Source organism: Thorsellia kenyensis, from assembly GCF_042432445.1.
GTDB classification, from domain to species: Bacteria; Pseudomonadota; Gammaproteobacteria; order Enterobacterales; family Thorselliaceae; genus Thorsellia; species Thorsellia kenyensis.
Map to the genome: position 1 here is coordinate 1 of NZ_JBHLXE010000052.1, position 57,671 is coordinate 57,671.

The following is a 57,671-nucleotide window of genomic DNA, read 5'->3' on the forward strand; positions in this document are numbered from 1 at the left end:
CTTATTAAAAATAAACAAAGGAATGACAATAAAGAAAAAACCAAAAAGTATATTAATTTTTGTTGTACCACGTTTTATAAATTCAACTCTGTTTTCATTAAATTCGGTTTCCTCTCTGGTAACTAAGGAATTTGTCTTGGAGGTGGAATTTTTTAAATTTTCATTTAGGGAAAACATAGATGCATATATTAAAAAGACACTCATTATAAAATAATAGCTAATGAAAAAATAATGACCCATGAGCCAGAGCCAATCCTCGACTTCAATTAATTCATTTTGTTTAACCTGGCTATACGTAAAAATGCCCATAGACAAAAGTAGGATATTTGATAAAACTAAAAATATTAGAATTGCTTTGTTTAGCATAATCTTTTTAAAAAATAAAAATCGATCAGACAGAAAAAAGCTTTGCATTAATATCGAAGTAAATACCACCATAATTACATAGCAAGCATTTATCAATCCCCCAAAAAGACCTGTATTTTCACTTGGCGGATTAATAAATCTAAGTAACGAAAAAGTTAAAATTAGCGCGAAAGGAAAAATAATTTGGTAAAGAGCAAGATTGATTCGCACAAGTTTAACTCTCAACCATGGACAAATCTCAAGAAAAGCATGGATGAAAACAAATAATGTAATTAAAAGATTAGCGGCTCCCCGGAATTTAACAAAATTTTTTAATAATACATAGTAAATTAAAAGAAATATTGATAAAACGAGAAGGTTTTGACTTACTTTTAATTTTAATTTTTCAGTATTGAGAAAAGGATTATCGCCTGCTGCCCAAACCTGAGCAAGTGGCAGGAGAACCATTAGAATCAACAGGTTATAAATAATAAGAAGTTCCTTAAAACCCTCATGTAGGAACCAATCATTTTTATAATTGAACCCGCCGCCTAAAACAAAATAATCAATTAAAAATAAAAATGCTGGAAGCAATAAAGTTTTAAGTAATATAAAGCGGTTTTTATTTGAACTTTTTGATGGTAACTGTAGGAGGATAAGCCCAAGTATAGGGAAACCCAAATATAGCGCATTAAGTATTTGATAATTCAGTTTCTCAGAATTTATGAAATCTGTTACATATGTGTCTATGCTATAAATGTCATCTAGCCACAAAAATAGAAAAAAACGAATTTCACTCAAAGAGTAGATCACAAAACTGAAAAAGGTGATAAAAAAAATAACAAATAGCTTCATAAATTTCCTAGCAAGTATATTTAAAAGAACACTTTCGCATAATATAGCAGCGCATTGAGGTTCTGATAGCTTTTTTTTATATATGTGGGCAATCACATGTTATTATCAGGGGTGAATTAAACTTTTGTAAGCAAAATATCCATGTAAAATTATTCTCGAGCTAAATTAAATATGACCGATTCTCTAAAATTAATATCAAATACAGCTTTCATCATTTTTGCTGTCATCGGTGCTTCTTTTTTCTTTTCAAGAAGAGGGGTTACTTGTAATAAATAGAGTGTCACTCTTCTCAGAAAAGCTAATTTTTTTGCTGCAATGCTATCTTGAACAGCGCTCTGATATTCTTTAAATGTTACGTCTAATATCCAGTATAACTAATTTTCTATCCCCCAGTGCATACGAAGTATTTTAATTGCTTCTTCTGCTGTTATTACATTTGTGTTATTACATTTGTGCAAACATAATAAGATGTTGAATAAATTCCTGTTTTACATTTTACTTGTCGTTCTCTGACGATTGCAATCGCTATTTTAAGATGAGGCCATTTTTTCAATGATTTGTCACTTAACTTAATTGATAAAACGTATGCATCACGTTGTTCGTTTCTCCCATGTGCTGTACTTTCTTCTTTTGTCGCGCCTTGCTTTGGTTCGGATAGTGACCAAAGTTCTTGAAATTGTGCATCAATAGATTCATGCAATTTACCTTGATTTGCTTTAATCTGAATCAGTGCTGTTGCTTTTTGCTTGGCTATGGTATTAATTGTTTCACTTTGGCAGTGTAATGCTTCTAAAGTAATCACACATTCTCTTAAATTCAATGTGTTTAAAACATTCCTAACCATCTCATTTTTTTGACCTTTTCCAAGGCCCATTTCGGTACTCATTGTAACATCAAGGCCAATATATTGTACTGACACAAAGTTAAGAACTTCGCCACTGTGAGCTTGTAAAGCTCTTACATCTTTACCGTCAATAGCAATAATATTTTTTAAATTAACGAACGTATTTTTTGAAGAGCTACTATCTTTATTATCAGTTGATTGTTGTTGTTCTTCTGGCGCGTCAGATTGATAGCTTTTGGCCCAGTTAACTAATAATTCAATCAATGATTCAGGCTTTATCAATCTGATTATTATAGCAATATTTTGCCGATTAGGTATTCAATTTGCATAAGGAAAAAATTTTCTAAGCCAGGCTATATTTGCATCACCGAAACGCGCTATCGAGTACCAATTATTATAGCCACATATAAAAGAGGCAATGACTAAAAAAGCGATTTCTGCGACAGGGTATTTTTTATTAATGATCGAACTTGTTTCTTCAATATTGTCAAAAAGATTTGTAATTTCTATGGGTTCTCTTAAGTAAAATTATCTACTCTTTAAATCTGGAAAATGTCTAAGTGTCAAGAAGTATTATTTTACTGTTAGAGCATTCTGTTAAAGTCCTCACTAGTGCAGTTTCTTATTGTCACTAAATACGATTTAATAACGCAAGTTTACTTAACTTAAAAGGGCTAACTTATGACTCAAAATACATACTCTTTAAAAGAAAAAGATCGTGCCTATGTTTTTGACAAATATTTTAGAATAGAAATCACTCAAGTCACAGCTGTTAAGCAACTGTGAGTAAGTTACAGGCATCTTAAAAGACTTTTCATCAAATATAAAGAAAATGCATCGGTGGTATTGTATCGCAAAGTCGTGGCAAACCTTCTACTAGACAAGCTACTGCTGATACTGAAGCCAAGATTGTTGAGCGCATCAAGTTACAATACTCAGAGTTTGAACCGACATTGGCGAATGAATATTTAACTGAAAAAGATGGGTTACACTCAGCCGTGAAACAATCAGACAGATAATGATCCGCACTAACATCTGGAAAGCTAAACCAAAAAAAGACGAAACGAGTTCATTTGACTAGAACACCTAGGCCTGCTCGTGGTGAATTCGTTCAAATAGATGGTTCCCCTCATGATTGGTTTGAAAGCAGGGCTGATCCATGCGCTATGTGAGATTTTTTTCATTTATAAGATTATGTGTTTTTAATTATGAGGGTGTTTAGTAAAGTAGATTTTTAATGATACGAGATCGGAATAATAAGTTATCCATATTAAAAAAATGCTTAAAATAAGCCCTTAACTCAATGGCTATCTTGAGTGTTATAGAAAAATCTCTTCAAAAAGCCCTGTGCATCAACTAAACAATGATGCATAAGGCTTTACTTTTGAGTCAATATTCAGATTGTATTTTAAAATTTCACTTAATTTTTAAACTCATTGAAATACTGATTATTCGGCTTTCATAACTTCATCAACTGCAACACGGACCTGTGGTACTGTTAAACCTATTATGATCTGCAAATTTTGACCCGCCCTAACAACATTAACAGCACCATGCGCTTGAAAATATTCGTTACTTTCAACAACGGATAAGTCTTTGACTTTTACTCTCAATCTAGTAGCGCAATTTGTTAACAGTTCAATATTTTGTTTACCACCTAAACCCGCAAGATACGCTCTAGCTTGCGACTCGTACTCATTGGTTTGTTTAGTCTTAATAGCATGATTATTACCCTTAGCATCTGGATTTTTAGCTTCCTCATACTCTTTTTTAGTATAAAGTTTAGCCTGGGTTTCACCTCTACCTGGAGTCAATATATTAAATTTGGTAATTAATGTTTTAAAGACTAAATAATATATTAACGTGAAAGAGAGACCTACTCCGATTTGGATTAGATAAGTTCCATAGTGGTTAGGGCCTAAAGGCAGCCAATTCTGGAATATAAAATCGATTAGCCCTGTTTGGAAATTACCAGATACACCCAGTGAAAACGCAACAGTAGCCATAGTTGCAGATAAAAGTGCATGAATTAGAAATAGATAAGGGGCAATAAACAAGAATGTAAATTCTATAGGCTCAGTAATACCTGTTAGAATAGCCGTTAGGGTAGCACCTATAAGTAATCCAGCAACCATTTTTTTGTTTTCTGGTTTTGATGTTTTGTATAAAGCAAAGGCTATACCCGTAGTCCCAAACACTTTGCCCATACCTGTTAGCATTAAACCACCTTGTGGGAATTGTTCACTTAACAGTGTTGGATTTGCAGCAAAGTTTTGAATATTTTGAATCCAAAATGCAACGGTACCACCATCGACAGCAACAGGACCAAAGAAAACTGGACCGTAGATAAAATGATGTAAGCCTGTTGGGATTAATATACGCTCAAGGAAAGTAAATACCCAAACGCCCACAACCCCTGAACCGACTAAGAAATTTTGTAAATTACCAATACCTTGTTGTATTGTTGGCCAGGTTAAAGTGGCTATAATGCCCAATAACACAACAATTGGGAAAAGTACGATAACAACAAGTGGAGTTCCGGTAAAAACTGAAGCCCAAGTAGGTAAAACTTTATTAAAAAATCTATTGTGCGCCCAAACTGACACACTTGCGATTAGAATAGCCCCAACAAGGTTTGTATCAAGAGTTAATACTCCACCTATTGTTGTCAGCCCCGTTTCCCCTGCAACATATTTAATTCCTAAATCGGTTCCCCAAAACTCAAGAATCCCTCCGATCACATAATTAAATGTCAAATAGGCAACTAATGTTGCGAGGACAGCCCTACCGGATGCCATTTTAGCAAGTGCTATAGGTAAACCTAAAGCAAATACTAGTGACATATTTGCAAATATGGCAAGTGATGCTTTTAATAGAATTGAAGCAACTTTAAACCAAGTAGATTCTGGTGTGGCAAAAGGAAATATGCTCGTATTTAATAAAACAACAGATAATCCTAATAATATCCCTGCTGCAGGAAACAGTAATACGGGGACAAACATGGCTGCCCCAAAACGTTGAATAATATCTTTCATATTAACCTCAATGTTAATTTTTTTATTTAAATTGTGGTAGATAACGTTGATTTTCTATTAATAGATCTTCAACAATCGCTTTTGCTTTTGGGACATCTATAACTGTTCTGTTTAAAGTCAATGCATTCACTAATTTTTGACGACTTCCTTCAAACCAAGCATCAACGACTAATTTTTCGTAGCCTAATTGAGATTCGATCATTGCTTTTTGAAAAGTAGGAATGGTTCCAACTGCAAATGCCTTAGGACCATCATTTGTGATAGCGCAAGGTACTTCGACCATGGCATCAGCCTGGAGATTTGAAATAATGCCGTTATTTGGAACAATAACGAGATAAATATCTTTTTTATTATAAGCTAAAGAAGCTGCTACTCTTATCATGTAGCGACCATGAATGTCAGCATGTAAATTTTCATTTGCCGTAGTACCAGAGGCAATTATACGATTAGCTAAATCAAATACACGTTTTTCTCTTCCATTTATGACCTGTCTTGCTCTTGTATTATTGATATCTTCTTTAGAAACCATTTTTTCTGGATATAGATAGTATTGAAGATATGTATTAGGGAGGAACTCTGGGTTATCAGCAAGCATAGTTCTCATGTTGTCAAATGTAGCTTGCCACGATGGATCGTTTGCAATTTCATTATCGACTGCTTTAATACCCTCACCTAAAATGGTTGCTTTCAATTGAGCAGTTAAATCTTCACCCTGTTTATTTTTAATAGCGGTAAACCAGCCATAATGATTCAATCCGAAATATTCGGGTACTAGATCCCAAATTTCACATCCTAAAATTTTTGCATAACTCACCATAATTGCAGCTGGCATGTCACAAATATTTAAAATACGTTTGTCATTTGGAAATTCACGATTTAGCGCTTCAGCAACAATCGCAGCTGGATTTGTATAATTTAAAATCCAAGCATCTTTAGTGTAACTTCTAATTTCATTGACTAGAGTAATCATGTCACCAATCGAACGAAGACCATAAGCCATTCCACCTGGCCCACAAGTTTCCTGACCAACACAACCATGCTTCAATGGAATTTGTTCATCTTTTTCACGCGCAACTAAACCGCCAGTACGAATTTGAATAAAGAAGAAATCAGCATTTTCAAATGCGACTTTTTTATCCGTTGTATAGGTAAATTTAGTCACTTCAGGGTATTTTTCTCTTAACAGGACCTCTGTTGCTTTTGCGTTTAAAGCTTGTCTTTGCTCATCAATGTCATAAAAAACAATTTCTGATAAAGGAAAATTTTCTTTTTCAGCGATTAAGCTATTCATCATACCTAGCGTATAGGTACTTCCTGCGCCAACTATTGTTAATTTTTGTCTTTTCATCATTTACTCCCGATTATTTCAATTTTTAAATTATGGATAACTAATAACTAATAACTAATAACTAATAACTAATAACTAATAACTAATAACTAATATATTTTAGATTTTTTTACTCCCTTAACTCATCACTTTAATATTACATTAATAGTATATGTTATATATATGTAATACGTAAATTATATATAGTTATTAATTGTGATGTCTCTCACAAAATTTGGTATAATTAAAACCAGCAATTAAAACTTTCACAGCAATACTGTATTTTTTATTTTTAAACAGATTAGACTAAGGTGAATTATGTCCTTTGACATACAAGAGAGTCACACGCCTAAAGGCCCAAAATATATAGAAATTGCAGAAGATCTGCATATGAAAATTCGTACAGGTGTTTATCCCCCTGGCGCTATTTTGCCTAAAGAGAGTGATTTAGAAATCATTTATCAAGTCAGTCGAATCACAATAAGAAAGGCAATGCAGCTATTGAATGACTGGCACCTTATTAGCCGCAAACGTGGAAGTGGTACTTTTGTCAGAAAAGATAATGCTGAACATAATGCGTTTGAATTAACAGGTTTTGTTGAAGAAATATCTAATCAGGGCAAATTGCCTAGTTCAAAAATACTTGCCTTTGAACTCATTGACGCAGACAGCATAGTGGCTGAAAAATTGCAAATCACTAAAGGCGTTCAAATCTATAAAGTGAAAAGATTGCGATTAATAGATAATTTACCGGAAGTGTTAGAAATAACTTATATGCCGTTCTCTTTTTTTCCCGATCTAAGTATTGAAGTAATGATGAACAGCAAATATGAATATATTGAAAAAATTAAGGGATTAACAATCGATTCCTCTAGGCAGATTGTAAGAGCTGTCTTATTGGAAAAAGATCTTGCTGAAATTTTAGATGTAGATCCTCTGTTACCTGTTATAAGAGTGGATTCAGTAGGGAAATTAAATAATAGCGTAATTTTTGAATATTCAATTCATTATTTTAAAGGTGAACAATATGAGTTTGCCTTTTCGGCAAAAAGAAAAAATAAAGCTTAGGTCCCTATTGTATTCTGTTTTTTTAAATACTTATTCGCTTGAAATACATAGTCAAACCTACTGACACATTTTGAATAAAATCAGCCTTTTTTGCCCTCCGAACTATTATTTTAATTTGGCGAATACCATAAAAATGGATTGATTATCCTATTGTCCCTTTAACACCCACTATTGCGTTTTTTCAAAATAAGATCAGTGGTTTTCTATGTAAAAATAGTTTGATTATTAGACCTAAGTTTAGAATAAAATCCAATGGATCCAGTTAATGTTAAAAAAATAAATATCAGCTTTGACTTGATGAACTATTAAAATTGTTTTGCTGGGTGTTGAATTACTATTAAAACTATTTTAGTAGTTTGTTAGATATTTAGAAGTGATTTAAAGAACGTTTTATACTACTTTTCATACAACTTTTAATACTACGTTTTATAATGCCCTGTAACAGTAAAAAACTTACAGAGCTTAGATATTACTTACAATTCTGTATAGGTAACTTGAAAAGTTATTCTAGAATTTTTACTGCTTCAGAAATTAATTCTTCACTCAAAGTAACCGATTGCTCCAAAGCTGCTTTTTTGTTAAGAATCAATTCCAATTTATCCGCTTTTTCAATAGGTAACTCGCCTGGTTTTTCACCACGAAGAATTTTAGCGACTAATTTACCTGACTGCTTACCATGCTCATAGTAATTAATTCCATATGCAGCAATCGCACCACGTGTCACACTGTCTGCATCCGCAGCAACAAGTGGAATATCCGCCTCATTACCTACTTTCACCAACGACTCATAGGCAGAAACAACATTATTATCCGTGCTGGTGTAAATAACATCAGCTTTACCTACAAGGCTTTGAGCTGCTGGACCGACATCAACCGTTTTAGGTGCGGCAGCTTCTACAAGAGACAAGCCATGATTAGGTAACAATTTCCGCATTTTTTCGACCACAATAGCTGAGTTTGCCTCGCTTGGATTATAGACTATACCTACTGTTTTAGCACTGGGGGCAATACGTTTTATCAATTGAATCTGTTTTTCGGTATCAAGTTCATCCGTTACACCAGTGATATTAGTACCAGAAGCACCTAAAGCGGGAACTAACTGCGCGGCAACCGGATCGGTGATCCCAGAAAAGACTATAGGAATATCTTTTGTTACTGCTGCTGTTGCTTGAGCTGATGGGGTAGCTATAGGAACAATCACATTAGGATTATCACCTACAAATTTTCTAGCTATTTGTGCTGCTGTTCCTGTATTACCCTGGGCTGATTGGTACTCCCAAGTTAGGTTTTTACCTTCTTCAAAACCTTCTTCTTTAAGCTGATCTTTTACGCCATCTCGAATACTATTCAAGGCGGGATGATCTACAATAGCGGTTACAGATACCGCGTAATTTTCAGCAGCCAGAGAAAAAAGAGGAGTAAAAAGCAAGGCAGTAATAAGAGTTCTTAATGTATACGTAGATTTAGTTTGAAATTTAAGCATTAGGTATTCCTTAAGTCATGGGGGATATATTATAAGAATAATAATTAGTGTACTATTTAACTAGTATATAGGTGCAGCAATGTAAAATCAATCCTTTTTAAGAAAACACACACTTCATTAAGCCTCATCATTAAACATAGTGCCAAATACAATAAAACGTCTCTCCAAGAGTATTAAGATATCTTTCAGTTTATCACGTTGAAAAATAGATAAGGTTTATTGTAAATGAACACATTTTTATTATTTTAAAACAAACACTTCTCATTTTTTTATAGCGGTTAAATCTATTTAATAAACAAGTTCATTAAATCATCATATTTTACTCTCAACGTTAGACTAAAGCTGAAGTAGGTACATATTAACTGTGGCGCTTTGTTAATACAAAACGGCGAGTGCAGTCAGTTTCTCTATCATTTCAACACTTAATGGCGGGATTGCTCCATAGGCTAAGAAGCGATCCCACTTCTCAAACATAAGTATTATAATAATTATAAAGGCATTTTTTTGCTGCTACATTTAGCATTTTTCTTTGATCTACCTATCTCCTCAGCAATTTTGATTTCAATAAGGATAAGGATATACTGAAGTCACTTCAAATTGTAGGTGCTGATATTCTTCCGACGCATATTGAGTGGGGTTTAGTCATGCCAAAACCTGCAGCTTGATTTGCATTAAGCATATAGTTAAGTCTTACAAAAAGAGGCTGGCACAACAAAAAAGGGAAAAATATGTTCTTTTGGGGTATTAGGGAAGAAAAATATCTTAGGGAAAAAAGTTAAATCTCGCCTTTAGGTAAGATTTAACTTTCTTATATATAATTATTCAATAATTTCAGTAGCTTCTTTTAACAGTGCATCTGGAAGCGTTACACCTTGCTCTTTTGCAGCCGTTTTATTGATAAATAATTCCACTTTTTCACTTTTCTGTGAGGGAATAGTGCCTGGGGCTTCACCCTTTATTATTCTACCTGCAATTTTGCCAGCTTGCAGGCCTAAATCATAATAATTTACACCGATTGCTGCAATAGCACCTCTTTTGACACTATCAGTATCTGCGGCTATAAGAGGGATATCGGCTTCATTACCCACTTTAACTAATGATTCATAAGCAGAAACTACATTATTATCAGTGTTAGTATAAATCACATCAACTTTACCAACTAAACTTTGAGCTGCAGAATAGACATCAGAGGTCTTTGGTGCTGCAGCTTCAACTAAAGTCAGACCATGTTTAGGGAATATTTCTTTTAGTTCTTTAACCACAACAGCAGAGTTGGCTTCACTTGGGTTGTAAACCATCCCAACATTTTTAGCATTAGGTGCGATTTTTTTGAGTAATTCAATTTGTTTTTCTAACTCTAAAGCATCAGATACACCTGTAACATTTGTTCCTGAAGCATCCCATGAAGGAACTAATTGGGCCACAACAGGATCAGTCACGGCCAAAAAAATGGTTGGTACATCTTTAGTTGCTGCAACAACAGCTTGGGCTGATGGAGTTCCTATAGCAACAATTACATTGGGTTCATCACCAACAAATTTACGTGCAATCTGTGTTGCAGTTGCAGTATTACCTTGAGCCGATTGAAATTCCCAATTAAGATTTTCATCCGCTTTTAAGCCTGATTCAGCTAAAGCATCTTTAACTCCGTCTCTTGCTCTATCTAATGCAGGGTGTTCCACTATAGAAACAACTTTAACAGTTGGATTTTCAGCTAACGCATTAAAAGATAATGCTCCCATAGCAATAGCTAGGGTAGATAAAACTGTTTTTAATTTATGTTTTTTACTCATTCACAAATCCTCATGATAAATACGAAAAGGGATACAGCGGCATTAAAATATGTATTATTTGCTTTGTTCAATAAAAATTCTATTAAATACATCAGTCACATTGAACATAGTTGAAGTCGAAATCAACAGAATATTATTTTATATCATCCAAACATGCTTGTGAGCACAATAACACTATTTTCTTATTTAATTATACCTCTAACTTTAGATTTTCTGATAGACTTATCATTTTTCTCTCAATGACTGAAACAACATTATGAATAGCAATCAAAACGTAAACAAAATAATACACCATGAAGTACAATTTCGTGAAATTGATGCAGATGAAGCTGGACAGCGTCTGGATAATTTTTTACTCGCTAAACTTAAAGGTGTGCCCAAAAGCCTTATTTATCGGATAATTCGTAAAGGTGAGGTTCGAATTAATAAAGGTAGAACAAAACCCGAATATAAATTAGCTGCAGGGGATATTGTAAGAATACCACCCATTAAAATAGAAGAAAAAGAAGTTCAACCGATTTCTCAAAAACTGAATAAAGTGAATCAATTAGAGTCTCAGATTATTTTTGAAGACGATTACATAATTGTCTTAAATAAACCTTCTGGGCTTGCCGTGCATGGAGGAAGTGGTTTACAGTTCGGTGCAATTGAGGCTCTTAGAGCCCTTAGACCACAAGCAAAATTTTTAGAGCTTGTTCATCGTTTAGATAAAGATACATCAGGTTTATTACTGATAGCCAAAAAACGATCTACACTTAAACATCTTCATGATCAACTGCGCATGAAAAAAATGCAGAAACATTATTTAGCGTTAGTCCGCGGAATATGGCCTTCTCATGTAAAAGTGGTTCAAGCCCCCTTATTAAAAAATTTACTGCAAAGTGGTGAGCGAGTTGTTAAAGTTTCCAGTGAAGGCAAACCCTCTGAAACACATTTTAAAGTGGAAGAGCGTTTAGGCAATGCAACATTAGTTAGAGCATCTCCAATTACAGGAAGAACACACCAAATCAGGGTCCACACGTTACATGCAGGTCACCCTATCGCGCTTGATCCTCGTTATGGTGATATACGTTTTGATGAAAAAATGCAGACTAGGGGTTTAAATAGATTATTTTTGCACGCAGCTTCCTTAGTCTTTATTCACCCGCATACAGAACAAAAAGTCCAATTCAGTGCTCCTCTAGATGATTCACTAAAGGCGATTATAACAACGTTAAGGGAGAAACCTTTAGATTAGTGTTTAATACAAATGGGTTAATTAAAATCATCCACTTAACAAAAACTATTACAAGAATTGTTAAAAGTTTACATTAAGACTGTAGATTTGTTACATTTAAAATTAGATAATAGCTCTGCGTTCGAAAGGTAGAACCTTTTAAATCTACCTTCCAAGCACTAGTTTGCCTATGTATTTTTTACATATGAGTGCCTAGTTTTTAGGAATAAAATGGATTTTTATTAAACTCAAGGAGGCATCTTTTTAGTATTATTTAAATAGATTTATTAAGAAATACTAAAAGGTTGCATATTATGAACACCCGCTCTAACCAATTAAAAAATGACATAAAAGCTGTATCTTGTTTCCAATTAAGAAGAGGTTTACTTCTTAAATTAAGAAACAAGTTAGTCATCACTCCAAATATTTTATCATCAAATTATTCAACTCTAGATCTAAATAGCAAGTTCATAAGCGAACTCTATTGGCGTTACGCGCTATAGACTTAATGTAAGTATTACTCTCATATAACAGCAATTAAAAGCCATTAAACTACCCTGATACTGATTTTTTTAAGGAGTGGTTTATTATTGCTATTTATCAATTTATGCTAAAGCAAATATAAACTTCAAGCTAAATTTAAAACATTTGCTGCAAGCAAACAATTAAAAGGGATTTTTTATGAAGTATTGGTTCTGCTTATTTTTAGCCATATTATTTGAAGTCATAGGTACGCTCTCTATGAAATGGGCAACTATGACAGAAGGTCTTTCTGGGTATGTCATCATGCTAGTGATGATTGCCATCTCTTATATATTTTTATCTTATGCAGTAAAACAAATTGACATAGGTGTCGCCTATGCTTTATGGGAAGGAATCGGTTTACTTTTAATAACAAGTTTCAGTGTAACTTTTTTTGATGAGGCGCTAACCCCGCTTAAAGTTATAGGATTAATCACCCTAGTAGCAGGGATAGCTTTGATAAAGTCTGGTACATCAAAACCAGAAGATGAAGGTGAAGAAAAAGATCTTGACTGCAAAGCCAAAGAAAATTTTGCGGTTTAATCGATGGCTTAATTTACAAACTATTTTAAACCCTATGAAATTTGAGGCAATTAGTTTTCATTAAGTGCATTAGAATTTATTATTACCTGAACACTCAACACCCTCAAATTAAATCAATATAAAACAATCAGTTATTACCGTTAATGAATATGAGTATTTCGAAAAAATAGAATAAAAAGGAGTCATTTATGGCTAATGTAGAATTTGTTCATGTTGTCTGGCTATGTTTTGCTATAGGTCTTGAAATCACTGCGAATATTTGTTTGAAATATGCAGATGGATTTAAACGCTTAGGTTTTGGTATTCTCTCATTGCTGGGAGTTTTAGGTGCGTTTTTAGCTTTATCACAAGCAGTTAAAGGATTTGATTTATCTATTGCTTATGCATTATGGGGCGGATTTGGGATTATTGCTACTGTTGCAGCAGGATGGATTATGTTTGGTCAAAAACTTAATAAGCAAGGATGGCTTGGCTTAACACTATTGATTTCAGGTATGGTCATTATTAAGTTTGCCTAATACATAGGCTTTACTATACTTATTTAAGGAAATCAAAGTAAAAACACATATCAAATAGTAGGTTGGCGTTAAAATAAATTGATATTGTACCTGCCAGAATTTGTTCAGGTCATAGATCTCTATCAATTAGGATAGAGGAAAAAGCCTTGTATAGCGGGCACGATGACGTGCTCGGCTATCAGGCTATTAGAAAAACAATCTGTTGCCTTTAGGATCACTTTTTTTGAAAGAGTTTTTTAGCCTATCACGAAATTTTATTCGATGGCTGTGTATCTATTGATATTGATATTGATATTGATATTGATATTGATATTGATATTGATATTGATAAAGTAAGAGTACATTGTTACACCAAAGAAAAAAAACTATACATCTATTCTCATGCTTCTTATATATTCTTGCGTATTGCTAGGGGGCTAAAAGGCAATGATACGTCATAATTTGAAGTTTTAAATAAAATAGCATTTCTTACAGATGTTAACCATCACTTAGCCTTGTCTACTTAATGAACTTTAGACGCTTAGAGTTTCTAAAATCACATTCATTATCAATACTTTCTTAGAAGAACAATTATTAGAATGTTTGGTTAATTTTTTAACTTGGATATAATCTTTTTACTAAAAATATTGTAATAGTTGTATAAATAAAGAGGCATTTATCGCCTCTCTTTGCTAATACAAATTTATGTAGACGACGGTCTTTAATCATCTAATTCTGGACAATAAATTTGATCCACTATTTTGACGCGTCCGTCAATTTTGCTATTTAATCCTAATTATTCTGCCTTATACAATTGAGAATTAAATGAAGTATTGGGGCATGATTAAAAAAACTAAACCATTCAATTCAAGATAACGAAATAGTTGGCTTACACAGAAATATAAATATTGTACAAAAATCACAAATAATGCAGATGTATCATTAGTCAACGCAGATGTAATTTGATGCATATTATACTAAAATGGTCCTACAACACATTTTAACTAAACATAGGAAAATAGTAGCAATGGATTTGATTGAAGATAGAAATCAAGCGGCAATTTATTTCTCTGCTCACCCCTACCCTTTTAATGAAATCATAAAGCACATACCAAATGAACTGAATGAAATAGACTTCAATTATTGGTTAAACGTTTATCCTGAACTCAATGAGGGAAAAACAACTGATCAGGATTCTATCTATCATGCAGAAGGAAATGTATGGATTCATACCCAGATGGTTGTAGAACAAATGGTTGAATCGAAAGATTACAAAGACGCATCAAAAGAAGGAAAATTAATCTTATTTTTAAGTGCCTTATTGCATGATATTGCAAAACCGAAAACCACTGTTATTGATGAAAAAACAGGTCGAATAAGTCATCCTAATCACTCTCCTATGGGTGCCATAATGGCAAGACAATTGCTTTGGTTTCAGGGCACTCCATTTGCCATTAGAGAAGAGATAGCACAATTAATTTTTAATCATCAAAAGCCCTACTATTTACTTGTACAAAAAAATCCTGAGCACCTCATTACTAAAATAAGCTATGAAGTCAATTTTCATTTTTTGCTTGTTTTAGCTAATGCCGATACTAAAGGAAGAATAAATCCGGATATTCCGATTACCTTAAAAAGATTAAAAAAATTAAGAAAATTAGCTATCGAACTGCAGTGCATTGATAAACCGCGTTTTACTAACTGTGGGGTTGCTCGAAGAAAATATGCCTATGATAAAATAACACCTTTAACTGTTGAACAAAATGAACCGAAAGGTTCACACATTCATCTGCTTGTTGGCCTACCTGCAAGCGGTAAGAATTACTGGGTTGAAAAAAACTATCCTCATCAACCTGTAGTCTCTTTTGATGATGCACTTATTGAACTGGGATTAAAATACGGTGAAGATCATAAGGCTGTTGCACAGCATACCTTTAATAAAGCAGATTATTTATTAAAGTCTGGGACTGATTTTATCTGGAATGCGACTAATTTAAGAAAAAGTGCGCGTTTGAAACTTTTAGAACGTTGCTATAAATATGATGCAAAAGTGACGATTGTATACATTGAATGCGAGCCGATCTTACTTGGCCAAAGAAACAACTCGAGAAAAGATAATACTTATGTACCCCTTGAAGCAATGCAAAGGAAAATTAATTATTGGGAAGTCCCTCAAGTATGGGAAGCTGATGAGATTAAGTATGTTATCAATCAATAGTTAGATTCATAATCATCAAAAATCTTGCTAATAAAAAAATAAAAAAGCCCAGAATGGATATAAAGGATTATTATTCATTCTGGGCCTAACGTATGTAATGAAGGATGGAGTCTAGTGTCTAGTGTATAGTGTCTAGTGTCTAGTGTCTAAAATGTCTCATATTAGTAAAAATCATAGCAATTCCATGCTCATCTGCAGCAGCAATTACTTCTTCATCACGCATCGAGCCACCTGGTTGAATCACACAGGTGATCCCAACTGCAGCTGCAGCATCAATGCCGTCTCTGAATGGAAAAAATGCATCTGAGGCCATAGCACAGCCTTTGACTTCAAGGCCTTCATCTTGGGCTTTAATTCCTGCGATTTTAGCAGAATAAACTCGGCTCATTTGACCTGCACCTATACCAATCGTTTGACCATCTTTTGCATATACAATTGCGTTAGATTTAACATATTTAGCAACAGACCAGGCAAATAGAGCATCTTGCATCTCTTTTTCCGTAGGCTCACGTTTAGAAACAATCTTTAGTTCATTTGGTTCATAAAGTGCTTCATCACGCTGTTGAACAAGTAATCCGCCATTTACACGTTTAAAATCAAAATTAACTGCTTGAGTTTGTTCTGATCCTTGCTGTTGAAAATTACCTGTACTCAATACACGAACATTTGGTTTTTTAGACAAAAGAGAGAGCGCATTTGGTGATACCGATGGTGCTATGATGACTTCAACAAATTGTCTATCTATTATGGATTGGGCTGTTGTAGGATCTAATTCACGATTAAAAGCGATTATTCCACCAAAAGCAGAGGTAGGATCTGTTTTATAAGCAAGATCGTAAGCACTCAATAAATTATCACCGATTGCAACACCACACGGATTAGCATGTTTGACGATGACACAAGCAGGTTCGTTAAAACTTTTAACACACTCAAGTGCCGCATCAGTATCGGCAATATTATTAAAAGAAAGGGCTTTGCCTTGATGAACAATCGCGCTGCTCACTGTTCCAATATTGTTAGTATTAACACCTGGTGCATCAACATAAAACGCAGCCAATTGATGTGCATTTTCACCATAGCGCATGATTTGTTTCAAGTTAAGGTGTAAATTAAGTGTTCTTGGGAAATAAGTAAGATCTTTAGGTGCTTCATCAACAACAGTCTCATCGCTAGCAGGCGATTGAACTCTGCATCCAAGGAAATTAGCAATCATACCATCATAATGTGCAGTGTGTTCAAATGCTTTTACCGCTAATTCAAAACGCGTTTTAAAACTTAATGTTTTTTCTTGAGTTTGATTCAATTCATTAAGTATTGCTTGATAGTCATTTGGATTAACAACAATTGCTACATCTTTATGATTTTTTGCAGCAGCTCTTACCATGGTAGGGCCACCGATATCAATATTTTCGATAGCTTTTGATAACGTGCAGTCAGCTTGAGAAACTGTTTGAGCAAATGGGTATAAGTTCACTGCAACTAAATCAATTCGGCCAATATCATGTTTTTCCATGACTTCGTCATCAATTCCTCGGCGCCCTAAAATACCGCCATGAATTTTAGGGTGTAATGTTTTAACGCGCCCCTCCATCATTTCAGGAAATCCGGTATGATCAGCGACCTCAGTCACGGGAATACCGTGTAAATTTAAAAGTTTTGCCGTACCGCCTGTAGATAAGATTTCTATATTTAACGCATTGAGTGCTTGAGCAAACTCAAGAATACCCGTTTTATCTGAGACACTGAGTAAAGCGCGTTTGATGGGCGTTGGTGTTGAAACATTTGCAGTCATAACGAATTAAACCTCAAAAGTGAATTGAAATATTATAAATAAAATTAAAAGCTAACATAAAAATGAATAAAATATATACACATATAACATCAAAGAGGGTACATAAAAAAAGAATTTTTTGTAAATAGTCCTAGATACTCCACATAAGGCAATTTAGATCAATTAAGAGGCTAATTAGCGCATAACGTTATTATAAAGTGACCAAAATTAGTATCCATCATTAAACTAAAAAGGGTGTACTATTGCTTACCTATCCATTATGAGACGCATTCTATTATGAGCCACATTTATGAGCCATATTAGTTTTTCTGGTAAATATCTTTATAAAGTCTGCTTTCAAATTTAACTAGCGGGGCCCTACGATTTTTATAATCCTCAGGTGACACTGAATAACCCGTGATAAATTGTACGAACGCAATTTTTTTACCGCTACTGCCTGTAATGAAACCAGCTAAATTATACACTCCACGCAGAGCGCCTGTTTTTGCATTAACTTTACCATTTACACCTGCTGCGTCTAAGCCACCACGATAAGCTAGCGTACCATCTTTACCTGCTTCAGGAAGCATTTCAATAAAATTGAGTTGGTTATCATTTACACCGATGAATTGTAAAACCTGCATCATTATTTGTGGTGTAATAAGGTTGTAGCGAGATAATCCTGAACCGTCCACAATGACATTGTTACCAAGATCTATATTTGCTTGTTCACTTAAAATTTCGCGAATAGCTTTTTCACTATTACTCCATGTGCCAGAGGTGCTATATCTATGTTGCCCTATTGTTCTGAATAAAGTATCTGCGATTAGATTATCGGATTTTTTGAGCATGGTTTTAAGAAGTACTCTTAAAGGCTCAGAATTATGTTGAACCATAACCTGCCCTATTGGTTTTATCAACGTTTGACGGACGATGGAACCATCGACTGTTATTCCAGCATTTGCAAGATATATACTGGTTAGCTGCCCTGCGTAATGTGCTCCATCTTGAACGGAAAATCCTAGCGCAATAGGATCTTTTCGTTTACGCATACAACCTGTTAATAAAAACAAATTCAAATCTCCAGGTCTCACATCAAGTTCACAGTGTTTTAAATTGGTGTCGTTTTCATCTAATACATTGACTGTGCTTATCACATTAACTGGATAAAAATCTGCAATATTGATTTCTGCGATTTCGCCACTTTTTTTAGCACTGAGAGAGAAAGAAAAACAATTCCTATCAATTATTGCGGGACTAGGTGGTGCATTAAAGCATTGTGTTAAGTCATTCCAGGACCAACCGGGTGCTTTATCATGTCCTGAAAAAGCAGAAACATCAATTATCAAATTTCCTTTGATCCTATTGATACCTGCTCCTTTTAAAGAATCGATCATTTTTTTAAGATCTTGCCTTGTAAAAGAAGGATCACCTGTAAATCGTAAAGTTAGGTTCTGGACTTCACCATTTTCAATATTTTCCTCTTTATCAATCTCAAATTGTGTAGTGAAAGTAAAATGTTCACCTAATTCGAGTAAAGCAGCAAGAGCCGTGATGACTTTGAGAGTACTTGCCGGAAGAGATTGCTGAAGTTCATTGTAGGCATAAATAGGTTCTTTTTGATTTATACCTTGGACGAGTAAAGTTAAATTTGCTCCATCGGGTAAATAGCTTTTGTATTCATCAATAATCGGATTATTTGCCAATGCAAAAGGAGCAGAAAAAAAACAATATACTGCTGTAGTTAGGCTAATAAATTTAGATCGCTTTAAAAGAGTCATTAATTATATCTTACAGAATTTTCATTTTTTTAAAAATGTATTATTGAATTCAAAAGAGTTGAACCGAGTGCCACTTAATTTAATTAAAAGGTTTTCTTTATTATTAGAAATGAACTTCAGTGACGAATTACCCAATAAAAAATGTTTGAAAGAAACGTATCTTTAGCTTATTTGATTAATGATACACTTAACACCACTTTATTAGCAAATTAATTAACAATTTTTATTGTATATTAGCTCAGTAGCTAGTTATAACATAATATATAAGTTAGATATTCCAACCTAAATTTTAAATCAGTTTTTGAAACAATCAAATTAAATCAGTTAAAATAATCAAGTATATAGCTGAATGCGTATGAAATTTTCTGAAAGTTAATTTATTTTATGCGACCTGTATAGTGTTGCATAGCAACTCATAAAGCACTTTTTAAATTGCTGATATAATTTTTTCAACTTCAAACAAATTTGGTTAAAACCCTTCATATCTTAAGAACTACCTTGACAAGCTCCGAGGTTTCACAACACTTTTAACTTAATCATATCTCGCATGATAAAGAAAAAATTCATAGGATGTATGTACAACTTGCATTAGCATTTGTGAAAGAACTTGATCACTACATCCTTGTAATTTTTAGCTTTGACTATACATTCAAAGCGTTTACTAGCCAGTTCATTTAAAAAAAATTTTTTAATTCTTAATTGCAACAAATAAATTTAGTTTTAGGTTATACTTAACGCACAATTTCTCACAACATCATCAATACAATTTTTTCTCCAACTTTGTATTGATGATGTTTTTTATTTGGTTTATTAAATATGTATATGAGGTGTAATCCATGGCACTAGTCCCTATGACGCTTAGAGGCGCACAAAAATTACGAGAAGAACTTGAAGAACTAAAAACCAATCAGAGACCTAGAATAATAAAAGCAATTGCAGAAGCTAGGGAGCATGGTGATTTAAAAGAAAATGCAGAATACCATGCCGCGAGAGAGCAACAAGGATTTTGTGAAGGCAGAATACAAGAGATAGAATCTAAACTTTCTAATGCGCAAGTTATTGACGTAACTAAACTCAAAAATGATGGCAAGGTCGTTTTTGGTACAACAGTAACTATTTTGAATTTAGATACAGAGGAAGAACAAAAATATCAATTAGTTGGTGATGATGAAGCTGATATTAAAGTAGGAAGAATTTCTATCAACTCACCTATTGCAAGAGGACTTGTTGGCAAATATGAAGGAGATGAGGTTTCAATCCAGACTCCTGGTGGAAAGGTGGATTTTGAAATTTTAAAAGTAGACTATTTAGCCGATTAATTTTTTATAAATACTCTATTAGCAATTAACAAAACTTTTGTACTTTAACAGTTAAAACCTTAAAAATCACCTTAACACTAAGATAAAGTTTAATTCAAAGGTGCAATCGGAAACCATGTCCTATAGCACCTATATGAACTTCCTCCAGTTGGTAAAAAATTAGATTTTTAACTAAATCTGAATTCTTTCATACACTTAGATTCTTCATAGATTATTAATCCAAGCACATCATAAAATTCGCACATGAGTTAATATCAACCACTAGGCTTTATTGCTAGGCGGCTTTAGCTGTGAACAGATTTATCTCATGCTAGTTCGACCAGTAAATCATCTTATCTTTTGATGTGCAATTTAATGTGTCATTTATTGGTTTGTCTTAGTTAATACTTTTTTTCTATGACAATAACTTTATTTTGTTTTAATTTTATCTAAGTCGAAGTGATCTTATTGGATTAAGGTTGCTAAGACTAAATATCCTGTGAGATTATTTATTTTACCCCAGGCCTTTTAGGTTGCTTCATTGCCCCTCATCTAACTAGCATATTCAGTGTTTTACTCAAAATAGTTCACACCGTTCTCGTCGTTTTGATAGTCAAAGCGATTGTAACTACACTTGAAGATTTTCCTCTATCAACAAATTTTACCAGCCTGCTTTGTGCTTAGTTTTAATCCCATTTTTTTGCAGCACTATACACTGAGCGGGACCTCGGATAGGAAATTTCTAAGATGGACTACAATTATCAAGCGTTGCAGAAAGGAGTTATCAATATTTAGCACGTCTTGATCACTTTGTCGAAATTCCGTGAAACTCCAGAATTTAAAAAACAAACATGACTAACAATCTAGTTATTAACCAAGGGGTAAAGTTTTTGCGGATATGAATCAGTTTCTCAAGATAAAACCGATTAAAGTAGTCATATAACGAAAATTATCGGTATCGTGCCGATGGCTGTCAAGCGACGTTTCCCTATTTACCTAATAAATGGGCTTTTTTCATCTGATAGATTGTTACTCATAACCGAATTTAAGATCGCGATTTTAACTCTACTCCAATGAAGCGTATTACGCCCTTCTACAGCGCTCAGGATACTTTAAGTGGTTTACTTGATACTCGTGTACTTGACTCAAATAGCTTTTTATCTTCTTACTCATGAAGCTGTTCAGGGGGGAATATATTTAATGCTCTTATGTCTATGCGCTTCATTGAACCAATAAACAAATTTATCTACCCATACCCGTGCTTATTCAACAGTTCTGAATCCGTTTTAAGGGTATAAAGTTCTTGTTTTCATGATTCAAACAAGCTCTCATAATAAGCGTTATCATTGCTCAATTCGGGTTTGCTAGATGAAGGCATTCCACATAAAACATCTATGAAGGCATCATTCTGAAATTGAATCATACCTACTCCATAAGAGACTATACACAAGATAAAAACTTATCATATAACACTGAGGTTTTACTCAGTACAAGAAATTCTCAGAGTGACTCTAACATCAAGATAGCCGAAAAATACCAGGTAAAAAACTTCTAATTAACCACGAGGCAAAGAGATTCTTTTATCTTCTGTAGGTCTATAAATAGTTAAAATATTTCCAATAGACTGCACTAGAAAGGATTTAGATTCAGCGACTATCGCATTAATAATAAGTTTTTTAGTATCTCTGTCCTCTGCTGATACTTTTATCTTGATGAGTTCATGGAAATTCAAAGCATGATCTATTTCAGCCAAAACACCTTCTGTTAAACCATTACCGCCCACCATCACAACTGGTTTAAGTGGATGAGCCAAACCTTTTAAAAATTGTTTTTGTTTATTATTTAAATTCATACATTAGCCTAATTGAAATCAAACTTTCCAAACCTAAAAGCAAAATGAAGCATTTATTCTCATTTAGCTTGAAAACTGAAAAAAGGACACCATATATGTAAATAAGGAAGCTAAAGCGATGGGACTTGAGCATTGCGATGCAAACTTGAACATAAATGGAGAATACGTTATTTTAAGGCTCTTTATTTAACTATGACGTTTAAGTTTAACATCATCGCTTAGCCTCAATACTAACTCTACACACCATTATACGCACTTTAAAAAAACTTAGCACGGCTTTTTGACAAGCATTTGTTCTTTTAAAGTCAAAATTGTTGAGTTAAATTAAATTTTAGTAATGAAAAAGTTTGAAAAAGTAAGGTCTTTATTAACAAAATAACTTAAAATCTTGTTATAATAACAAGTATTAGCATATTGGATCATAGAAATAAACATTGTACTTTTTAAGCAATAAACTTTCACTATATTAGCTTTTAGGCCCAATATTATTTTAGCATTTATTTAAAAACAGGTATCTCGTGGCAGGAAAAAAACGTTCAGCAAGTTCAAGCCGTTGGTTGCAAGAACATTTTAGCGATCAATTTGTAAAGCAGGCCCAAAAGAAAGGACTGCGTTCACGTGCATGGTTTAAACTTGAAGAGATTCAAAAAGTAGACAAATTATTTAAACCAGGTATGACTGTAGTGGATTTAGGTGCCGCTCCAGGTGGATGGTCTCAATACGCTGTTTCTCAAATTGGTCAATCAGGATCGGTTATTGCTTGCGATATCCTTCCTATGGATTCAATTGCAGGAGTAGATTTTTTGCAAGGCGATTTTAGAGAAGAAATGGTATTAAATGCACTTCTTGAACGCGTAGGAGACAGCAAAGTAAATGTTGTGATGTCTGATATGGCTCCTAATATGAGCGGTACTCCTGCTGTAGATATTCCACGTTCTATGTACCTCGTAGAGCTTGCAATTGATATGGCTAAACAGGTTCTTGCTGAAAATGGTCACTTATTAGTGAAAGTTTTTCAAGGGGATGGATTTGACGAAATTTTAAAAGATATACGCAGTATGTTCAAAACAGTCAAAGTTAGAAAACCTGATGCATCAAGATCTCGTTCAAGAGAAGTTTACATTGTTGGTTTAGGTAGAAAACCTAGCTAGATTCTGAGTCAGTCAATAATTTTTTACTAAATAATTTAGATTTTAAATTATCAACTGAAGTGGTTTTACTTGCAAACTTTATGGTAATAATTTGCAAGTATGGATTGTCTTATATGGTGTTTTTGGTTTACTATGTAACGACTTTTCTTTTTTACGTTTTATTTCCTTAACAATTAAAGAGGTTTACACCTTGAATGACATATCAAAAAATCTGATTTTATGGATTGTAATTGCCTTAATGCTGATTTTACTTTTTCAAGCGCTTGGTTCATCTGGTTCAACTGGGAACACAGTTGATTACACCACTTTTATGCGCGAAGTAGCCTCTGAAAGAGTGTCTGAAGCAAATATCAACAACAGAGAAATTCAATTCAGAAACCGTAGTGGCGAAATGTTCCAAACATTTATCCCCGGAAATGACGATCCTCAATTAATCGATACATTATTAGCAAGAAATGTGACGGTGATTGGTGAACCACCAGAAAAAAGAAGTCTTTGGCTTACCCTTTTACTTAATTGGTTTCCGTTTCTTTTATTAATCGGTGTGTGGATCTTCTTTATGCGTCAAATGCAAGGCGGCGGTGGTCGTGGTGCGATGTCATTTGGCAAAAGCAAAGCAAGAATGCTTACCCCTGATCAGATAAAAACAACATTTGCAGATGTCGCTGGGTGTGATGAAGCAAAAGAGGACGTTAAAGAAGTAGTCGACTTTTTAAGAGAGCCCACTAGATTCCAAGAATTGGGGGGTAAAATACCTAAAGGAATTTTGATGGTAGGCCCCCCTGGGACGGGTAAAACACTCCTTGCTCGTGCGATTGCTGGGGAAGCAAAGGTACCCTTCTTTGCCATTTCAGGTTCTGATTTTGTGGAAATGTTCGTAGGTGTTGGTGCTGCACGTGTCCGTGACATGTTTGAGCAGGCTAAAAAAAATGCCCCATGTATCATATTTATTGATGAAATTGATGCTGTTGGTCGCCATAGGGGTTCTGGCCATGGCGGTGGTAATGATGAACGTGAACAGACTTTGAACCAAATGCTAGTTGAAATGGATGGTTTTGAAGATAATAAAGGTATCATCATTATTGCCGCGACAAATCGCCCTGATGTCTTAGACAAAGCGTTATTACGCCCAGGGCGTTTTGATAGAGAAGTAAACGTTTCTTTACCTGATGTCAAAGGACGTGAACAAATTCTTAAAGTCCATTTACGCAAAATTCGTATTGCTGAAGATGTTGATCCTAAAGTTATTGCTCGTGGCACTCCTGGTTTCTCTGGCGCAGAATTGGCTAACCTAGTGAATGAATCAGCCCTATTCGCCGCTAGAAACCATAAGAAAATTGTGACAATGAACGAGTTTGAGATGGCTAAAGATAAAATCAAACTAGGTTCTGAACGTCGCACACTTTCAATGACTCGTGAAGAACTTGAATCCACAGCGTATCATGAAGCTGGACATGCAATCATTGGTTCATTAGTTCCGGGTTATTGGCCACTGCATAAAGTCACCATTGTGCCTCGTGGTCGTGCATTAGGTGTCGCTTTCTTCTTGCCTAAAGGTGATGAAACTTCCTATACTAAAGAGTTTATGGAAAGTGCAATCTCTGTTGCTTATGGCGGAAGAGTAGCTGAAGAAATAATTTATGGTAAAGACAAAGTGACGAGCGGAGCTTCCCAAGATATTCGCGTAGCAACTTCCTATGCTAGAAGCATGGTCACTGAATACGGTTTATCTGAGAAAGTAGGTCCAATTCTGACATTAGAACAGAACTCTTTTAGTGGGCAGCCACAAAAAGTTGCAACACTTTCTCCTGAACTATCACGTCTTATCGATGATGAGATTAAATTCTTTATTGATAAAAACTATGATAGAGCGATGCAGCTGTTAAAAGATAACATAGACATCCTTCATGCAATGAAGGATGCGTTAATGACATATGAAACAATTGATGCGAGTCAAATTAAAGAACTGATGCAGAGAAAACCAGTTACTCCTCCTAAAGATTGGGAAGCTGATTCAGTGAAAAAATCAATCGTTCCTGAAAAGGATACTGATGATTCAGATAATGACAACTCGATATCAGAAAAAAATGTATCAAACACAGACGTGTCTAATGAAGCAACAAGTATGGCTGAAAAAGCGCAACAAGATTATTCAAAAGATAACAATCAGTCGACTGAAAGTAAGGAAAATACCACGGCAAACTCAGAAGATAAGCCTCAAGGCTCATAAAAAATATTGCCCTTACGTACAGTGATATGTACTTATTTTTCTTAAAATAATTATTTAAAACCCCGCTCGCGGGGTTTTTTCTTGGAGAAAATAGGATGAATAAAACCTCTACTTATACCTTAAGCAATCAGCGAGCAAAATTGATTCTAGATAGCCCTAAAGTGATGGGTATACTCAATGTGACACCTGATTCCTTTTCTGATGGTGGAAAATTCATAGGGTTAGATAAAGCGATGTTTCATGCTGAACAAATGATTCGTTATGGGGCTGAATTAATTGATATTGGTGGTGAATCTACAAGACCAGGTGCGGCTGAGGTTTCATTAGATGAAGAACTTGCTAGGACAATACCTGTTATAGAAGCGTTGCGAAAACGCTTTGATATCTGGATCTCAATTGATACATCTAAAGCCCAAGTAATGACTGCAGCCTCAGAGGCTGGAGCTGATTTGATAAATGATGTCCGGGCACTACAATTACCTGGCTCATTGCAGGCAGCAGTAAATGTTAACTTGCCTGTTTCATTAATGCACAGACAAGGTGAACCTCAAACAATGCAAATTAATCCCACATACAGTCATGTAACAACTGAAGTGGTTGATTTTTTGAATCAACAAATTAATGTGGCGGTGAATGCTGGTATACCCCATGAAAATATTCTTGTCGATCCTGGGTTTGGATTTGGCAAGAGTGACTCCCATAATTACCAATTATTAAATGAAATGGAAGCTTTGCATCAATTGCAATGCCCTATATTGATTGGTCTTTCTAGAAAACGAATGATCCAATATGCCAACAATACCTTTTCTCATAAAGAGGATCATAAAAATCGTTTATTTGGCAGTATTGCAGGGGCTTTAATAGCAGCTGCTAAAGGAGCTCATATCCTCAGGGTACATGATGTAAAAGAAACAGTTGAAGCACTCAGTGTATTAAAAACGATGCAATCATTTAGTTAATCAATGTATCATGCAAAGTGAATAAATTGTTTTGATATTTTAATTTTAATTGCATTACGTTTTTATATTCCTTCATCAGTCAATGTACCTATGAATTTAGTTTGATATGATAAAGTGATTATTAAATACTCAAAAAGACATAATTTATCAAAAATAACAATTCATAAATACGACTTACATATTACATTATGTATAATAGGTTTTTAAATAACTTGTTTTAAACAGTTTAAAATGCACTATTTAAGCAATAAATTTAACAATAGATTAGATAAATTTTTCTATTTTTTCATACTGAACTGCTGAATTTTAATTTAAAAAAGCATTGAGCTCTTTTGATTATAATCATCAATACATATGAAATAATAAACATTTTTTCCTTTTAATTTACTCTAGGATTATTTCTAAGCATAAGAGAGACTCGCATGGCAGAACGTAAATATTTTGGTACTGATGGTGTTCGTGGTAAAGTTGGTGAAGCCCCTATTACTCCAGATTTTGTATTGAAGTTAGGTTGGGCAGCCGGTAAAGTTCTTGCGCGCCATGGCTCTAAACGCGTTATTATAGGTAAAGACACGCGCATTTCAGGGTATATGCTTGAGTCTGCACTAGAAGCAGGACTTGCAGCAGCGGGTGTTTCTGTTGCTTTTACAGGCCCAATGCCAACACCTGCTGTAGCATATTTGACTCGTACATTTAGAGCTCAGGCTGGTATTGTCATTTCAGCTTCCCACAACCCCTTTTATGATAATGGCATTAAGTTCTTCTCAATTGAGGGAGAAAAATTACCTGATGATGTAGAAGAAGCAATTGAAGCGGAATTAGAGAAAAACCTCACCTGTGTTGAATCTGAGCTGATTGGTAAATCTTCTAGAATAAATGATGCAGCTGGTCGCTATATCGAATTTTGTAAAGGGACCTTCCCGGCCGATCTCAATTTAAAATCACTTAAAATAGTTGTTGATTGTGCTAATGGTGCGACATACCATATAGCTCCAAGTGTTTTCAGTGAGTTAGGTGCCGAAATAATCAAAATAGGTTGTGAACCTGATGGAATGAACATCAATGAAAAGTGTGGTGCAACTGATATTGAAGCACTCCGCCAAAAGGTGCTTAATGAAAAAGCGGATGTTGGTCTCGCATTAGACGGTGATGGGGATAGAATAATTATGATCGATCACTTAGGCAATAAGGTGGACGGCGATCAAATCAGCTTCATCATAGCCAGAGAAATCCTCAGACGTGGAAAGTTAAAAGGTGGCGTAGTGGGCACACTCATGAGCAACATGGGACTAGAGATAGCCTTAAAACAATTAGGCATCCCTTTTGAAAGAGCAAAAGTAGGCGACAGATATGTCCTTGAGAAATTGCAACAAAAAGGGTGGAAAATTGGTGCGGAAAATTCTGGACACGTAATTTTACTTGATAAAACTACTACAGGTGATGGTATTATTGCAGGATTACAGGTGCTCAGAGCTATGGTTCAAAACAGTATGTCTCTTAATGATCTAGCTAGCGGTATGAAACTATTCCCCCAACTTCTTCTTAATGTGCGTTTCAAAGGCGAACACGATCCGCTAGAAGCAGTTAATGTAAAAGACATAGCTGAACAAGCAGAAAAAGCACTAGCCGGTAAAGGCCGTGTTTTACTTCGTAAATCTGGGACAGAGCCGTTAATTCGTGTAATGGTTGAAGGTGAAGATGAAGAACTAGTAACCCTATGGGCACATAAAATCAAAGATGCTGTGGTAGCAGCAGGCTAGATTCATAAGCACTTATCTGTTATTGCTTTTAACTCTATCAAAGAACTCTAGTGGCAAAAAGCTATCAGAGTTCTTTAATTATGATTTAGCAATTATGGATTCATAATAAATTTTTTTATCTTATTCATAGCATAGTTTTATTTTAAATACGGAATGATTTGTAGATTTATTCAATTCAATCTAGTGTGTTTTACCAGTCCTCTACAAATAAGATTGACTGATTAAATTCCCTCCCCCTATATCATGTAGCTTCTGTCACCAATTATTGAAATTAGATTTATGAGGATTGCATGTTCCTAATAAAAATATTCATCATCAGAAGTTAATTTCATACATTATACTTAGATTATTTTTTTAAAAAAAATAAATAAAAGTTATCATGTATCAATACTTTTACTAAAAGAACAAAAAATAGCCGTTATAGCAATATTTTTACAAATTTTTACTTGTATTGTAACAATTAAAACATTTACATTAGCAATTGCTAACTTATTAATCAAAAAGCTTACTTTGTTAATTAGTTTATAACCTAAATTTATTATTGCTAATAATTTAATTTTTAATGTTCTTTCTCACTATCGAGGTTTTTATGGCTAATCGTTCTTATTTATATAGTACTTCACAACAAAGCTGTTTACTTGGAGAAAATAATCTAGTAATTAAAGACTTATCGGAGTGGAACTATGACATCCCCTTATCCTATTTCATATTAGTCTCGGGAAATAGTACACTGTGCCCCTCTTTGCTAACTGATACATTTAAAGAGAGTATTGCTGGCGATCATGTTTTTGCACTGAGTGGTGATTTTAATATTGGCTATGCGCGTTTGGTAAAATTCTTATCCACCCTTGACGTGCTATTTAGTAAAAATGAAAAGAGTATCAAGACCGAAATACAAAATACACAAAGTTTTTTGCAGCAATACAAAAATAACTATATCTATTTAGAGACTATAGAGCTCGATGTGATGGGATTTGATGAGTCTGAACAATTAAAAGCGCAAACATTGGAATATTTAGATTTTGCAAAACAGTTAGCTAATATTATAGATTCACTCCCTGATAATAAAAATGAAGCAATTGAGCTGCTTGCTAAAGCAAAAATTACTTATTTAGGCAATGAAGCATTATTGTTAGATAACATATGCATCGATCATAATTATGATTGCTCAGATAAATGCTTTTTGCTAGGTATTACAGAATGGACAAATAACTTATACTTTACTCTTAATAGTAAAAATTAACTTTGCATAGAATAACCATCAGAGTCATAGGCACTACTATTTAGGATACCCATATTTAAGCAAGAATTCAGAGTTTAATTGTTCATAGTCCTAATTAGTGCCTTGTACTTTATATAGTAATGAAGACATAAATTATTACTTATATTATAACTTATAGATCTATAAAATAGATCTAATGAAAAAATTTCTATATTCTGGTATAGAGGAAAATTAAGTCCCTCTATTATTCTACGTATGAAATTTAAGCAGAGATTAAAAATAATTATATGTTGCATGAGGCGCATAATTCGATTATGATTACGACTTGATAAAAAATAGGTATAACTATATCGTATCAATCCATACATTCTTGTTTTTATTAACTCCCTATAGGTAAAATTATGTACGCTGCACTTATGGTAATTTTTTTATTGGTTGCAATTGGAATCATTGCGCTTGTTTTGATGCAACAAGGAAAAGGCTCTAGTATGGGCGCTTCTTTTGGTGCAGGTGCTTCAGCGACCTTATTCGGTTCAAGTGGAAGCAGTAACTTTTTATCGCGCACTACAGCCATATTAGTTACTATATTTTTTATTTTAAGTTTGGTTCTGGGTAATTTAACTAATAGACAATTATTAAATGGCGCACCCGTATCAGACTCAGGTGAGTTTAACCCTGAGAGCATACAAAGTCAGCTTCCTGCGACTCCTTCATTAACGATTCCTCAAGAACAGGCAACCCCTGCCCTTCCTGGACAAAATAATGAGAACAATGTTCAACCTGCCATTCCTCAATAAGAATGAAGAAAGGATTTTTTAAAGTAACCAAATGATTTATAAGCGGCTAAATGCCGCTTTTTTTTAAATCAACCCTATTGAAATCTGTACAACAAGCTGCAAGCGCGAATGAAATTTAACCAATCAAATATAAGTAAAGAAATAGCATTTGCAAAAACTAAAAAATATTAATATAATTAAAGAGTAAATTAATAAGTGCCGAGGTGGTGGAATTGGTAGACACGCTACCTTGAGGTGGTAGTGCTCATTAGGGCTTACGGGTTCAAGTCCCGTCTTCGGTACCAATTGACTAAAAACACAAATCAAGCCGCTATGTAAAGCGGCTTTTTTTATGCCTTTAATAAACAAAAATCAATAACTTAAGCTAGTTTTGTGCATTTTTTAATCGCTAATAGTCAACTGAGTTCAACCCACATCAAGCACTTGAAGTTGGTACAAATGATGGTATATTGAGTTCCATAACTTTTATACCAACACATTTGAGGTAACTATGGCACTGACTGAACTTAAGATTAAAAACGTTAAACCTGAAGAGAAGCAATTTAAGCTCACTGATGGTGAAGGGATGCATTTACTAGTACATCCGAATGGTTCTAAATACTGGCGATTACAATACCGCTTTGATGGGAAACAAAAGATGTTAGCCCTTGGAACATACCCTGATGTTTCACTAGCTAAAGCAAGAGAACTAAGAGCAGAATACCGTAAATATCTAAAAGAAGGCATCGATCCTGCGCTTATCAAAGCCAATGGTGGCAAACCAATAGATAAAGATGATATACCAACAGAAATAATCAAATTTAAAGATGTGGCCGTTGAATGGCATAAATCTAATAATAGATGGAGCGATCATCATCGCCAAAGAGTGTTAAGTAGCCTTGAAGCCAACATATTCCCTAGCATAGGCGATAGTGATATAAGAAAACTAACCACTCGTGATTTATGGCTCCCCATTAAAGCTGTTGAAGATTCTGGCAGAATTGAAGTTGCACAACGTATGCTTCAAAGAATTAAGTCTATCATGCGTTTTGCTGTCCAAACAGGAATTTTAACCTATAATCCATCTCATGACCTAACTGGTGCAGTCGCTCCACAAAAAGTTAAACACCGCCCTGCTCTACCTTTAGAGAAATTACCTGAATTACTAGCCAGAATAGATAGCTATCAAGGCAAGTTGCTGACTAAATTAGCAGTGAAGCTTTCATTATTAATTTTTATACGCTCGAGTGAACTAAGATTTGCTAGATGGGAAGAGATTGATTTTGATAAGGCGATCTGGACGATACCCGCTGAGCGTGAAGCATTGGATGGCGTGAAATACTCATCTAGAGGCTCAAAAATGCGCACGCCGCATCTAGTCCCACTAAGCCGTCAGGCAATAGAAATATTACGTGAAATACAGGAAATTAGCGGGGATAAACCTATTATCTTCATAGGAGATCGTGACTCTACAAAAGTCATGAGTGAAGGGACAGTTAATAAAGCCCTAGCTCGCATGGGTTATGACACTAAAATTGAGGTTTGTGGTCATGGATTTAGGACTATGGCTTGTAGTTCTTTGATTGAATCGGGCAAATGGTCTAGGGATGCGGTAGAACGCCAAATGAGCCATCAAGAGCGTAATGGCGTTAGGGCTGCCTACATTCATAAGGCTGAACACATAAATGAACGTAGGCTAATGATGCAATGGTGGGCTGACTTTTTAGATGCTAATAACCATGAAACTAAAGCACCATTTGATTTTAGTAATTAATTTATTAAGCACCTAAAATTAATATGTTCTTTAGGTGCTTATCAATTAATAATTAATTATATCATGTTACCCCAATGAATTTTTATAATCATTATTGATCAATATTTCGATTATCTCACTTTGAGTTAATTTGTTGTATTGTTGTAATTCTTTTAATTTTTTAACAGTATCTTCTTTTAATTTTATTTCTAGCGTTTTTATACCTTGCGCATTTTGTTTTTTCCTCTGCGTTTTTTTTCTTAGATTTATCTTAAAATTACTCAATTGACTTTTTTTAAACGTGTCATTATTTCTATTTAAAAAATATAATAAATAGCATGCATATTTATACATATTCATATCAGGCACAATAAACTTATGCCCTATAGAAATATTCGAACAATATATTTCCAAACAGTGATTATACAATTCCATCCAATCATGGTCTTTAAAATCAGGAGTGTCCATTTGCTTAAATGGATTAGCTTTTATCATATTGTTAAATAAATACAAATTTTGTGTGAAGCATGCTTCTTTTTGTTTTATAGTTTTACCAACACAATCTCGATAGATTGACCAAAAATCATTCAGCGCTGTATTTACTTGTATATATTCAACTTGATATTTAAAATCTATACATATGTATTTTAATCTCTCCAGATGACTAGGAATAACTATCTCTGGACCTAATATACCATCACTGAATCTATTTGTACCACCCCAAATACAAAAACTCATTAAATCGCTATTTTTAAAGGAATCAATATCTAAATTCAATTTATCAAATTCTTTCTTAATATAATCTAAGGAATCTAATAAAAAAATCACATCCTGTTTACCAGTCAGTTTTTCTCTATTATTTCTATACTCTCTTATTTTTTTTACAATAGTATCACCATTAATATTTTGGAATTCAATTGGGATTGTTACGAAATTGACTCTAGCTTCAGCTATCCTATTAAGTATCACACAGTGCATTTCATATACTAAATAATCAATCTTAATTAGCTCGTTTGCTGTAAATTTCATCAATAACTCCATTGTGACATGTCACAAACTGTTAAATTAATTAGCTTTACTGATATATACTTAGTCGTTATCTATACTTAAATAGATGCGTTTACTAACATTATAGTAACTAATTTAAGTAACTCTGTCACTAATAAGCCTTTAATTACGCCTAAATACCAGGATAAGACAGTGATTTTACCATGTTCAGTTAAAAAAAACCTAACTAACTAATCCTGTGAAAAAACATTCACACCTTTTCACAGGATAATTTACATGCAAAACTCTAACATCAATTTTGAAAATGACCAACTTGTCGATATGAAATTCATTACTAGTTTCACTGGCCTGACGGACAAATGGTTTTATAAGTTAATTCAAGATAATCAATTTCCTAAACCGATAAAACTTGGTAGGTCATCTCGTTGGCTAAAAAGTGAAGTAGCCAATTGGTTAGATGATAAAATAGCCAAATCTAGATCTGAGAATTAATTTATCTTCACCTTTCTCCAATTACTTACACACCCATAATACGCCCATGATGTTAATTCTAAGGGGCACACAAATATGGATAGCAACATTCAAAGCAATAGTTATAAATTAATAGATATGAAATATATTACTAACCAAACTGGTCTTACAGATAAATGGTTTTATAAATTAATCCAACTCAATCAATTTCCAAAACCAATTAAATTAGGCCGCTCCTCAAGGTGGCTTGAAAGTGATTTTAATAGTTGGCTGCAAAATAAAATCAATCAATCAAAATTACCAAAATGAATTAATAAAGGAGAAATTATGGATAATAAAAATATCGTCAATCGCTTTGCTCAAAAAATGAATATTGATGCTAATAATGTTTTTAATATATTAAAAGCCACAGCTTTTAAACAACGAGATGGAAATGAACCTAGTAATGAGCAAATGATGGCTTTATTATTAGTTGCACACCAATATGGATTAAATCCATTTACTAAAGAAATATTTGCTTTTCCTGATAAACAAGCAGGAATAATTCCTGTAGTGGGTGTTGATGGATGGTCACGTATTATAAATCAACACGACCAATTTGATGGGATGGAATTCATTCAATCTGAGAATTATTCTAAATTACCTGATGCTAAACCTTGTCCAGAATGGATACAGTGTATTATTTATCGAAAAGATAGAACTCATCCAATCAAAGTGATTGAATATCTAGATGAGGTCTATCGTTTACCATTTGAATCAAAAAATAATGGTGGGTATAAGATATTATCAGCATGGCAATCACACACTAAGAGAATGTTAAGGCATAAAGCAATGATCCAGTGCTCACGTCTAGCATTTGGATTTGTTGGTATTTACGATAATGACGAGGCTGAAAATATCATTTCAGGGGGGCATACATCTACGATCATAGATATGGATGCTATTGATATCAGTCAAATTAGTGATAGGACTAAGCAATTAACTAAAAAATCAGTTGATAGAGCAGTCTCTACTCAAGCATGGGAAAGTGCTATGAGCTACTGTCATGAACAATTTTCTGGGGATGAAAGGCGTTATGTGGAGTTAGCGCTTATTAAAGCTCAAGAATCTCAAAATACTACTAACACGGTAGAAAAGGACATTTCTGTAATTCATTCACCTATCTTAGCGACATCACAAGAGAAAACTAGTGAGGTAATATGAAAATCATAGATATCAAACCAAGATCGGCAAAATGGCATCAATGGCGTTCTGAAGGGATTGGTGCATCAGAATCAAGTATCATTCTCTCACAATCTCCCTATAAGACACCTTGGCAGTTATGGGCTGAAAAATGTGGTTTTATTTTACCTGAATCACTAGAAGGTAATCCTCACATCCAGAGAGGAATACAACTTGAGCCTGTGGCTAGAGCATATTTAGAAGAAAAGAACCAAGAATTACTGTTCCCTTTATGTGCTCAATCAGATAAGTATCCTTTTATTAAAGCCAGTTTTGATGGCTTAAATGCTAAAGGAGAACCCGTTGAAATAAAATGTCCCTCTCAAAAGATATTTGAGGAGATAAAAGCTCAAGGCATCAATAGTCAATCTTATCAACACTATCAGATACAAGTGCAGCACCAATTACTTGTATCTGATAAGGATATTGGCTGGTTAGTGTTCTATTACCAAGATTTAACCAACACTCAAGAGGCACTCACATTTAAAGTAATGCGTGATGAGGCTTTAATTTCACAAATTATCACTCAAGCCAAATTATTTTGGAAACAGGTTCAATCTCAAAAGCCACCCGATAAATGCCCGCTTAGAGATACATTTATACCTGAAGATTCTGATAAATTGGCGTGGAGTGCTCTTGCTATGGAATATCATCAGTTAGAGTCAAAAGCTGGTGTTATAAGCCTTCAATTAGAACAAGTAAAGGATGAAATGTCCTCACTACAAAAATCCTTTTTGTCACTAATGCAAAATTTTGCCCATGCAGAATATGATGGAATAAGAGTTTCCCGTTATTGGTCTCAAGGGCAAATTGATTACCCTAAATTACTGGTAGATCTTGGGCTTAAAGTCGAACAATCCACAATTAATCGTTACCGAAAAATCCCAACTGAGAAAATTAGATTTAGCGTCACACCACACCCCCCTTCAACTCGAAATAAAATAGGAGAAATAGCGGACACTATTAATGAAAGTCCAAACTTAGTTTTAACTCAAAACAATTCAATTGATACCGCTTCAGGCCTGCAAAGCAGTAGTTTTGAAGAAGCTGGTATAGATAGCCTCCTTTTACAACCAAAACGTAAAAGGACAAAAGCAAAATCATCAGTTGATAATCGCAAACTAAAAATTAAACAAGAACCTAAAGAAGACAATCATTCCCATACTCCCCTTGATAATGTCCATCTATCTAGAGATGAGGCATTATCAAGCGCTGAGGATGAATTTGGAAAGAAAAGAAATAACGTACTAGATAGTGCCCTTACTGCTTCTTATTATTTTTGAACTGCAAATTTTATTTTCTTCATATAGGTAATTCAGATCTCTTATTAAGATAATGAATGGTTTTAAACCCAAAATCTTCTATTTCATAACAAGTATCTAGCCTAACCCAATCGATACAACAATATTTCAAAGGAGTCCTCTATGTCTGAAACAGACCAGTCTAACACGCTTAAATATAAAATTGCTGAGACATTTAATGTTGAAGCACCAGAGCAGTTATACGTAGAAGCATTTAGCAACGATAAGACATCAACAGCAATTCCTAAACTTGATAACGATTATGTTTTTAGAAAAGAGGAATTACGTGATGTTTTAGCCTATTTGTCTCATCCAGAAGGTGATGGAATGTATATTACAGGACCAACAGGATCAGGCAAAACAAGTCTTATCTGCCAAGTAGCTGCAAGACTTAATTGGCCAGTACAGCAAGTCAATGCACACGGACGTTTGGAATTAAGTGACTTAATCGGTTTCTTATCTCTAGTAAATGGCAACATGGTATTTGTCGAAGGCGCTTTAACAAAAGCAGTTCGCCACGGACATATACTTATCATAAATGAAATGGATTTAGCTGAACCTTCTGAACTAGCAGGCCTTAATGATTTACTTGAAGGTGCGCCTTTAATTCTCACTCAAAATGGTGGCGAAATCATCTACCCTCACCCGAAATTTAGATTTATTGCAACTGGTAATAGCTCAGGCAGTGGCGATACATCAGGTTTATATCAAGGGGTAATGCAACAAAACCTTGCTTTTATGGACAGGTTTAGAATGTTGGAGGTAAATTATCCTGATGCGAGTATAGAAATTGATATCCTTTCAAAGGTTGCGCCAGACTTGCCTGAAGCATTCAGAGTTAACATGGTAAAAATAGCCAACGATATTAGAAGGCTATTTATTGGTAGTCACAATAGTAGTGCTGAATTAAGCATTACTTTATCAACTCGAACCTTAATTCGTTGGGCTAAATTAACCTTAGCATTTAAGGGGGCACCAAATGCTTTAGAATATGCACTTACAAGATCATTAACAGCTAGAGCCTTACCTGAACAACGTGAAGCGATTCATCGTATTGCCGCTGATACATTCGGAGAAATTTGGAAAAATACATCTAAACAACCCTAAACAAACAGCATACTATTCTAAACATCAGTAAAATTTTACTGTTCAACCCAAGTAATCCCTCCTATAGCTTTGATCCATAATCCATCATGATAATTAACCCTATATCACCTAATATTTAATAGACCAGTCTAGCGTTTATTGTCATATATACACTGCAATTTTCGGTCATCATTAAGTGATTAATTTGATGAAAATAAAGATATCAATTGCATTTAGTTAAGGGATTATCTTGCACAGCTATCAACAAATAAAAAGGAAATTTGCTATGAGTATAAAACATCTTGATAAACTGGTTATTTGTCACATTGATTGTTCCATTTGGAGTGGTCGTAAAAAACTCAGACCTGAAGACTTTCGTCTCCCTGATGGGACTTTATTACCACCGACTGAAGTCGCTAGTCTTGGCAGTAAAAAAATATGCGATCCTGAAGCGCTTAATCACTTTGAGAGACTCAAAAAAGAAGCTCAACGCCAATGCGAATTAGTTGGCGTTAAATTCCTAGGGGGATATGCTATTCCTGAAAACCTTATCAATAGCATTATTCCTGAACTTGACCGTATAGGACAAGAATTCATGCATCATAAGCATCTATTTCTGGCAAATTACGATAGTGTAACAAAAGGCTGGGTTGAAAAACACCCTAATTTTGCTGAAGCTATCGCTAGAGCAATTTCGCCAATACAGGATGTGCAAGAACGTTTTCAGTTTAACTATACCTTGTACAGGATGAAGCCCGCCAAGCAAAAAACCGAGTTAGAAAATAAAGTCTCAGGAATGGGTATGACTTTATTTAATGAAATTGCACGAGATGCTAATGAATTATTTAGGTTATCAGTTGCAGGTAAAGAGCAGCTGAGCCAACGGGCAATTAATCCTTTAAAGCGAATTCACAATAAACTTAATGGACTATCATTTTTAGACAATCGCGTCCAACCCGTCGTTGATACCTTATCAGGGTTATTAAATCGCTTCCCCGCAAATGGAGCGGTGACTGGTAGCTTATTTCATGAAACTGTCTCTACAATTTTAATGTTAACCGATCCTGAAAAATTAAAAATGCATGCAGAAACTTTTCTTAACTCGACAAGTATGGTAATCGCAAATCATGAAGATAAAGAAAATTCTTTAATTTCTAACTCTAATCATCCATTAAGGACAAAGACAAACGAGGTAAATTCTATTAAAGAATTAAAGCGAACAACGCATATTTCAAAATCATCCGATGCTAAAGGTAATCAATCTAATCCTGATGCTTCTAGCCGTACAATCGATAACAACAAAGCAAAAGATGATAGTGTCAAAATAAACAAAATGAACAAGAAACAATCACACTATTTCTAAACATGATAAATGAGGAATAGTGATTAATTGAATGAATCTTGGCAGTACCATTTACTTAATTCAAAAGGTCAACTTTATGTTGGCCTTTTTTTATCCATTTTCAAAAAGGAGTTTTTATGAAAACGCCAATTCAAAATGCTTTACCTATCGTTGCGGCTGCGTATGGAGAAAAATTTGGCATACAAGTTCTTTTCCATGGAAAACAGGCTAAAACAGATGGTAAGACTATCATTCTACCGGCTGTAGAAATCAATTCACCTAATGATAAAGCGGTGATGTGGGGCTATCTTGCTCATGAAGCTGCACATATTCGTTATACCGATTTTTCTTTAGTCGCTAAGATAAATCAACCCATAAAGCATGCTTTACTTAATATTGCAGAAGATATCCGCATAGAACTTTGTCTTGCAAAAACTTATCCTGGTACTCTAAAAACAATTAACGCAGTCATTACCCACTTAGTCGAAAGTAAAGAAATTTGTTACCCTAAACAAGATAGTCCAGTTAATCTTTTACAAATGATGTGTTTGTTAACACTTCGTTTGAATTGTTTAAAGCAAACTGCACTAGCACCTATCCAAAAACAAGTTGAGGATGAAATGATTAAAGTATTTCCTGAACATTTCAATCAGTTTTTAATGGCTCATTTCATGAAGGTCCCTAACCTATCGTCTACTCAAGAAGCACTAGATTGGGTAAATGTATTACTGTCAAATGTCCTCTCTTTGCCAGAACAAAAAAATGAGGGATATGGTTCAAAGCACCAACACAATAAGAAAATAGAGCCATCTATATCACAATCGAATAGCAAATCAAATGATTTCGATTTACCTAATTCAAAATCCAATAATGACAATGAGACTAAACAACAATCAAATCAAAAAAGACCATCAATTTTACCAGACGAAGATAAAAAATATGAGATGGATAATCAAATTGCTGATCAGAACCCAGATAGCCCTAATCACAATTCTCGTGAAGATAACTATCCCTCTCTAAAATCAGGCAATCAGCATCCAAAAGAAGTACATAAATGTTTTGAAAAAATAGCTTCTGCAATAATCAATGCCCATCCTGATGATATTCAAGAAGACATCTTTACTAAAGTGGCTAATAAAATCAATCGAGTTGCCAAGAAATCGGTTAAAAAATCGGTTGTGGACATCAGTAAAGTAGAAATTGCAAGAGCATATAATGGCAAAGCTGAATTAAATTCAATTAAACTTGCAATGAAAGAGTCCTCACTTTTAAGGCTTAGATTAAGAAATTGGTTAGTATCATTACAACAGACTAAACCAGTTCCAAAACAAAAGGGACAACGCTTAATGACTAAAAGACTTGGCCTTTCTCAAGCTGGTGAAACTCGAATTTTTCAGCAGCATACCTTTAAAACTGCCCCAAATGCTGATATTCATTTACTTGTTGATAGGTCTTCTTCAATGAATCGAATCACAAATATACACAACACAACAAGGAGCTACAGTGACATAGCAAATCAAGCCGCATTATCATTAGCGCTTGCACTTGAGGGTATCGTTGGAATCAGTTTAGCGGTGACCTATTTTGGAAAAGCAGGAAATACTCCAGCTTTAACCTCTGTGCTTCGCCCTAATGAACTTGTTAGTACAAATGCAAGTAAATTTTATCAATATGCTAATGGTAACACGCCCATGGCTGAGGGGATTTGGTTTGCAGTTCATGACTTACTTAAGCAAAAAAATAAACGAAAAATCATTATCGTTGTTACAGACGGTAAACCCTCTTGTACAGAACAGGCTTTAGAAATCATAAAGATGTGTGGCGAAAATAGGTTTGAAATAATTGGTATTGGAATTCAGGAAGAGTACGTAAGGACGCTTTTTCCTCATAGTATCGTAATTAATGATCCTGCTCAATTAAAAAACGAGCTATTCAAGACACTTAAAAATATTTTAACCCTCTAAAACCATAACATGAGATAAGGCAAGTGTATGTTTTAATCAACTTGTCTTATCTGTGTTAACTTCCTAATTTAGGTTAATTAGATTTATTATCTTTTAATACCCCTAAATTACTAATTTTAAATTATTTATTTACATTATTTTTTTACTTACCTTAATCATTTAATGAACTTTTTAACACATGATTAATGACTAGACTTAACTAAGTGAGAGATAAATACATGATAAATGATAAATTTGAAATTGATTACAATCTGTATAACTTGTTATTCCAGCATGTATCATTACTACAAGCTAAATATACAAGATTACAACCTGTTAGAATGGATTTTTACTATATCAAAGATTCAGATCTACAAAAAGAACGAAATAAAAACTTAGACCTTTCAGACATGCACAAGCTTGCAAACACACTTATGACTAAAAACCTAATTGTAGCTTATCAATGGGTTCCAGAATATGCTGAAGATTCAGGGCTGCATTTTCATGCTGCATTTTATATTAATCGTCAAGTTTTCTTAAATACCTTTACTGCAACACAAGCAGCTAAAGATTGTTGGTTTGATATTACAGGTCAACAAGGAAGAGTCAATGAATGTAGAAATAAAAACTACAAACGAAAACTGAGTGAATTACTATACGACAGTGCTCAAGGATATAAGAATTTACTCTTCGCACTGAGTTATCTAGCTAAATCAGAACAAAAAATTAAATTCAATAACGGTCAGCATGCTATATTTCTAAGCGAGATAAACGAACCAAGTCCTAGAGGAAAAAAACGCGCTAAAACAGCAGAAAATCTCAATAAACATTTACCAAAAAATCTTTTAAAATTCATATCAAGTGCACCGATATTATTTTTTTCTCCTCTAAAAAAAAATATTAATGAAGCTGAAAGAAATATTCATAATCTGGAAATTTTTACTCAACTCACTAACAATGCTGATGCTATAAGAGAACAGCACTCAAAAATATATCCAATAACGCTTTTTTTTCACAATGACCACATTTTTTCAGCAAAACAGGATAAAAAGAAAAAGACCATCTTGTATCAGTTAGCTATGTTTTTTAATCAACTCATTGAGTCAAAAGAAATTGTAGCTTATCAATGTGCTCCAAAGGAGGATGCAGAGAATAAAATGGTCATTAAAACAATTTTTTATCTCAATGAAACAGCAATAAAAAATACTACAGCATTTTTGAAAAATGTAGATTTTTTTTGGGTTAAATTGAGTCAAAGAAAAGGAAAAATTGAAAACATTTCAACCACTATAAGCGGAATAACTTACTTTCATAACTTTTGTTTCTATGTTGAAGATCAAATGCATATAGCGATTATCCATGCGATAAGCCTACTAAGTATCGAATATGGTACTATTTATTATGAGCAAAATACGCCTGTTATCTTACAATCAACTTTTAAACATGATGTTAATGCTAAAAACAAGCTTACTTTTTTAAATAGAAACTGGATTAAAAACCTAATTTTTTTTAAAGAACTTATTAAACCGAACATGAACAAATAATTGATTTAAAAACACAATTAAATTTAAAAATAATCTTAGACCTATAACATGATTTAGATGCAAATTATGTATCGTTTTTTTCACCCATTTTTAAATTAATTAGGAGACATGTTTATGACAAAAGAAGTATCTTTAGAAAGGATGTTTAATATTTTATTTGAACAGGTAAAGGCAGGTATTGGGCCTCTTGATTCAGCAGAAGAGCTGGCATTTCAATACCAGAATTCACACGAATCTATTGAAAATGCCTTAGCAGAGTTAATTTCCACAGAGTCAATGAAAGCAGCAGGGACAGGTTTTATCACAGGCCTTGGCGGTTATGCCTCTCTACCAATCACTTTACCTAGTAACCTGATTGGCGTACTGTTTATTCAAATGAGATTAATTACTACCATTGCGTTGATAAAAGGTATTTCAACAGATGATCCTAGACTAAAAATTTTAGTCTTAGGTTGTCTATGTGGTGAGTTATACAAAACATCAATTTCAAAATTGCTACATACGAAATTATGTGTCAATTCATCTGCAAAATTTGCCTTACAGCTCACTAAACATATTACTGATTCATTAGTAAATAAATGCTTAACCCACTCATTTAAACATATAACAAAATTCATTCCTTTAGTTGGTGGTTTTATCAGTGGAGGGATTGATTATACCAATACCAGAATCATTGGTAATACTGCAAAATCTATTTTGTGCGGGAAATAAAAAAATAGCTAAGTAACCTACTAACTATATTTATCTATAGCTAGTAGGTCAAATGTAGTCTAAAATACCCAGAATTATTTACAGGGTCTCTTATTTTATTCTATCGATACAATTTATTTTTTTGAGGCTATGTCGTATAAGTGAAGATCATTTTCAATTAGTATGCCATACAAAAAAGGAATTTCAGTACTCGATGTACTTGGGCCATATTTTTTGTAAAGTTGGTTACATACCTTTATGGCAATGCCTTCTTCAACATCTGCTTGACCAATAACGTCAAAAGCATTATTTTTACAGTAATAGTCACCAAAATCATCATTATTAATTTTAGTGAGTAGTGACTCCCTAACATAATTATAAATACCCATGTTGGTGCTATTTACTAATTCAATTGCGCTAGTTAGCTTTTCATCAATATTATTTTCTTGATACGATGCCATGTTTGAAACATCTCCCTGAAATTCTTGTTCATCAGCAGCATTTTTTTCAGATTCAGAAGATTCAACGATTTGTTGTGCGCTCATTAACTCAAACATATCAATATTATTTTTTTTGGCATATAGCTCTATTAAGGCATCTGAGTTTTTTACTATCTTACCTTTAAAAAAATTATCAGCAATTAATTGAACTACATGTTCTCTTATCTTGGTATCTAGATACGGTGAAGGAAATTCTTCTGTTAATCTCAAATAGATTTCATCTATAATCAATTTGTCTTGTTCTGCTTTTTCAATACGAAGGCGTCTTAATTCTGCTTGTTCAGCAATAATTTCAATCTCTTCATTGGTGAAAGTTATATCAAAAGGTTTTTCTAAGCCCGCAGCGTAAATAAGATACTTAACTAGATCAACACGTGTATTTTCTATACTATCTTCGTAATACTCGATCCCGATTTTTTCACCATCATTCATAGGAAAAACCAAATAAGGCACACCTGTAGTACTTAAATTGACAGGTTCACCTTCTTTATTTTCAAATTCAAAAAAAACATCAGCAGTACAAGTATATGAATTCACATCTTTGTCAACTTCATTTGTAATGATATTGTCGAAGCTAATATTTACGCTATTTAGTAGTTGTAAAAAATTCTCATTATCCTCATGAAACAATTTATTATTAGGTACCGATACGCCTCCTAATTTCAACAAATCAAGGGCATCATTAAAATCCTTTAGTTCATATTTATTGTTATACCTAAAATAGTACTCTGAAGTATCCGCTTGTTTATAAGCACTTTTTAATAAATTAAGTGCTTCTTCATTGGTACAGCTGACTTCTTCTTTGCCACACCCTAGAAGTAAAAATGAAATGGCCACGATAGGTAATAATTTTATTGATTTCATAAATGTCTCTTTATTATTGTGAATGAACAAATGGAAAATCCAGTAATTTAGTGGGAGTAATTAACACTATCTCAATAGCAAGCAATAAAACACGCTAAAATAGCATTAAAGCATTAGAGTAAAACAGGGGAAGCAGCATCAACCGAACAGTTGAAGCTGTTCCATCCATCAGATTTCATGTACAAAGTATTTATTATTTGAAAATAGCTTTAAATAGCTTTGTTCCTACTTGAATAATCGTTGGCATATAAGGTTCAATGACTTCCCATTTTTCCTGAGCGAATTCTCTAATATGATCCCAAATACCCTTTTCTGCTTCTTTTTTAGCTTCTTCACTTACATTTGTTTCATCGACTTCACGAACAAAAGCCTTTTTCTTATTTTTAGGTAAAAGTGCAATGATTCGAGACACTAAGGCTTTTAAATTATAGCTACTGATTTTATTATCATTCGATTTATCAATATCGACTGCGACAGGAACGATATTTTCAATGCTTACATTAAAATCCAGAGCGGCTTGAGCTTTCTTCTCGTCTAAAATTTCTAAAATGTAATCATTAGGCTGCATTTTTTCAAGATTAAAGTCTCTTTGGGAAGCCACTGCATCAGCTTTAGTCAGAACAAAAACCACTGGGCAAGTTTCTGTAAAAGGCGCAAACACTTGTTTATAAGCTTTGATTGATTGGTCATGAGCGCGGCTATCGGCACGAATAGCCCAAATTACGATGTCTAGATTAGGTATTTGTGCATGATACAAGTCCATATACTCCTCATGCTTTTCGGGATTTTCTCCTATGCCAGGCATATCAGTTATCTGAAATTTACCACTTGCCGTGGTAATTATTTTACTTTGTGCAGTGGTAGTACATCCCTTTGCACCTGCAGAAGTTTCGAATATCATTTGTCCAAAAAGTGCATTACATAAGCTAGATTTACCGATACCAGCCTCTCCTACTATCCCAATTTTAGGTATATAGTTAAGAGTTGAATTAATTTCTTTTAAGATATCTTTAAGTGAGGGATTATTATTTTTTTCTTTATTTGGTTGTATCTCTTCTTCACTATTTAACGAATCAGCCAACTCGTCAAAGACTTTATTTAAATCTTCCATTTTATTTATTTCTTTGGCGCTCTCCTCTAATTGCTTAACAACATCATGTAGACTCTGAATCATTTTGTTCATGTAAACTCCTAATATTAATAATAATTATTATTTATTTTTATCCAATTGATGATTAAGCAATTGGGTTACAAATACAACTTACATCTATTAATACTTTACTATAATTAAAATGGGTCGTAAATACCGTGGAATCATTTAGTAGTTTGTCACATGATTTTGTTATGAAAAGAATATCAGCAAATCACGATTCAGACGGTGTATTAGTCCTACTGGGTCATGCCGTCCGTAACAGACGAAAAGAACTAAAAATCAGCCAAGAAGAACTTGCTGCACTTGCAGGTATTGACCGTTCACATATGGGAAAAATCGAGCGAGGTGAACGTAACGTGACCATCCTCAATGTCATCAGAATAGCTAATGCTTTTAACTGTAGACCTTCAGAATTACTAGCAGACGCAGATTTGTGACAGTGTCACATCAAAGTAGTGCTAGACGTATAAAAAATCCCTTAATAGCTCTAGCATCATGACTACTTCTTAACTGTTTACTAATATACTCAATCATGACGACAGATAATGTCACCTGTACATTAGATTTGTAAATTACGATTTTTTGAGTAGCAAAACTTGCATTCAAAAGTAAAAAACACCCTCTCTAAAAACTCTATGAGCTGATCCTTTTCCTGAAACGACTACTAAAGATTAGCTTAAGGCTGTGTGCATCGCTTAACAAAATTCCAATCACAGTAAGAAAACTATCTCCAACAGAATTTGTTCTCATCGAGTAAACATGTAGTTACATTTACCCAATTTCGTGATAGGATATTGGGTAATTATAGTAGTCATCAATGAAACTGATTAAAAATAGTTCTTTCTGTAGTAATTTTCTCTATATTCATTAAGCAAACCCAAATAACTTCTTGTACTAAGTAGTGCGGTAGCTTTAGAATGAATTGAAAATACGTGGTGGTCAACTTAATTTGTAACGTGATTCTTTAGTGAATATTTGGCACGTAATTAAAATATGGCGCAGTTTCATTTTTCCTTATTTAAGCAGCCAATATAAAGAACACCCATAAAAGTTAAATATATAGGAATATAGAAGTGGCTGATTTTAAAAAGATCGAAGAATTGGAAAAACGCTTGTGGTCAGCAGCAGACTCATTACGTGCTAATACGCCCTTAACTGCACAAGAATACTCTCGTCCTATTCTAGGTTTGATATTCCTAAAGTATGCGGAATATCGTTTCATAATGGCGAAAAATAAATTAGAAGAAATTGTCAACTCTCGTCGTCGTGGAAGCGGTGACATTAAATCTAAAATCCAAGCTGAAGGAGCAATGTATGTTCCAGATGAAGCACTTTACACCAACCTCTTAGCACTACCAGAAAGTGCAAATATAGGAGTTAAAGTGAATGAAGCCATGAAGGTGTTAGAGGCTGAAAACGAAGCGATTAACGACGCACTGCCGAAAACATACACGCGGTTTGACAATGATATTTTAAAAAGCCTACTAAAAAACTTTAACGATATCGATTTCAGTTTGGGTTCAGATGTTTTTGGACGAATTTACGAATACTTTCTAAATGAGTTTGCAAAAACAGAAGGTCAAGGTGGTGGTGAGTTTTTCACCCCTTCAGCATTGGTCAAGTTAATTACTGAAATTATCGAACCCTATCATGGGAAAGTTTTTGACCCAGCTTGTGGAAGTGGTGGGATGTTTATCAGTTCTGCTGATTTTGTAGCAAAGCATAATAGAAATGCATCAGATGAACTTTCTATATTCGGACAAGAAAAAACCGGTGACACCGCTCGTTTATCTAAATTAAACCTTGCTGTGCATGGTTTACAGGGAGATATACGCGAAGGTAATTCCTATTACGAGGATCCGTTTGAGTTAGCAAAAGGAGAGGTAATTGACGGTAAACAATATGGACAGTTTGATTATGTAATGGCAAACCCACCATTCAACGTTAATGAAATCCAAAAAGATCGTTTAAAAGACGATAAAAATCGCTTCCCTTATGGAATGCCCAAGAATGACAACGGCAATTACATTTGGATTCAACTCTTTTATTCAGCATTAAATCAAAAAGGCCGAGCAGGCTTTGTCATGGCTAACTCCGCTAGTGATGCACGAGGTTCAGAACAAGAAATCCGTCAAAAATTGATTGAGGATAATGCTGTTGATGTAATGGTGGCAGTCTCGAGCAATTTTTTTTACACCGTCACTTTACCTTGTGCACTATGGTTTTTAGATAAAAACAAACCAGCACATAATAAAGACAAAGTTTTATTTATTGATGCTCGTAATATCTTCCGCCAAGTCAACCGCTCTGTACGTGATTACACTAGTGAGCAACTAAGCTTTATTGCCAACATTGTGCGTTTATATCGAGGTCAAAATATTGATAATACATACCTTGAAGCCAATCCAGATAAAGATAACGATGGTGCATTTAAGCTAGAGAATTTCTTCATCAATGCCAACGGTAAATTAATTTATCAAGATATTGCTGGATTATGCAAAGTAGCAACCAAGGAAGAAATTATTGAACAAGGTTATAGCTTAAATCCTGGTCGTTATGTTGGTGTTGCCGAAGGTGAGCAAGAGAACAATGAGGATTTTGCTCTTAAGCTAACTGCATTACAGGAAGAGTTAGAGTTATTGAATGCCGAGGCGCATGAGTTAGATACTTATATTTCACAGAATGTTCTAAAAATCTTAGGAGGTTTGTGATGTCTGTAATAACTAAAAAATTGCATGAACTTGCAGATGTATTTTCGGGTTATGCATTCAGAAGCGAGGATTTGGGCGAACAAGGGATTCCTGTAATTAAGATTAAAAATGTAAATGATAAAATAGTATATAAACAATGTGATCAATTTTTACCTATAAATTTTGTTACAGAAAGGCTAAAAAAGTACCTATTACAGAATGATGATATTTTGGTTGCGATGACTGGCCAAGGTAGCCTAGGTCGAATAGGTAAAATGATTAATCAAAAAGAGCAATATATTGTCAATCAACGCGTTGGAATCGTGCGCCCTAAAGTTGAAGATGCCTCTATTGCTGGATATCTATTTAGCGTATTAGCTCTAGACGAGTTTGAAGATCGTCTTTATTCACTTGGAGCTGGAGCAGGTCAACCTAATGTCAGTGCTGTCGATATAGGCAATCTTGATATTCCATATCTGAGTAGATCATCAAGAATGTTTATAGCGAAAATTAGAACTAGTTACGACGCTCTTATCGAAAACAACAACCGCCGTATCACTATTTTAGAAGAAATGGCACAATCGCTTTATCGCGAATGGTTTGTTAACTTCCGCTATCCAAACCACGAAGACATTCTAGATGCAGATGGTAAACAAAAACTCATCGACTCGCCTTTAGGTGAGATACCTGAGGGTTGGGAAATAAAATATATTAAGGATATTGGATTTATAAATACAGGTAAAACTCCAAGTAAGAAAAAAGAAGAAAATTATAGTTCCAGAGATATTCCTTTTATTAAGACACCGGATATGCATGGAGGTATGTTTATAATAAAAACTAAAGAAATGTTATCCAAAGTTGGAGCCGACTCACAAAAAAGTAAATATATACCAAATTGGGCAATTTGTGTTAGTTGTATTGGTACGGCAGGAGTCGTGTCAATAAGCACTCAAATATCCCAAACTAATCAGCAAATAAATACATTTATACCGAAAAGTAAAAAGCATACAGAGTTCATGTATTTCTCATTTAAATCTTTAAAGCAGACTATACAAAATTATGGTGCTACTGGAGCGACTATGACAAACCTTAGTAAAGGTAAGTTTGAAGCTTTAGAAATTGTGTTTCCAGAAGAATCACTGTTAGTTAATTTTCATCGGATTACAAATCCTATCTTTAAACAAATTCAAGTTTTATCATCCAAAAATGAAAATCTAAAACAACAGCGCGATATATTGTTGCCAAAATTAATTTCAGGTCAAATTCAGTTGAAGGAATAAATCATGGATAGAAGGAGCTCCACAACGCTAATATCATCTATTGCGATTTTTATAAGCGGTTACACGCCGTTATTTTTGATCATGATTATTAAAGATATTCAGACTATTAGTTGGTGTATATATACGCTTCCTTCCACGTTTTTAAACGTTAACCAATTAAAATTACCTATAGGCTTAGTATTTAAAAATGTGAATATTGTTTGCGGCTTATTAATTATCGCTTTGTTGAGTCTATCGATGCTTTGGTTTGTTCTAAAAAATATTACTAAGAAACCCTTTGATATTATAATAATTAAAGCGAAAAGTCGTTCGAGTGAAGTAGTAAATTATACCATCCCGTATATGATTTCATTTGTCGCTTTTGATCTTAGTAAATGGCAAGACTTACTTTCTCTAATGCTATTTTTAAGCATTCTATGCCTATTGTCCATCCGTAGCCAAAGTATCTTTATAAACCCTATATTAGCTGCTTTAGGTTATGGGCTTTATGACGTTACTTATAAAGAAAATAGCAATGAAAAAGAGTGTGTGATGTTATCGATAAAAGATCTAGCGGTTGGAGACGCTGTTAAGTATAAGAAGCTCAATAATTATATGGGTATAATTCACAAATAAAGGGGTTATCATGCAGAAAAAGTTAAAACTCTTAGAACGAATTAAGGCAACTAAGTTTGAAGAACTCGAATGCCGGTTATGGGTGATAAAGAAGAATAGCAGAAACGGTCAAAATACTTATAGGGCACTTTATGCGGAAATTGATGGACTTGATACAGATCTAAAAAATGTTCTTAAAACATTTTTCAATGGTAATGGAGGAATCATATCACCAATAAATAATTTGTATACCTATGCTGTATTGACTTCAGATCTAGATGAAGATCAAGCATTAATCGACAGTAAGGCGAATACTGATTTTGCAACAATTATTGAAAAAATTGAAAATGGCGCAGATAACTCTCCTGTTATAAAAATTGAAGAATTTAATGATGCCTGGGCGTTGATCTTTGAATTTAAAAATGATGAACATAAATTTTATGGATTTTCAAAAGTAAAAGGTGGCTGGAAGCTTAAATCTGCGAAAAAAATAAAAAGAGTAATATTTAACGAAGGACAGTTCAAAAAACTTGAAATAGATAACATATTTTCGTTCAGAGATTCGATTGATTTTGTCGCAGTAGGTGAAGATGTCTTTATAAGAGATAAAGCAAATTATGAGCTTGGTTTGAATATTCGTGAAGGCTTAATAGCAAAAAGAGATTTACTAGTCGATGCATTTCATAAGAACGGTATTATTGCGAGTGTTGATGACTTAAAACTGGCAATAGGTACAAACAAAACCTTACTTCGTCGCTTGGTAGCAACAGAACAAAAAAGGAATTTCGAAGACAAGAATTTTATTGAGCTAATGAGGAGTGCGATAAGTGAACACAATTTTGATCTTAACGATAATGGAAACGGGCAGTTCGTAATCAATGAAAACAATGTTGATCTATTTCTTAAGCTTGTTAATGATAAACGATTTATTTCATTGATTAAAAAGGAAATGGTAGATGCGGATGTTGTTACGCCTGTAAACAATGCAAATGAATAAGATAGAAGGTTAAAATGACTTATTCTGAAGATGCTTTAGTAGAACAACCAACCATTAACCTTTTCTCAGAATTAGGTTGGGAAACTGCAACGTGTTGGGATGAGGTTTTTGGTTCTCCTAAAAATAGTGGGCTAGTTCAAAATCCGTTATTTTTTGGCAGAGAAACCCGCAATGATGTAGTGTTATTTGCAAGGTTAAATATAGCATTACAAAGATTAAATCCTGAACTCAATCATTCAGTTATTCAGGAAGCTGTTGATGAAATTGCACGTGATAGAAGCGCGATGACTCCCGTAGCCGCAAATGAAGAAGTCTATAATTTATTAATTCATGGCTATACCTATATAACTAATGCTGACGATGAAGAGGACTGTGTTGTTAAATTCGTAGATTGGTCAAATACCAGCAATAACGACTTTTTGCTATGTAGTCAAATGAGTATTACTGGAGAAATTGAAACTCGTCGACCTGATTTAATTGGTTTCGTAAACGGACTCCCAATTGTTTTTATAGAACTGAAAGCAAGCCATAAAAACCTATTAACAGCATATAAAAATAATCTATCTGACTACAAAAATACTATCCCCCAACTATTTGTTTACAACCAAATTATTATTCTTTCGAATGGTGTACAGTCAAAAGTGGGTTCTATATCTAGTCAATGGGAGCACTTCGCAGAATGGAAGAAAATAGAAAGTGAAAATGAAAAGCGAAGAGTTAGCTTAGAGGTTGTCATACGTGGGGTTTGTGAACCAACCCGCCTATTAGATATCGTTGAAAATTTTACACTCTTTGTTAAAACAAATCGTAACATAAAGATTATTGCTAAATATCATCAATACCTAGGTGTAAATCAAGCATTAGCAGGTCTGAGTAGCGTTAAAGAAAGGGCTGGGCAATTGGGGGTTTTTTGGCACACTCAAGGCAGTGGTAAAAGTTTTTCGATGGTTTTTTTCTGCAAAAAGGCATTCCGTAAATATAATGGCAACTGGACTTTTGTTTTGGTCACAGACAGAACAGATCTGGATGACCAGATATATAAGACATTCAATTCTGTTGGGATAGTAACTGAAAACTGCCAAGCGGATACGGGAGCTGAACTTAAGCTTTTACTAAGTGCAGATCACCGTTTTGTGTTTACCTTGATCCAAAAATTTAAGGGAGATGAGAAAGGTGATTATCCTCTACTTTCCGAGCGCGATGATATCATTGTAATTACAGATGAAGCACATCGCAGCCAATATGCTTTATTGGCTATGAATATGCGTAGCGCAATGCCTAATGCTTCATTTATAGCGTTCACGGGCACTCCCTTATTAGCAGGAGAAGCAAAAACACAAGAAGTATTCGGTGATTACATTAGTATTTATAATTTTTCTGATGCTGTGGATGATGGAGCAACATTGCCGCTCTATTACGAGAATCGTGTACCCGAAGTTTCGGTATCGAGTGATACGTTAGGCGAAGATATTGCAGATCTACTTGATCAAGCAGATCTTACTGATGAGCAGCAGGCTAGGTTAGAAAATGAGTTTTCCAAAGCCTATCACATCATTACACGAGATGATCGATTAGAAACAATAGCTACAGATTTAGTTGAACATTATATAAATCGAGATCCTTTTACTGATGGTATGTTGGGTAAGGCGATGGTTGTTTCAATCGATAAAGCAACGGCTATCAAGATGTATGATAAGGTTCAACTTGCTTGGGAAGAAAAATTACAGAGCTTTAAATCACAGGCAAAAAAAGCTTCTGGCAGTCGATTACATAAACTTCAATTTCAAATTGAGCATATGGAAACAACGGATATGGCCGTTGTTGTTTCTGGTGGGCAAAATGATGATGCTCGGCTTGCTAAAAAAGGGCTAAATTACAAATTACATCGAGAACGTTTTATAAAAGAAAAATTAGATGAGAAGTTTAAAGATCCAGATGATAAGTTAAGAATAGTATTTGTTTGTGCAATGTGGTTAACCGGCTTTGATGCGCCATCAGTTTCTACACTGTACTTAGATAAGCCTTTGAAAAGTCACACGCTAATGCAAACTATCGCACGAGCGAACCGAGTTTATGAAGGAAAATCTGCTGGGCAAGTTGTTGATTACATAAATATTTTCAGTGCGTTACAGCAAGCATTAGGCTTGTATGGTAGCGGTTCAGAAGCTTGTACAGGAAAGAATATAGATAGTCCTGCAAAAGATAAATCGGAACTTGTAGTTGCTTTAGGCGTAGCGATCAATCAACTCATTATTTTCTTAAAAGGAGTTGATATTGACCTCAAAGAGATTGTGTTTGCCCAGGCAGATGATTTTGCCAAACTATCCTTATTAGATAATGCCAGTGAGATACTGCTTGCCCCTCAAAATAAACAAGAGTTCACATCTTTTTTAAGACAAATAAATCGAATTTTTAAAGCAATCATGCCTGATGATAGTGCGAATCAGTATGTACCCTACCGAATTGCTATCAATATTATCTATTCACAAATGTGCTTGAAATCAGGGTTATCTGTAGATGACGAAGATGTATTAGATGTTGTTCGTAACCAAGTTAATGAACTGCTAGATGAATCGATCTCAACCATTAAAATACAAAGTAATTTACCTGAACCTGTCAATATAGCCAATATAGACTTTGATGCGTTAGCTGAAATGGTCGCTGAGATTGAAAAACCAAAGCAGTCAGATGCTGAAAAACTTAAAAACCTTATTGAACGAAAATTACAGCCAATGGTGCTGAAAAATAAAACTCGCCAAGATTTACAAAAGAGATTTCAAGAACTTATTGAAGAATATAATTTAGGGGCATATACCGCAGAAGAATTTTTTAATCGCTTGAAAGACTATATTATCAAATTAAACAAAGAAGAAAACCGCTCAGTTCGTGAAGGTTTAACTGAAGAGGAATTAGCTGTATTCGATTTAATTGTTCAAAGAGCTCCGCTAACAGATAAAGAACGCAAACAAGTAAAGAAAATTGCAAGAGACTTAACTAATAAAATAAAACAATTTCTGGTTATTGATTGGCGAAAAAAACAAGGCAGTAAAGCAAAAATTAAAAATACTATTGCGGAAGTGTTAGATAATTTGCCTGAACCTTATAATGATGAATTATGGTCACAAACCTGTGATGAGATATACTTACATATCTTCGATAAATATCAAGGACAAAGTAATAGCGTTTATGCCTACTAGGCAGAAATATGTTATCAAAAATTTCCCCTATTTTTAATAAAATAAAAGTACATTACAAAATACTTAAGAGGAGCAATGTAGTGGATCTATTTCTATTGCTATCAAATAATATTTATAAATTATTTTCAACTGACCAAATATTTCATGCCGAACAAAGAAATGATGGTATTTATTTAAAAAAATCCGGTAGTGTTTCAGTCAAAAAAATACTAGACGTTATTAAAAATAAAAATTCAATTGCTGTTTATCAAAGAAATATAAATAACACCATTAAATGGATATGCTATGATTTTGACATATTAAAATCACAACTAAATGAAAACAGAGAAAATGCAAAAAAAGAATTATTTTTGACTGTAACTAATTTCTGTGAGTTTTTAGAACAGCATAAAATCCCCTATCTTATTGAACACTCAGGTAATAGAGGTATACATATTTGGATTACATTTAAACAGTCCATACCTTTTAATGTAAGTTATGACTTAGCCTCATTACTTTTACAAAAAGCAAGACTAAACTATAATTCCAATCTTATTGCAATAGATTTATTCCCAAGTTCGAACAAAAAAAGTGCAAATGTTGGTGCATGTGTCAAACTTCCACTATCGAAGCATAAAAAATCAGGTTATTACTCATATTTTATAAACAGCTACAAAGAATTAAATAATATTGTTTCGATAGATACACTATCACCAGAACTCATAAAAACTCAAAATGAAATTTTAGAAAGACATAATTCTACTGTTTTAGAGGAAATTGAACAGAAATTAAATTTATTTCTATCAAGAGAAAAGGATTTAAATTTTACTAACAGATATAAAAGAATCATTATTAATAAGTTAAATCTAGATGAACTTTTAAAGCATTGGGAGAAACAACCACCACTCACTAAATTAAAGAATAAAATCATTGAAGGGAACTTAAATAATCAAGAAAGGAAACTGCTAGTAGGTATTTTATTAAATGTATATGATATTAATAATACAAATATTGGCAAAATGATATTAATCCAAATATTAGAAAAACAAAAAAATTATAATGCAAGCACCACAAATAAAGCGATAAATAATCTTTCATCATACTTTTTTCCTAGTAAAGAACAGATAGAAGAGAGCTTAAAAGAGAGATTTACCAGAGATAATGCTAATTTACTTGATAGTATTTTTGTCCATGTTATAGGTTATAACCAAGGATACTTCGATTTTTGTAAATCAGACATTGAAATAACTCGAAATGCCGAAATTAAATACTTTTTTCAGAATGATGAAGCGCAATCAAGGAATATATTTAACCAACTAAACCAAATAATTCCTGATGAATACTTACAAATTGTGAATAAATTTATTGATGAATACCCAAACAGTGACATTAGCTATTATGTTCACGAAAGACATGAAAAGGATAAAAAAAGAGAACTAATTAGTTTAGATTGCCTAGAAAGAATAACGACAAGTCTTATTATGAAACAAATGCACTATTTTCTCGATTTTTCAAATAGCTCAAGTTCATTTGGTTATAGAATTGTTAAAGGATTTAAAAAAGGCTATATATTTGAGCCATGGTTATACCTTTGGATACAATTTTTATCTCAGATTTCTACCTCTATAAAAAATAAAAGTAACTTCGATTTTTATATTATTAAAACTGACATTACTTCATTTTATGATAACATAAACCATGATATCCTAAAAAGACTACTGCTTAATAACTCCCCCTTAGAAACCATACGTAATAAAATCAATGAATTAGATTCAGTATCAATTGAAAAATACAAAAAACTCATATCTATTTGTGTAGATATTTCAAAAAAAACCACAAATTCTGAAAAAGGTCTTCCTCAGGGACCTGCATACGCACGTTTTTTTGCAGAGTTATATTTAGCAGAAATAGATTCTAGTTTTGATGAATTGCTAAGTGACGGTTCAATAATATTGTACCAACGATACGTAGATGATATATTTATAATTTGCAGAAATGAAAATGAAGCAATTCAACAATTGAATTATTTGAATGACAAATTAAATTTTATAGGGCTTGAATTAAATAAAGTCAAAACATCAATAAAGAAAGTGAAAGATTTTTTACCTGATTTTAATGAATACCGTTCTCAATCAAAATACTCTGTCGATAAGATCTCCCATAACTTTCTCACTGCAACAGAAGAAGAAAAAAATTTTGCCGTTAATGAATTCATAAACCTTATGAATTCCCAATTCAATCATGAAGATTACTCTTTCATTTACTCTCATTTAAAAGATGTGGAACTTTTAGCTCCTTTCAAAAACAATCAAATTGTTGAAATAATTAATAATAAGATTGGTAGGGGAAGCTTGTACAAAAATTTATTTATCTATATACTTTCTAATGAAGATAACTGGCCTTATCTTGCCTCTACAAAAAAATTCACTTCATTACAGTCTGAAGTCCTTACATCAATAGCGATAAGTTTTATTGAAGAAAAAAAAATTCTTAATGAAAAAATTAAAGATCTATTTAGTAGATTAATTGATAAATTAACACCTTCTAAAATTGTAAATGAACATTTAATACAAATGAATTTATTAGTAGGATTGGATATAAATGAAGTAAAAATCCCCCCTAAAATAATACTTGATACTTTGAGTATTTTTCCTCACCAAATAAATACCCACTCGACAGATTACTTTCTTGATTATATCAACACAGAGATTAATAACTTACATGACAAATACAAATTTATATATATATTATATAACTTATCAAAAACAGATAATATAACTTCTATGCAATTAAACAAAATAGCGTCCTTATTTTTTTCATATTTCAGCAACAATATGAAAAATAAAGAATTTGACCGCATCGACAATTCAATAAATGAAGGAATTACTTATTCAATTAAATATTATTATTTGTTATCCCTTTTCTCATTATCTAATATAAACAACTCTCTTGATTTATTAAAAATGATGTGGAAGTATTGCGCACAATTATTCAATAATTTTGAGTTTGAAATAACTTCATACATTGATTACAATTGGATTCACCAAGTACGGTCAATCAGTATAGAACCTAAAAAACATCAAGTAATTTTGTCTTCTATTGTAGATGGTACAATATTTCGAGGAGTTTCAGATGAAAAGCATGTTTTTGAAAATTACCACTCAATGTTGTTAATTTCATTGTCTGACTCTGTAATAGAATTGAATTTCAATGAAATAGATAACCTCTTAGAAAAAAACATAAACAGCCTTTTGCAAAAAATTAAAAATGAATCGCTCTTTTATGACTGGATAATCAACAGAGATAAAACAAAATTATTCCCTAGCACGAGAGAGTGGTTCGATTGTAATATAATCCATAACAATACAATTATGCTCAGGCGTGGCAATGAAATATTGATTAGAAAACCCTTCATTTCCACCAGATGCAAAAATAACAAACTACCTAATTATAGTTATACAGAAAAAATTGAAAGCTATGACTCAAATGAACTATATACTGTCTCAGAAGTG

At 33.7% G+C, this 57,671-nt stretch carries 40 protein-coding genes, 1 tRNA gene and 2 pseudogenes (1 of these 43 running past the window's edge); 30 read left to right on the forward strand and 13 right to left on the reverse strand.

The genetic code is table 11. The annotated features are described in order from the left end of the window. The 5 genes from ACFFIT_RS05200 to ACFFIT_RS05220 form a co-directional block, all read right to left on the reverse strand. On the reverse strand, positions 1-1,200 hold a 1,200-nt coding region (locus ACFFIT_RS05200), incomplete at its 3' end, for a hypothetical protein (RefSeq protein ID WP_385876594.1). A 430-nt stretch (positions 1,201-1,630) separates the two neighbouring features. Further along, positions 1,631-2,362 (reverse strand): ISAs1 family transposase, encoded by a 732-nt coding sequence (locus ACFFIT_RS05205; RefSeq protein ID WP_385876641.1) that lies wholly within the window; start codon positions 2,360-2,362, stop codon positions 1,631-1,633. Then, a complete protein-coding gene (locus tag ACFFIT_RS05210) occupies positions 2,363-2,554 on the reverse strand; it encodes a transposase family protein (protein ID WP_385876642.1) in 192 nt (63 codons plus the stop codon). It abuts the gene before it with no gap. Positions 2,555-3,492: 938 nt separating this feature from the next. Then, positions 3,493-5,079: an alpha-glucoside-specific PTS transporter subunit IIBC gene (locus ACFFIT_RS05215; RefSeq protein ID WP_385876595.1), complete on the reverse strand. Its 1,587-nt coding sequence runs from the start codon at positions 5,077-5,079 to the stop codon at positions 3,493-3,495. A gap of 22 nt (positions 5,080-5,101) precedes the next feature. Continuing rightward, entirely contained in the window at positions 5,102-6,427 is a 1,326-nt protein-coding gene (locus ACFFIT_RS05220; RefSeq protein WP_385876596.1) for a 6-phospho-alpha-glucosidase, read from the reverse strand. 297 nt (positions 6,428-6,724) lie between these two features. On the opposite strand from ACFFIT_RS05220, the gene ACFFIT_RS05225 reads away from it, so the two are divergent. Further along, the gene (locus tag ACFFIT_RS05225; RefSeq protein WP_385876597.1) at positions 6,725-7,474 is read left to right on the forward strand and encodes a GntR family transcriptional regulator; all 750 of its coding nucleotides are present in this window, start codon (positions 6,725-6,727) and stop codon (positions 7,472-7,474) included. A 502-nt stretch (positions 7,475-7,976) separates the two neighbouring features. On the opposite strand, the gene ACFFIT_RS05230 is transcribed toward ACFFIT_RS05225, so the two are convergent. Next, complete coding sequence (locus ACFFIT_RS05230; protein WP_385876598.1) at positions 7,977-8,957, reverse strand: ABC transporter substrate-binding protein; 981 nt, start codon at positions 8,955-8,957, stop codon at positions 7,977-7,979. A gap of 818 nt (positions 8,958-9,775) precedes the next feature. Next, positions 9,776-10,750, reverse strand: coding sequence for an ABC transporter substrate-binding protein (locus ACFFIT_RS05235; protein ID WP_385876599.1), 975 nt, complete (start codon positions 10,748-10,750; stop codon positions 9,776-9,778). 256 nt (positions 10,751-11,006) lie between these two features. Between ACFFIT_RS05235 and rluC the strand changes: the two genes are divergently transcribed. The 4 genes from rluC (at position 11,007) to ACFFIT_RS05255 (ending at position 15,746) form a co-directional block, all read left to right on the forward strand. Further along, positions 11,007-11,987: a 23S rRNA pseudouridine(955/2504/2580) synthase RluC gene (gene rluC / locus ACFFIT_RS05240; protein ID WP_385876600.1), complete on the forward strand. Its 981-nt coding sequence runs from the start codon at positions 11,007-11,009 to the stop codon at positions 11,985-11,987. Between the two features lie 660 nt (positions 11,988-12,647). Continuing rightward, the gene (gene mdtJ / locus ACFFIT_RS05245; RefSeq protein ID WP_385876601.1) at positions 12,648-13,031 is read left to right on the forward strand and encodes a multidrug/spermidine efflux SMR transporter subunit MdtJ; all 384 of its coding nucleotides are present in this window, start codon (positions 12,648-12,650) and stop codon (positions 13,029-13,031) included. 188 nt (positions 13,032-13,219) lie between these two features. After that, positions 13,220-13,549 (forward strand): multidrug/spermidine efflux SMR transporter subunit MdtI, encoded by a 330-nt coding sequence (gene mdtI / locus ACFFIT_RS05250; RefSeq protein ID WP_385876602.1) that lies wholly within the window; start codon positions 13,220-13,222, stop codon positions 13,547-13,549. Between the two features lie 1,006 nt (positions 13,550-14,555). After that, positions 14,556-15,746 carry an AAA family ATPase gene (locus ACFFIT_RS05255; RefSeq protein WP_385876603.1) on the forward strand — a complete coding sequence of 397 codons (1,191 nt, stop codon included), beginning with the start codon at positions 14,556-14,558 and terminating at the stop codon, positions 15,744-15,746. 139 nt (positions 15,747-15,885) lie between these two features. On the opposite strand, the gene purH is transcribed toward ACFFIT_RS05255, so the two are convergent. After that, positions 15,886-17,538 carry a bifunctional phosphoribosylaminoimidazolecarboxamide formyltransferase/IMP cyclohydrolase gene (purH, locus tag ACFFIT_RS05260; RefSeq protein ID WP_385876604.1) on the reverse strand — a complete coding sequence of 551 codons (1,653 nt, stop codon included), beginning with the start codon at positions 17,536-17,538 and terminating at the stop codon, positions 15,886-15,888. Positions 17,539-17,837: 299 nt separating this feature from the next. Beyond that, positions 17,838-19,298, reverse strand: a complete 1,461-nt coding sequence (gene dacB, locus ACFFIT_RS05265; protein ID WP_385876605.1) for a serine-type D-Ala-D-Ala carboxypeptidase — start codon at positions 19,296-19,298, stop codon at positions 17,838-17,840. 836 nt (positions 19,299-20,134) lie between these two features. Between dacB and greA the strand changes: the two genes are divergently transcribed. Then, a complete protein-coding gene (greA, locus tag ACFFIT_RS05270) occupies positions 20,135-20,617 on the forward strand; it encodes a transcription elongation factor GreA (protein WP_385876606.1) in 483 nt (160 codons plus the stop codon). 1,534 nt (positions 20,618-22,151) lie between these two features. On the opposite strand, the gene yhbY is transcribed toward greA, so the two are convergent. Continuing rightward, positions 22,152-22,448, reverse strand: coding sequence for a ribosome assembly RNA-binding protein YhbY (gene yhbY / locus ACFFIT_RS05275; RefSeq protein WP_385876607.1), 297 nt, complete (start codon positions 22,446-22,448; stop codon positions 22,152-22,154). A 518-nt stretch (positions 22,449-22,966) separates the two neighbouring features. On the opposite strand from yhbY, the gene rlmE reads away from it, so the two are divergent. The 8 genes and pseudogenes from rlmE to ACFFIT_RS05315 all read left to right on the forward strand — a co-directional run bounded on the left by rlmE (position 22,967) and on the right by ACFFIT_RS05315 (position 32,320). Beyond that, positions 22,967-23,599, forward strand: coding sequence for a 23S rRNA (uridine(2552)-2'-O)-methyltransferase RlmE (rlmE, locus tag ACFFIT_RS05280; RefSeq protein WP_385876608.1), 633 nt, complete (start codon positions 22,967-22,969; stop codon positions 23,597-23,599). 190 nt (positions 23,600-23,789) lie between these two features. Further along, the gene (gene ftsH, locus ACFFIT_RS05285) at positions 23,790-25,829 is read left to right on the forward strand and encodes an ATP-dependent zinc metalloprotease FtsH (RefSeq protein WP_385876643.1); all 2,040 of its coding nucleotides are present in this window, start codon (positions 23,790-23,792) and stop codon (positions 25,827-25,829) included. A gap of 95 nt (positions 25,830-25,924) precedes the next feature. Further along, the gene (gene folP / locus ACFFIT_RS05290; protein ID WP_385876609.1) at positions 25,925-26,788 is read left to right on the forward strand and encodes a dihydropteroate synthase; all 864 of its coding nucleotides are present in this window, start codon (positions 25,925-25,927) and stop codon (positions 26,786-26,788) included. A gap of 422 nt (positions 26,789-27,210) precedes the next feature. Further along, positions 27,211-28,548, forward strand: a complete 1,338-nt coding sequence (gene glmM, locus ACFFIT_RS05295; protein WP_385876610.1) for a phosphoglucosamine mutase — start codon at positions 27,211-27,213, stop codon at positions 28,546-28,548. 589 nt (positions 28,549-29,137) lie between these two features. Then, positions 29,138-29,791, forward strand: a complete 654-nt coding sequence (locus ACFFIT_RS05300) for a DUF7822 domain-containing protein (RefSeq protein ID WP_385876611.1) — start codon at positions 29,138-29,140, stop codon at positions 29,789-29,791. A gap of 380 nt (positions 29,792-30,171) precedes the next feature. After that, positions 30,172-30,397, forward strand: a pseudogene (gene secG, locus ACFFIT_RS05305) (preprotein translocase subunit SecG); the annotation flags it as partial. A gap of 367 nt (positions 30,398-30,764) precedes the next feature. Then, positions 30,765-30,851 (forward strand) — tRNA-Leu (locus ACFFIT_RS05310). 206 nt (positions 30,852-31,057) lie between these two features. Further along, entirely contained in the window at positions 31,058-32,320 is a 1,263-nt protein-coding gene (locus ACFFIT_RS05315; protein ID WP_385876612.1) for a tyrosine-type recombinase/integrase, read from the forward strand. A gap of 66 nt (positions 32,321-32,386) precedes the next feature. Here ACFFIT_RS05315 and ACFFIT_RS05320 read toward each other — a convergent pair whose 3' ends face one another. Next, complete coding sequence (locus ACFFIT_RS05320; RefSeq protein ID WP_385876613.1) at positions 32,387-33,328, reverse strand: hypothetical protein; 942 nt, start codon at positions 33,326-33,328, stop codon at positions 32,387-32,389. Positions 33,329-33,583: 255 nt separating this feature from the next. On the opposite strand from ACFFIT_RS05320, the gene ACFFIT_RS05325 reads away from it, so the two are divergent. The 9 genes and pseudogenes from ACFFIT_RS05325 (at position 33,584) to ACFFIT_RS05365 (ending at position 42,926) form a co-directional block, all read left to right on the forward strand. Next, positions 33,584-33,799 carry a helix-turn-helix transcriptional regulator gene (locus ACFFIT_RS05325; RefSeq protein WP_385876614.1) on the forward strand — a complete coding sequence of 72 codons (216 nt, stop codon included), beginning with the start codon at positions 33,584-33,586 and terminating at the stop codon, positions 33,797-33,799. 75 nt (positions 33,800-33,874) lie between these two features. Next, positions 33,875-34,087, forward strand: coding sequence for a helix-turn-helix transcriptional regulator (locus ACFFIT_RS05330; RefSeq protein ID WP_385876615.1), 213 nt, complete (start codon positions 33,875-33,877; stop codon positions 34,085-34,087). Positions 34,088-34,105: 18 nt separating this feature from the next. Then, positions 34,106-34,981 (forward strand): phage recombination protein Bet, encoded by an 876-nt coding sequence (gene bet / locus ACFFIT_RS05335; protein WP_385876617.1) that lies wholly within the window; start codon positions 34,106-34,108, stop codon positions 34,979-34,981. Then, on the forward strand, positions 34,978-36,282 hold the full coding sequence (locus tag ACFFIT_RS05340; protein WP_385876619.1) for a YqaJ viral recombinase family nuclease: 1,305 nt from the start codon (positions 34,978-34,980) through the stop codon (positions 36,280-36,282). Before bet ends, ACFFIT_RS05340 begins: the two co-directional genes overlap by 4 nt. A 141-nt stretch (positions 36,283-36,423) precedes the next feature. Continuing rightward, positions 36,424-37,407, forward strand: a complete 984-nt coding sequence (locus ACFFIT_RS05345; protein WP_385876620.1) for an AAA family ATPase — start codon at positions 36,424-36,426, stop codon at positions 37,405-37,407. A 265-nt stretch (positions 37,408-37,672) separates the two neighbouring features. Next, positions 37,673-38,476: pseudogene (locus tag ACFFIT_RS05350) on the forward strand (DUF3150 domain-containing protein); the annotation flags it as partial. A 389-nt stretch (positions 38,477-38,865) separates the two neighbouring features. Beyond that, positions 38,866-40,692 carry a VWA domain-containing protein gene (locus ACFFIT_RS05355; RefSeq protein ID WP_385876621.1) on the forward strand — a complete coding sequence of 609 codons (1,827 nt, stop codon included), beginning with the start codon at positions 38,866-38,868 and terminating at the stop codon, positions 40,690-40,692. A gap of 218 nt (positions 40,693-40,910) precedes the next feature. After that, on the forward strand, positions 40,911-42,215 hold the full coding sequence (locus ACFFIT_RS05360) for a hypothetical protein (RefSeq protein ID WP_385876622.1): 1,305 nt from the start codon (positions 40,911-40,913) through the stop codon (positions 42,213-42,215). Between the two features lie 114 nt (positions 42,216-42,329). Continuing rightward, positions 42,330-42,926, forward strand: a complete 597-nt coding sequence (locus ACFFIT_RS05365) for an EcsC family protein (RefSeq protein WP_385876623.1) — start codon at positions 42,330-42,332, stop codon at positions 42,924-42,926. A gap of 113 nt (positions 42,927-43,039) precedes the next feature. On the opposite strand, the gene ACFFIT_RS05370 is transcribed toward ACFFIT_RS05365, so the two are convergent. Then, the gene (locus tag ACFFIT_RS05370) at positions 43,040-44,269 is read right to left on the reverse strand and encodes a hypothetical protein (RefSeq protein ID WP_385876624.1); all 1,230 of its coding nucleotides are present in this window, start codon (positions 44,267-44,269) and stop codon (positions 43,040-43,042) included. A gap of 193 nt (positions 44,270-44,462) precedes the next feature. Next, a complete protein-coding gene (locus ACFFIT_RS05375) occupies positions 44,463-45,452 on the reverse strand; it encodes a GTPase family protein (protein ID WP_385876625.1) in 990 nt (329 codons plus the stop codon). 161 nt (positions 45,453-45,613) lie between these two features. On the opposite strand from ACFFIT_RS05375, the gene ACFFIT_RS05380 reads away from it, so the two are divergent. The 7 genes from ACFFIT_RS05380 to ACFFIT_RS05410 all read left to right on the forward strand — a co-directional run. Next, positions 45,614-45,859 (forward strand): helix-turn-helix domain-containing protein, encoded by a 246-nt coding sequence (locus ACFFIT_RS05380; protein ID WP_385876626.1) that lies wholly within the window; start codon positions 45,614-45,616, stop codon positions 45,857-45,859. Between the two features lie 636 nt (positions 45,860-46,495). After that, a complete protein-coding gene (locus ACFFIT_RS05385) occupies positions 46,496-48,133 on the forward strand; it encodes a class I SAM-dependent DNA methyltransferase (protein ID WP_385876627.1) in 1,638 nt (545 codons plus the stop codon). Then, positions 48,133-49,392, forward strand: coding sequence for a restriction endonuclease subunit S (locus tag ACFFIT_RS05390; protein ID WP_385876628.1), 1,260 nt, complete (start codon positions 48,133-48,135; stop codon positions 49,390-49,392). The genes ACFFIT_RS05385 and ACFFIT_RS05390 overlap by 1 nt, the downstream gene beginning before the upstream one ends. 3 nt (positions 49,393-49,395) lie before the next feature. Further along, on the forward strand, positions 49,396-50,007 hold the full coding sequence (locus ACFFIT_RS05395) for a KwaA family protein (protein WP_385876629.1): 612 nt from the start codon (positions 49,396-49,398) through the stop codon (positions 50,005-50,007). Positions 50,008-50,017: 10 nt separating this feature from the next. Continuing rightward, positions 50,018-50,983 carry a Kiwa anti-phage protein KwaB-like domain-containing protein gene (locus ACFFIT_RS05400; protein ID WP_385876630.1) on the forward strand — a complete coding sequence of 322 codons (966 nt, stop codon included), beginning with the start codon at positions 50,018-50,020 and terminating at the stop codon, positions 50,981-50,983. A 14-nt stretch (positions 50,984-50,997) separates the two neighbouring features. Further along, a complete protein-coding gene (locus ACFFIT_RS05405) occupies positions 50,998-54,180 on the forward strand; it encodes a type I restriction endonuclease subunit R (RefSeq protein WP_385876631.1) in 3,183 nt (1,060 codons plus the stop codon). Positions 54,181-54,188: 8 nt separating this feature from the next. Continuing rightward, a protein-coding gene (locus ACFFIT_RS05410; protein WP_385876632.1) for an RNA-directed DNA polymerase crosses the window boundary here: on the forward strand, positions 54,189-57,671 show its 5' portion. 1,959 nt of this gene lie beyond the right edge of the window; only the first 3,483 of its 5,442 coding nucleotides appear in the window; the start codon lies at positions 54,189-54,191; its stop codon lies beyond the right edge, outside the window.

Excerpts from the sequence above, each read along its gene's own strand:
- ACFFIT_RS05215 (WP_385876595.1), bottom strand. The coding sequence starts at position 5,079 with ATGAAAGATATTATTCAACGTTTTGGGGCAGCCATGTTTGTCCCCGTA.
- ACFFIT_RS05220 (WP_385876596.1), bottom strand. The coding sequence starts at position 6,427 with ATGAAAAGACAAAAATTAACAATAGTTGGCGCAGGAAGTACCTATACG.
- ACFFIT_RS05225 (WP_385876597.1), top strand. The coding sequence starts at position 6,725 with ATGTCCTTTGACATACAAGAGAGTCACACGCCTAAAGGCCCAAAATAT.
- ACFFIT_RS05230 (WP_385876598.1), bottom strand. The coding sequence starts at position 8,957 with ATGCTTAAATTTCAAACTAAATCTACGTATACATTAAGAACTCTTATT.
- ACFFIT_RS05235 (WP_385876599.1), bottom strand. The coding sequence starts at position 10,750 with ATGAGTAAAAAACATAAATTAAAAACAGTTTTATCTACCCTAGCTATT.
- rluC (WP_385876600.1), top strand. The coding sequence starts at position 11,007 with ATGAATAGCAATCAAAACGTAAACAAAATAATACACCATGAAGTACAA.
- mdtJ (WP_385876601.1), top strand. The coding sequence starts at position 12,648 with ATGAAGTATTGGTTCTGCTTATTTTTAGCCATATTATTTGAAGTCATA.
- mdtI (WP_385876602.1), top strand. The coding sequence starts at position 13,220 with ATGGCTAATGTAGAATTTGTTCATGTTGTCTGGCTATGTTTTGCTATA.
- ACFFIT_RS05255 (WP_385876603.1), top strand. The coding sequence starts at position 14,556 with ATGGATTTGATTGAAGATAGAAATCAAGCGGCAATTTATTTCTCTGCT.
- purH (WP_385876604.1), bottom strand. The coding sequence starts at position 17,538 with ATGACTGCAAATGTTTCAACACCAACGCCCATCAAACGCGCTTTACTC.
- dacB (WP_385876605.1), bottom strand. The coding sequence starts at position 19,298 with ATGACTCTTTTAAAGCGATCTAAATTTATTAGCCTAACTACAGCAGTA.
- greA (WP_385876606.1), top strand. The coding sequence starts at position 20,135 with ATGGCACTAGTCCCTATGACGCTTAGAGGCGCACAAAAATTACGAGAA.
- yhbY (WP_385876607.1), bottom strand. The coding sequence starts at position 22,448 with ATGAATTTAAATAATAAACAAAAACAATTTTTAAAAGGTTTGGCTCAT.
- folP (WP_385876609.1), top strand. The coding sequence starts at position 25,925 with ATGAATAAAACCTCTACTTATACCTTAAGCAATCAGCGAGCAAAATTG.
- glmM (WP_385876610.1), top strand. The coding sequence starts at position 27,211 with ATGGCAGAACGTAAATATTTTGGTACTGATGGTGTTCGTGGTAAAGTT.
- ACFFIT_RS05300 (WP_385876611.1), top strand. The coding sequence starts at position 29,138 with ATGGCTAATCGTTCTTATTTATATAGTACTTCACAACAAAGCTGTTTA.
- ACFFIT_RS05315 (WP_385876612.1), top strand. The coding sequence starts at position 31,058 with ATGGCACTGACTGAACTTAAGATTAAAAACGTTAAACCTGAAGAGAAG.
- ACFFIT_RS05320 (WP_385876613.1), bottom strand. The coding sequence starts at position 33,328 with ATGAAATTTACAGCAAACGAGCTAATTAAGATTGATTATTTAGTATAT.
- ACFFIT_RS05325 (WP_385876614.1), top strand. The coding sequence starts at position 33,584 with ATGCAAAACTCTAACATCAATTTTGAAAATGACCAACTTGTCGATATG.
- ACFFIT_RS05330 (WP_385876615.1), top strand. The coding sequence starts at position 33,875 with ATGGATAGCAACATTCAAAGCAATAGTTATAAATTAATAGATATGAAA.
- bet (WP_385876617.1), top strand. The coding sequence starts at position 34,106 with ATGGATAATAAAAATATCGTCAATCGCTTTGCTCAAAAAATGAATATT.
- ACFFIT_RS05340 (WP_385876619.1), top strand. The coding sequence starts at position 34,978 with ATGAAAATCATAGATATCAAACCAAGATCGGCAAAATGGCATCAATGG.
- ACFFIT_RS05345 (WP_385876620.1), top strand. The coding sequence starts at position 36,424 with ATGTCTGAAACAGACCAGTCTAACACGCTTAAATATAAAATTGCTGAG.
- ACFFIT_RS05355 (WP_385876621.1), top strand. The coding sequence starts at position 38,866 with ATGAAAACGCCAATTCAAAATGCTTTACCTATCGTTGCGGCTGCGTAT.
- ACFFIT_RS05360 (WP_385876622.1), top strand. The coding sequence starts at position 40,911 with ATGATAAATGATAAATTTGAAATTGATTACAATCTGTATAACTTGTTA.
- ACFFIT_RS05365 (WP_385876623.1), top strand. The coding sequence starts at position 42,330 with ATGACAAAAGAAGTATCTTTAGAAAGGATGTTTAATATTTTATTTGAA.
- ACFFIT_RS05370 (WP_385876624.1), bottom strand. The coding sequence starts at position 44,269 with ATGAAATCAATAAAATTATTACCTATCGTGGCCATTTCATTTTTACTT.
- ACFFIT_RS05375 (WP_385876625.1), bottom strand. The coding sequence starts at position 45,452 with ATGAACAAAATGATTCAGAGTCTACATGATGTTGTTAAGCAATTAGAG.
- ACFFIT_RS05380 (WP_385876626.1), top strand. The coding sequence starts at position 45,614 with ATGAAAAGAATATCAGCAAATCACGATTCAGACGGTGTATTAGTCCTA.
- ACFFIT_RS05390 (WP_385876628.1), top strand. The coding sequence starts at position 48,133 with ATGTCTGTAATAACTAAAAAATTGCATGAACTTGCAGATGTATTTTCG.
- ACFFIT_RS05395 (WP_385876629.1), top strand. The coding sequence starts at position 49,396 with ATGGATAGAAGGAGCTCCACAACGCTAATATCATCTATTGCGATTTTT.
- ACFFIT_RS05400 (WP_385876630.1), top strand. The coding sequence starts at position 50,018 with ATGCAGAAAAAGTTAAAACTCTTAGAACGAATTAAGGCAACTAAGTTT.
- ACFFIT_RS05405 (WP_385876631.1), top strand. The coding sequence starts at position 50,998 with ATGACTTATTCTGAAGATGCTTTAGTAGAACAACCAACCATTAACCTT.